Here is a 57,216-nt window from a genome sequence, read left to right as displayed (position 1 = left end):
TGCCCTTTATGAGCAAGCCCGCTGGGCCCAAGTCGGGTTTTATTCGCGATGTCCTCCGCGACGGTCTGGAGCAAGAGCGGAAGCTTGGTGTAAACCCCTTTAAATTGGGTTTTATCGCTAGTTCCGATACCCATATTGGCGCGCCAGGTGCGGTATCTGAAAGTGGGTTTTTGGGACACGGTGGTGCAGGGGTGCCAGTTGGTGACACGGTGCCAGAAGGTTTGCCTGATGATTTGGAATTTAATCCGGGTGGTCTGGCCGCAGTTTGGGCGGAGGCAAATAACCGCACGGCCTTGTTTGATGCGATGCAGCGCCGCGAAACCTACGGCAGCAGTGGGCCGCGTATTACACTACGCTTTTTTGGTGGCGATGAATCATTACCTGAAGATATTTGTGAGCGCACAGATTATGTGGCGCTGGGTTACGAACACGGGGTGCCGATGGGTGGTGATTTAGCGCTTAAAGAAGAGGGCTCTTCGCCGGTGTTTACGGTGTTTGCAAAAATGGATGGGGGGCGCAGCGGTCATTCCGGTATGCCTTTGCAGCGGATACAAATTATTAAAGGCAGTGTTGACGAAAATGGTAAGCGCGCTGAAAAAGTCATTGATATCGCCGGCGACTCAGACAGTGAAGCTGGGGTAGACCTAAACACCTGCGAAACCTTCGGCAGCGGTTACCCGCAGTTGTGTGGCCGTTGGCAAGACCCACAGTTTGATCCACTGGAGCACGCCTATTATTACGCGCGGGTATTAGAAAACCCCAGCTGTCGCTGGAGCCAGCAAATTTGTGTGGCGGCTAAGGTTGATTGCGATAACCCCGAAACCATAAAGCCCGGCTACGAGCAGTGCTGTAGTGCGGCACATCGGCCAAATATTCAGGAGCGGGCCTGGTCATCACCAATTTGGTATTCTCCCGCCGTTAATGCTATTGGCGGGCATTTACCTTGAGGCGTTTTCTATCGTCGCGGCTGCTGCATTTCTTTTTGCTTGGCCTAATGCTGTATGGCATTACTGCGCGCTATGACAAATATCAGCAACGCTTTGTAACGTGTTTAAGTCAGTCTGAGCTGCAGGTTTTAGCAGCCGATTGGGCGCGCAGCACTGGCCGTGTGGCAACATCAATAGAGTTAAGTCGTTTGGCGGATGCCGCATTAGATGATCAGCGAATTGTAAAAGAAGCCATGCTGCAGGGGCTGCATAAATCCGATCCCGTCATTATTCAACGCTTGTTGCGAGATGCCGAGTTTTTGGGATTTGAGGGCAGTGCCCGCGAAAAAATCGACGCGGTTTTGGCAATGGATATTGCAGCGGGTGATGAGGTTATTCGGCGTCGATTAATACAAATATTGCAGCATAATATTGCGAATGCTGAGGACAAAATCGACGCTAGTGATGATCAATTACAGGCGATCTATACTGAAAATATAAATATTGGTGCAGTACCCGCCCGCCTTAGTTTTGAACATATTTTTTTCGATGTAGGAAAGACTGACGCCAAAGCGCGTGCTGAATTCGCTTTGCAAGAGAAGTTATTTGATGCGTCTACGGGTGATGTGTTTTTAGAAGGAAATCAGTTTTTTGCGCTAACGCCAGGCTCTTTAAGTTCGAAGTTTGGGCATGACTTTAGTGTGGCGCTGAATCAAAAAGAGGCGCCGATGGGGGAGTGGTTCGGTCCGCTGCGATCGGCTTACGGTTTCCATTTAGTTCGTCTTACAGAAAGGCAAGCGGCTTACCGGCGGCCTGTCGCTGTACTCGGTCCAGAGCTTGAATCTATTTGGCAAAAGAAGCAGCAGGCGCAACATTGGCAAGATTATCTTGAAGACCTGCGTCATCAATATCGGGTGGAATGCCATGCGCCTAATTAGTAGCTTGTTGCTATTGCTATGCCTGAGTAGCGTGGCCAGCGCCCATAAATTAGCGCCATCATTGCTAGAGCTACGAGAATTACCCAGCGGTGTGTTTAGTGTGATGTGGCGAACTCCGGTGTTAGCGTCTATACCGCCGACTGTGGTATTCCCCGCAAGCTGTCATGCGATAGGTCAGTTGGAGCAATCCGTACAAGAGGGGGCGATTGAGCAGCGCTACTCCATATTATGTGCGGGGGTGGAGGACACATTAAATGTGTCTTTTAATAATTTAAGCGCTTCCCGCTCCGTCGCATTACTGCGCTGGTATGGTGTTGACGGTAGTGAACAGCAGGTCTTGCTTAGTTCGGATGAGGATATCTTTTCACCAAGGGCGCAGGCACATGGGCAAAGCGCTATTTTGCAATTTACCGGTTTGGGTATTAAGCATATTTTGATTGGCGTTGATCATTTGCTGTTTGTTTTAGGCTTGTTGCTCATTGCGGCAAGCCGCAATCGCCTGCTTGTGTGGATTAGTGCTTTTACCGTGGGGCACAGTATTACGCTGATGTTAGTGAGTATTGGTGTGATTCCACGCTGGCCTGCATTGGCAGAGTTATTAATCGCCGCCAGTGTATTGGTTATGGCGCTATATGCAGATAGGCAGGGGCAGCGAGTACAGGGCAGGGCATTTGTGGTCTTGGTGGCGGCTTTTGGTTTGTTACATGGTTTAGGGTTTGCCTCTGTTTTAGATGAGCTTATGGTGACCAGAGGCAATCTTTTGCCGGCGCTGCTTGGTTTTAATATTGGAATTGAATTAGGGCAGATATTTTTTATTGCGATGATCGTGTTGTTGCTAATGGCGGTGAATCGCGTATTGGCAACGCGTTCTAATTGGCGGGCACCTTGCCTATTGGCGGCGCGCACGGCAACGATTTATGTGATGGGCGCGGCATCGATGTATTGGATGATTGATCGTGGCCTCACGTTATTTGAGGCCACGTTTCGCGGTGTGTACTAGAACTACTGAACGGGCTCCGCGTCAGCAGCCTTCGTCGTAGACGGTGCCTTGCCGGGATAGTTTTTCATTTTGATTAGCGGGTGAAATGCGATCTCAATCCCTTCTTCAATATTGTTTTCACGGCTGAGAATTTTCTTGCGTCTAACGAAGCTATTATCAGATTTACGTGAATCAATACCATGTAAGGTATCTATGCCGCCGCGGCTAGAGAATAGCGGTTTACCCTCAGTGGTGTAGATTGTGACCAGCAGCGATGCACCCTTAATAATTTGCGTCCAGTTGAAATCCGCTGGCACGCTAGAGGTTGTGCCTTCGGTAGCGGGTTCACGAGTTACACCATACCAGCGCGCATAATGTTTCATGCCTGGGCTGTGCTGCACATCGTGTTCGATGAGGTCGGTAAAGATCACCGCATCGATATCTTTCTGAGCTTGCAGACTCGACAGCGTCAGGGCCATGACTTTTTGCCAGCCAACTCGGTCAACCTTACCGGTGGTTGGATCGTAAAAATTGCCGTGAGTCAGGAGAGCTTGCTGCCAGGCATTATTAAATAAATGATTTGGCGCAATAGAAATGCCGTTTGCTTCTAAATAGTCCTCGACCATACCGTCTACTTTGTCGACACTGTCACGCAGCACTGAGCGGGTGGGTTCGCCGCTGACATTCACGGTGGCTATAATGACTTTTTTAAGTGGCTTTTGTTGTATGTCTTCACGACTGATAAAATAGTCATAGGTTGTTGGGTTGTAGTCTGTTGAGCTACAAGCAGTAGTGAGTACCGCCCCCATTAACGTCAAGATAAGCAGAGAAAGTCGCACAATAACCCCTTTTTTATTGAAAATGCCTGCGCATTCTAGCAACGGCTATAGATGATGAGAAGCAAACATATGCCCAGAACGGTGAGATTGCACACTGAAGTCAGCGGTAGCGGGCCTGTTAGCGTGATTTTATTACATGGTTTGTTTGGCTCCGCCAGTAATTTAATGTCGGTGGCGCGTAGCGTAGAAAGTCACTTTACTGTGATTCGCATGGATCTACGGAACCACGGCAAATCAGCCCACAGCGACCAAATGGATATTCCAGTCATGGCGGAGGATGTTGTCGCCGCTATGGATCAGTTAAATGTTGCTGAAGCACATATGCTTGGTCACTCGCTTGGTGGAAAAGTTGCCATGCAAGTTGCGATCACTAAGCCTGAGCGGGTTAAGCGTTTAATTGTGGCGGATATAGCACCGGTGCGTTATGGGCGTGGCCACGACGCTATTATTACTGGTTTATTAGGTTTGGAGCTGCGCTCATTAAAGAGCCGCGAGCAGGCAGATCAACTGCTAATGAAGGCGGTGCCAGAAATCGCAATTCGCCAATTCCTTCTAAAAAACCTAATGCGCGACGGCAAAGACGGTTGGGCTTGGCGAATGAACTTGGCGGTGATTGCAGAGCTTTACGACAATCTTCGGGATGCGCCGTCGTCAGACTCCTTCAGCGGGCCTACTTTGTTTATTCGGGGTGAAACCTCCGGCTATATTCGCGATGAAAATCGCGCGCCCATGATGCGGCAATTTCCAGATATGTATTTTGAAACTATCCCCAAAGCTGGCCATTGGCTGCATGCAGAATACCCAAGCATATTTAATAGTTTAGTAACTGAGTTTTTGCGGGCAGATCAGGGCGTCTGAAAGGGGATGAAAATAGGGGTAAGATAGCTGCGATGAAGGCGTATTGTCATCGAGCTGTGGTAAATATGGCGGATGTTGAGGAGTTATTATGATAAGCACCATCACTGAAGCCTTGTTTTCTGAGCCGCCACAAGAAACCTTATATCACTACACCTCCTTGAGCGGGGTGCTGGGTATTATTGGTAGCCGCACCCTTTGGGCCAGCGATATTCGTTATATGAACGATTCCGCTGAGCTACGCCATACCGCTGACCTCGTCGCTAATGAGGTCGCCAAACGGATAAATGAAGGGCATTCGCGGCCGCACTTACTGACCTGTTTTTTAGATTGGGTAAAACACCGTATTACTAATGGTCATATATTGTTTGGCGCCTCGTTTCGCGCTAACGGCAATTTATTGAGCCAGTGGCGTGGTTATAGCTCGGTGGGTAAGGGGGCGAGTTTGGGCTTTAATCCCCGCACGGTTGTCGCCTGTGCCGAGAAGCAGCACTTTAGAATGGGACGCTGTATATACGATCGCGTAGAACAGCAGGCCTTAATTGCGCAAGTCATTGATTCGGTAGAAGTGTTGGCGGAGGCCATTGAGGACGGAGTTGAGCGGGCGATATATCATCAGCTTTTTGAACATCTCGAAAGTGATTTACTCCGCTTGGCGGCGATTTTGAAACACCCTTCTTTTGAGGAGGAGCAGGAGTGGCGTTTAGTTTCGCCGGTGGTGTCTGACTACCGCCACGCTGGGGTAAATTTCCGCGAGGGGCGCAGCATGCTGGTACCCTATATGCGGTTTTCGCTTGTTGCTGAGGATAAGGACGCCGTCGATTTAGATCATGTTTATTTGGGGCCGACGCCCAATATTAGTTTGTCTATGAACTCGATGAAAATGTGTTTAGCCAAACATAATATTCGCCCTGCTAATGGCATAGAGTATTGCCAAATTCCCTATCGGCAAAATTAACGTTTGGCTTATTCTTTTGAACTTTTAAGACCGAGCCTCGTTTTCACCCAATATGAAATCTGCGCAGCGCTCGCCTATAAGCACCGCCGTTGCGTTGGTATTGCCCGATATAAGGGTGGGCATAATGGATGCGTCCGCGACCCTCAAGCCCTCAACGCCGTGAACTTTTAGACGGTCATCGACAACGGCCATGTCGTCATTACCCATTTTGCAGGTGCCGACGGGGTGATAAACCGATTCTCCGGTATTGCGAATAAATTCTAAAATATCCTCATCGCTCTGTACTTCGGCGCCAGGAACGAGTTCTTCGCGACGGTTATTATCAAAGACCGGAGACTCAAAAATAGCGCGGGTTTTACGCACGGCAGCGATCATTCGTTTGCGGTCTTCTTCCTCTGCCAAATAATTGTGGATAAATGCCGGTGCGTCATTGGGATCATTACTGTGAATATGCACATAGCCACGACTTTTAGGACGCAAAAAGCACACGGTGGCGGTGGTGCCGGGGACGGTAATCATTCGCCCCTTTTCATCTTGGGTGCCGGCGGCGGGGGTGAAATGAATTTGCGCGTCGGCTCGGGTTTCAGCAGGATCAGTTTTAAAGAATACACCTACCTGTGAAGCGGGGTGCACCATCATGCCTTTGCGTTTAAACGCCAGCTTTGCGAAGGTGGCTAGCATCGCGAGAGGGCGGGAATCTTCGTAGAAAGTTTTCAATCCCTCGAAGGAACGCTGGGTATTCACCGTGAGGTGATCTTGTAAATTTTCGCCCACTCCCTTTAGTGCGGTGTGAACCTTAATACTGTGTTTTTGTAGTATTTCGGGATTGCCAATACCCGACAGTTCTAATAACTGCGGGGAGTTAATTGTGCCGCCACATAAGATAATTTCATGTCGGCAGCGAGCGGTGAATTGCTTGCCGTTCTGGGTGTAACGCAGAGCAATAGCGCGATTCCCTTGAAACTCAATTCGGCTCGCTAGGGCGCGGGTAAGTACCGTTAAATTGGGGCGTTGCATGGCGGGTTTTAGATAGGTTTTAGCCGTGCTTTGGCGCAGACCATTGCGGATATTAACCTGGTAGAAGCCCGCACCTTCTTGGTTTTCGCCATTGAAATCACTGTTTGCGGGAATGCCGGATTCTATCGCCGCCTGAATATACATATCCGAAAGATCGTATTTATCGCCGACATTATCAACCCAGAGCTGCCCCTTACTGCCGTGGTAATCGCTCTCACCACCGGTATTGTGTTCGCAGCGCTTAAAGATCGGGAGCAGGTCGTCATAGCCCCAACCGCGGTTACCTAAGGCTGCCCAGTGATCGTAGTCTTCACGTTGGCCGCGGATATACACCATGCCGTTGATCGAGCTAGAGCCGCCTAAGAGCTTGCCTCTAGGCTGGTCTATGCAACGATTATTCATGTGTGGCTCAGGCTCGCTTTTATAGCACCAGCTAAATTGCGGATTCTTCATGGTGAAGACAAAGCCGAGGGGAATGTGAACCATTGGGTGGCTGTCTTTGCCGCCGGCCTCTAGCAGCAGTACCGAGTGTTCACCGCTTGCCGTGAGGCGACTGGCTAAGGCGCAGCCAGCAGAGCCCGCGCCAACAATGATGTAATCGTAATGAGTGGCCATACTTAATCTTCCGCTTTAGCCCGTGTGGCAGCGACTGCGCTACGGGAATCTTGTTATTGCGCCTACCATACGATTCAGCGGAGAGAGATGTAAGTTATAATTTTGTAACCTTTTTGGAGCGCCATTCCACGGGGAGTGCGTCCTGCCAAGAAAAGCGCTGTAGCAAACCGGCAAAACAGGTATCTATAGGCGCATTGATGCAGAGCTCGGCGCCGCTTACTGGGTGTTTAAAGCGTTGTTGTGCGGCGTGTAGCAATAATCTTGGGCATTCAAGCTGTTCAGTAAAATAGCGATTATGGCGGCCGCGACCGTATTTTGCGTCGCCGATAATGGGGTGCGAAATGTGCTTTAAGTGCCGCCGCAGTTGGTGGCGACGACCAGTAAGGGGCTGCAGGGCTAGCAGTGAGTAACGAGACTGTGGGTAGGTTTCGATCTCAACATCGAGTTGGTGCTGGCCCAGTAGCTGAAAGTCGGTGACGGCGGTTTGGGCCGCCGCAGTTTGGCTTTTGACAATGCGCTGATCGGTGACCTCGGTTAAAGGGTGGTCAATATGGCCGTGGCTTGGGCAGTAGCCTCGAACAACCGCAATATAGGATTTTTTGATGTTGTGATTGCTAAAGGTTTGCCCTAATTCAGCGGCGACCTGCGCACTTAATCCAAATAACAAAACCCCAGAGGTTGGTTTGTCTAAGCGATGGGCAGGGTAGACGTATTGGCCGATTTGATCGCGGAGCAATTGAATGGCAAAGCGGGTTTCGTGGCGGTCAATGGGGCTGCGGTGAACCAGTAGGCCGCTGGGCTTGTTGATGGCGATAATGTGTTCGTCCTGGTACAGAACCCCTAATGTCTCAGGTATCGCTGTTGGTGTGTCGCTAGATTGCATTTATCTTATGGCCTTAGATGAAGACTTTGTCATATTCACGTTCTTACCTTGTTTGAGAATTATCGACGGTGTTAGATTCCCGCCTATAGGTATCAAGCCAGACTAGTGAGAGATCACTTTATTGGAGAGTCAGCGTGGCAAATAAGTATCCTTGTAAAACCGTCGATATGACATTTTTTGATTCTGCCCCCTTTCGCTACATCGCGGAGGTTGAAGTGAACGCTAGTGCGGCGGCGGTATTTGCGTCTTTTGAAAATGCTGACGATTGGCCGCGCTGGGCAATGCCCATTCAAAAAGTGGAGTGGACAGCACCAAAGCCATTTGGAATCGGCACCACGCGAACGGTGAGTATGGTCGGCGGTCTCGTTGGCTATGAGGAGTTTATCGCGTGGGAGCGTGGTCGGGAAATGGCTTTTTGCTTTACTCATGGTAGCAAAGACAATATTGAGTCATTTGCTGAACGTTACGAAGTTGATCTTATCGATGAGCAGCGCTGCCGAGTACGCTGGACAATGGCAATGAAGCCAAAGGGCTTCAGCAAGTATTTTTTACCGGTGTTTAGTCCCGTGATGCATTTAGGTGTAAAAATGATGCTGCGCAAATTTGCCCGCATTGTTGAGGGTCGACGCTGTTGAAGCGCACGACCCTCGCTAGGACTTAACTTTGACTGCGTGCTATTTCTTCGTCTAGTAGCGCGATAATCGTATTCACATCATCCGCAGATAACTTCCCTTCTTTTAAGTAGCGAATCTTGCCGTTGTGATCCACTAAGATAAACGCGACGGTTCCCTTTTTTAGTTGCCAGGCCTCAATGCCGCTGCCTTTTTCGTCTGCTACGAGAATAGCTTTGGGGTGCTCACGCTTGTTTTTTTCCAGCTCGCTACTGACTAATCCAGCGGTGCCCCAAAGCGCATCGTTTAGGTTAACGACGCTGATGGATTGGAAACTGCCCGGCTCATAGTCACGTTGATTTAAGCGCTCTTTGAGAGGGGCGATAATGCCATCTGAGGACATGCGTGCTGCGACATGAAATATTAGGGCGGGGCTGCCAGTGCTAATTTGCGCGGTAGACCAAGCTTGGTGACGGACTTTGTCTCCGTCTAGAATTAACTCACCCTTAGATGGAACGGCAAAGCTGGGTAAAGTGCCGCCTAGCTCTATCGCCGCACAAAAAGCAGAAGCGCTAATAAGAGAAAGACCGAGTACAATATTTTTAATATTTATCATGTGTGTCGCACCTAGATAATTAGGGGTTGGTCAAAATTCCGGCTCAGAATAGCACAGCCTATTGGACGTAAAGATGACGCTTAGTTCATCTTTGGCTAGTTATGGATAAGTTGAATTAGTCTACGCGCTCAAGATGAACATCAACTGAATGAATTGCAGAAACTCGATGACGCACCCGTCAAAGACAGGCGCTGGTATAGCGGACTTGCGGTGGGTTTTGGCAAACTGCTGAGGTAAATGATTGAGTGTTTATCACTCACGACTTTGTTGTTTTATTTTCTCAGCGCTTTCTTTACTGATAGGGTAGAAGTGTCCTAGGCCGCAGGATGCGCCAGGTAAAAAACCAGAGCCGACGCTATTTAACACCGTAATCACATCGACGTTACACAACTCGCTTAGCGAGGTTCGGTACATCACGGTTCTGTGCCGAGATAAGCCGTTGCAGGAGTGTGGGAGGTCGTTTAAATAAATTTCTTTCCCATTCATATAAAACAGGATGCTGCGTTTGTCGACAACATCCATGCGCTCTATTCGGCGCAGATTGACGCAACGTTCCGGCTCGCCAGACACCAGTTGTCGATATGGGTTTTCCTGTGTTTCATCTGCATGTGTGAGTGCGGTGAAACACAGACTTAGGACTAGGCTGATTAAAAGAGGTATTTTCATCGTTATTCCCCAGTGTCTTAATTCGTCGATAAGTCGTCATGATTCCTCAATTCGGCGAGAAATGCGAGTAGCCTAAAAGGCTGCTTTTTACTACTGCTCCTGCGTCTTGTATAAAGGGCTTATTCAGAGGTCTGAAGTTTTAAACCCACGGATACAATTCGCTCGCCTTCTATATTTTTAACGATAAGTTTTATCGTGCCTAGTCGGACGTGGTCGCCGACAACGGGCTTGCCGTGAAATTGATGAATAATAAATTCAGCGACTGAATTGTCTCCTACCGCAGGGTCTACTGCAAAGCCATAGGCTTGAGCGATATCAGATAATTTTGCGTCTGGGTTCAGGGCAAATTCGCCAAAGAAATAGCTGGTTTCAATGGGTGGCGTAGGCAGTTGTTTTGCAAACACCCGACTCAGCGCGGATTTCGCGCTGCTTGATGACAGCAGCACAACCTGGTCGTCACTTGTTAGTGTTGTTCCCCCAGTTTGCTCTACTAGGATTCCCTTGCGAATAACCCCAACGAGTTGGCTGCCTTCTTTTGTGGGCAAATTTTTTGTTGCTAAGCCGGCTGCGCGACTGTTTGGGACAACACTGTATATCAGTAATTCTTTGTCTTCATCATGCTTTAATTTTAGATGCTGATGATCTGGTTCTTTGTCTGATGGCGGTAGCTCGATCTGCATCCATTTTGCCATTGGCGCAATGGTCCAACCCTGCAATACAAGGGAAATTAGCACGACGAAAAATACCAATTCAAAATAGGTCTGGGTGTGCTCAAGTCCGGCCAATGAGGGGAACAGGGCGAGAATGATGGGAACCGCGCCCCGCAAGCCGCACCAGCCAATGAAAACCTGCTCTCGCCAAGGAAAGTGGAAAGGCAGCAAAGACAACCAAACCGCGATAGGCCGCGCCACGAAGATAAGTACAAAGGCGATGCCGAGGGCGGGCAAAATGATAGGGATTAGATTGCTTGGCGTGATAAGTAAACCCAGCATGAGGAACATGCCAATCTGGCTTAGCCAGGCCATGCCGTCGTGAAAGCGGTGAACGTCGTTGCTAAAGGGCAGCGAGGCATTGCCAATCATGGCGCCGGCGATAAAGATAGCGAGAAAGCCGCTGCCGTCAATTATGGTGGTTGCACCGAATATACTTAGTCCTCCAGCAAGGCTAAGCAGGGGATAAAGCGATGGCGTGAGCTGCAGGTTCTTTAGTAGTCGAGTCAGTAAGTAGCCGCCGGCAAGGCCAATGATGATGCCTAATCCCAATTGGCTGACTAATTCTTGGGCTACCGTCCAGCCTGGGCTCGCGTCACTATTACTAATTTGCAGTATTTGCACCATGGTAATGGTGAGGAATATTGCCATTGGGTCGTTTGATCCCGACTCTATTTCCAGTGTTGCGCCGGTGCGTTCCTTTAGCTCTAAACCTGCTGTTCTTAGTAGCCCAAACACGGCTGCGGCATCGGTGGAGCCGACAATAGCGCCTATTAAAAGGCCTTCCTGCCAAGATAAGTCTAATATCCAGTGCGCGGCAAAGCCGGTAATCGCGGCGGTTGCAAATACACCGACGGTGGCTAGGGAAAGCGCGGGTTTAAGGCTGACTCTAAAACTGTCTTTGCGTGTGCCTAGTCCACCGTCAAATATAATAACGGCCAGTGCGAGGTTGCCGAATAAAAAGGCGAGGCTAAAGTCGTCGAATTTTATTCCGCCAAAACCATCTTCGCCGGCAAGCATCCCAAGTAAGAGAAACACCAATAGTAATGGCGCGCCAATACGGCGTGAAAAAACGCTCGCAATGACACATAAAAAGGCGAGCAGCGCGCCTCCAAAGATGTATTGATAAATTAACTCTATAGTCACTCAGTAATCCTGGTTATTGCCGTTGTTTTAGGGCGGTCGTGGTATTGGCGTTCTACATTTTTTGGACCTTCTTGCTTCCTCCTTGGGTTGGTTTGAGCGCTATATTGTAATGCAAATTGAAGGCGGGGAGACGGCCCTGTAAATTTATTCGCTTTAGGGGAGGTCAATCATCGTCGCTAGCGGCGGCAAATTTTTTGGTGTGGTTTTATGAAGGGATAGGTGTTCGCAATTATTGAATTTCATAAAGGCGGGGAGTGCTTTGCACAGCGCTTGTGAGAACTCCTCAATCTTTTTTAGTGAGGCTTCTACTGCCAAATGGTGAATGTGTAGATGTGACGCCCGTCGATCTGCCTTGCAATCCATTCTCGCCACTAGCTGACCATTCCACAAAATTGGTAGTGAGAAATAGCCGAATTGGCGCTTCTTTTCTGGCACATAGCATTCTATCAAATAGTCGAAATCGAATAGGGTTTGCATGCGTTTGCGTTGTATCAGCAGATTGTCGAAGGGCGATAATATGGCAAGCTTATTGCGCGCCAAGGGCTTATTGAGAAGATCGAGCGAGGCTGCTAGGGCGTAGTAATGGCTTCCCGCGACATTAATGTCTAATAGCTCACCGTTAGCGCTCATGTCGCGTGCAGTCGCCGTGAGCAATGGTTTGATGTTTTTAAGTAAATAGCCGATTTCTGCGATTTGTCCAAGACCATTTGCCTGCAGATAGCGGGTGATGAGAAAGCGGGCGTATTCCTCTGGTGATGGCGTCGTCGTATTGATGTTGGGCGGTAGCACTCGTTCGCTTAGGTCATATACTTTATGGAAGTTTACCCTGCTTGAAATCATCAGCTCACCCTGCATAAACAGGCTTTCTAGTGCGCGTTTAGCGGGCTTGCTAGTCCATTCACCGAGTTTTTTACCGCTGTGCTCAAAGTCTTTGGCCATTAATGGGCCTTCGGCACTGATGCGCTTTAGTACGGCATTCATCAGCTTTTTGTCTGGCGCATACCAATGACGTAGTTCGCCACTCGCAATGGCCTTTTTACGGGGCAGACTAAAACGGTAGTCGCACGTTGGTAAATAAGCTGCCGCGTGTGACCAGTATTCAAACACCTTTCTGTCGGCGACGAGCTGGGTTAGTTGCTCAGCGTCATAACGGGGATTGCGATTCCACAAGGTGTGGTGGTGGGCGCGCTGAATAGCCGAAATAGTGTCGATTTGAATATAGGCAAGATGCTCAATCGCAGCGAGTGTTGCTGCCGTGGCATTACCGCTTTGTTTGGTGGCAGGTAGCCGCTGGGAGTGTAATACCAGTTTTCGAGCTTCTTGAAGCGAGAGCGAATGAGTCATATTACGTGGTATTAAAACAGTCTCGTTGATAAGAGGCTTAGGTCATTAACGCACTTTTATGGATTTAGGCGTATTTTGCGAGAATGCGGGTGATGTCTTCTACACCGCTTTCCATGTCCTCCGTTAGCGCAGAATGTTTCTCCAGTTCTTGGGTGACCGCGCAGGACATCATAGTAAAAAAGGCCTTGTCCATGGCTTTGCGAGCGGCGGACATTTGCGCCGCGATGGCTTCGCATTCTTCGCCATTTTCAAGTTGGCGTTGAATGCCGCGAATCTGACCTTCAATGCGGCGCAGGCGATTATTTAAATCTTTGCGTTTTTTGTCCCACTTATCCATAGCTGGCTCCGAGTTTTGCTCGTGATTGGCTCGAATGGTTATCGCCGTCGTGGCGATGGCCTAGCGAATACGATTTGTTGATGATTATACGCCTATGGGTATATTAGTCAGGTCTTGTTTTTGGTGACTGGCGATTTAGCGATGTCCGGTATTCGTATTGTTTACCCGCCGAGGAATGGTACTATGCGAGCGAAATAAAGAGTTTAGGTGAGCTTTAAAGCTGCCGCCGTTGATATTGAGAACAAGTATTTATGCGTTTGCCCGCTTTTTTATTACGTCGCCTGCAGGCGAAAGCTGAAGAAATTACCCGTCGCACCCCCAGCAAAGTCATTGGCACAGATTATTTGACCCGTTGGTACGTCATTCCCCGCAATCGAATGTTTAATATGTATCTTCACCATGTAACAGGTGATGATCCAGACACGAATTTGCACGACCACCCTTGGGTGTTTAATTCGTCGGTGGTGTTGCGCGGCAAAATATTAGAAGAAATGCCTGCCAAGGAGCGGATACTGGAAACCGGCAGTTTTACAACCCGTTTGGGGCGTGCGCCGCATCGTTTGGTTTTACATACACCCGACAGTTTGACCTTGTTTATTACCGGACCAAAAATTCGGAAGTGGGGCTTTTATACGCCTACAGGATGGGTGAATAGCAAGGCGTATTTGCGCGCCGATGGCAATGGTCGCAATGTGACGACGCTGTATGCTGTGCCAACAAATAAAGGGCATGTATCGCAAGAAAGTGTTGAGAAAAAATCAGCCTAAGAGCCCTGAATACGCTAGGCTAAGAATAAAATTTCCAATAATAAGAAAACGATATGAAAACAAAAATAAAAGCTGTAGCGATACGCAATGTTATAAAAGTAGATGTTTGGCGGCGCTGGCTCGGTAAAACTGCCAAACATATCGCCGTTCGCAAATCGAATATTGAAACTGCCCACGGCGATATCCCGCTTCGTATTTATCAACCTCCTGGTGAGGGGCCCTTTCCGGTGGTGATGTATTACCACGGTGGTGGCTGGGTAATTGGTGATTTGGACGTTTACGACCCTCTGTGTAGGGATCTGTGCGACCGCAGTGATTGTATTGTAGTGGCGGTTGATTATCGCTTGGCGCCTGAACATCCTTTTCCCGCTGCGCCAGAGGACTGTTTGGCGGCACTTAAATGGACCTACGAGCATATCGCCTTGTATGGCGGTTTGCCAAACTCAATTGCAGTGGCGGGAGATAGTGCCGGTGGTAATCTCGCGGCGGTAACGAGCCTGCAAGCGCGGGAGTGCTTACCTGGTGTGGTGAAGGGGCAGGTATTAATTTATCCGGTCACCGACCACTACGAGCCGGGTACGCCGTCATATATTGAAAATGCGAACGGCCCGGTGCTAACGCGCAAATTAATGATGTGGTTCTGGGATACGTATTTGCAAAACAGCCCGCTGTTAGAAATGGGGCAGACGCGGCACCCCCGCGCCACGCCGTTTATGCGAAGTGATTTAGATAATTTACCGCCGACCTTGCTTATCACTGCCGAGCGCGACCCGCTCAGGGATGATGGCGCTAATTACGCGGCGCGTCTGAGCCAGCATGACAATACGGTGCAATACAGTTTATATGCCGGTGCTTGTCATGGCTTTGTGGGTTTGCAGGGGCCTAATCCGCATCACAACAAGGCCGTGGATGAAATCAGCGCGTGGCTGACGGCCTTATTCGGCGTTTAGTTAATCTTGCGCTCACGGTCTTTCCAATAGGGTTCGCGTAGGGTTTTCTTCAGAATCTTTCCTGATGGGTTGCGAGGCAAGGCTTCGTAAACCTCTAAGCGTCGCGGTATTTTGAAACCGGCGAGTTTGTCTCGGCAAAACGCAATTAACGCTTCAATAGTTATGGTTTGATCCGCCGCGCAAACTACACAGGCAAGTGGCGTTTCACCGTATTTATCATCGGGAATGCCAATCACCGCGACGTCGGTAATGGCGGGGTGTTTACTCAATACGTTTTCGATTTCGATGGGGTAAATATTTTCCCCGCCGCTGACAATCATGTCTTTCATTCTGTCGCGCAGGAAAATATAGCCGTCTTCATCGATCATGGCCGAGTCGCCAGTGTGTACCCAGCCGTCTACTACGGTCTCGCGGCTGGCTTGCTCTAAATTGAAATAACCTTGCATATTAGACTCTGAGCGAATCAATAACTCACCGGTAACACCGCTAGGTAGCACATCGCCTTGCTTATTAATTACTTTGACTTCTACGCCAGCCAGCGGGCGGCCACAGGATTGTAATAGCTCGGGTCTCGCTTTTAGTGCTAAGGCGTGGTCGGCGGGGGAAAGTGATACAACCGTGCCGGTGGTTTCTGTCATGCCATAGCATTGATAAAAATCACATTTAAAAATGCTTGCTGCTTTTTGGAGTAAGCCGGTGCTAATGGGAGATGCGCCGTACAGTAATTGCTTTAGATGACTAAAGTCTCGCTGTTCAATATTTGGCACGTATTCAATAATCGCCATGATCATGGCGGGCACAATAAACATATTGTCGATTTGTAGCTGTTCTAAATCGTCGGCGATGGCGAGGGGATTAAAGCTGCTGTGTAACACCACACTAGCCCCAGCTAGAATGGGAAGTAATAAGGTGCCAGAACCGCCGATGTGAAAATTGGGTGCACAGACCAAGTCGCGGGTGCCGATGCCTGACTTTACTGGCAGCGAGGTTTGGCTCATGGTGTATAGGGCGACAATATTGTGATGACTGATAACAACGCCCTTAGGATTACCTGTGGTGCCGCTGGTATATAACTGCAGAAACGCGGAGTAGGTGTTGGATGCAGATGTCATGCTAGTAGCTTGGGGGGCAGCGTTTTCTTGTAGCCAATGCTGCCAGTTGCGACGCCCCTGTTCTGTACTAGAAATAATTGTTAACTCGCTAACTAATGGCCGTAGGCCATCAAGTAATTCGTTGAGCTTGCCGTCCGGTGCGAGCAGTAATTTGGCTTGGGCATCACGTATAACATACAGCACCTCTGCGGGTGCAAGCCGATAATTGATAGGTACTAGCACTGCGCCGATACGGCTACAGGCCATCATTAAACTTAAATATTCAGGGCAGTTCTCGCATAGCACCGCCACTCGATCGCCGTGGCTTACTCCTTCTGCAAGCAGAGCTTGCGCGAGTTGTTGTGATTGTTTTGCGATGTCTTGGTAACTGTAATGCTGTCCTGCAAATATCAAGCATATATTGTCGGGATTACGCTGGCAGTGAAAATCAAAGAACTGATGAATTAGCATTTATAAACATCTCACGGTGTTTTATTTTTATGGTTTGCTTGATTGTACTGTAATTACTTACGTCGACAAGCTCAGCATAGATTATTGTGTCTGGTGTTCCGGTTTTATTGTTGCCGCTGTGGCATGCTGGCATAGTTATTTGGCTATGCTAGATGTCCCTAGTATCTTTGTATAAAACTAAGCAGGTGAGGGTTGTGTCGTGCGTACACCGACGGTGTGTTCTGAATATCTGGTGGATTTGCTCCAGTACATAGAAAATCACGGTATTGATGCCAAGAGCCTTATTTCTGCCGTGGGGTTTACACCCGAGCAGCACTTGACCGTGCAGGGGCGGTTTCCGCTGCGTCTGTTTGAAGTCATTTTAGATGTGGCGAGTGTCATGTTAGATGATACATTTTTAGGTGCGCACGCCGGCGCTGATTCGTCGCCGACTGCTTGGGGAATGGTGAGTTATATCGGAATGAGCGCGCCAAATTCTAGGGCGGCATTCGATGCGGTAGCAAATTTTTCGCGTTTGTTAATCGATCACGGCGATGTGATGTACAGCGAGACCGAAGACGAGTGGACTTGTTTGACCTGGGTGGTGCCCGAGCGGAAGCCGGTGTCGCGGCAATTGACAGAGTTCTTTTTCACAAGTTGGTATCGTGCGAATAAGGTGATTTTAGATCGCTGGTGTAATCAGCGTGAAGTGTATTTTAGTCATTCTGGGCCGACTGAAAAGGGCGAGATTGAACGTATCTTAGAGGCACCGGTAAAATACAATAGCGATAGTAATGTGGTGAAGTTTGATCGTCATTTTCTTGAGCGCCCAACGCGCTTTCCCCATACCGGCATTTACAATTCTTTGGTGCAAACTGCGCGTTCTGAGCTGGCAAAGCTGCAAATGGAAGATCGCATTGTGAAAGATGTTATTGCTTGCGTAGTGCGGCAGTTACCTAGCGGTGTGCCCAAATTAGAAGAGGTTGCCGCTGAACTGGGTATGGCGCCGCGCACGCTGCAGCGGCGTTTAAACAATACCGATACAAATTTTAAAAGCCTCGTTGACGATGCCCGTAAACAACGATCTAAACAGTTGGTGAATGAAGGGGAGTTGGCGCTGCTGGAAATTTCAGCGGAGCTGGGTTTTAGCGATCAAAGTTCTTTTCAGAAAGCCTTTAAACGCTGGTTTGGATTGGCGCCAGGTCGGTATCGAATGAATCAGCAATTATCAAATAATTCTATCAGCTAAGTCTATATTGCTACTGCCCGACGGCCATCGTGAACTCCCGCAGCCATAAGACTGCGGGGTCGTGCTCTACGCTTTTATGCCAGAACAATTGCAGTTCTAGTTTTGGTGTTTCGAAGGGCAGGGGGCGGCTCGCCAATTGCCAGTGTTTGGCGACGGTTGCAGGTACGGCGGCAATAAAATCAGACTGTGCAAGTAGTGCTGGCAATGCGGCATAATGCTGCAGTCGCAGCGCGATGCGGCGCTTTTGGCCAATAGATCGCAGTGCTAAATCAATATGCCCCGAGCCTTTCATGCGGCTGGAAACATGAATGTGCTCATGCTCTAAAAAGTCGTCTAAATTTAATTGGGTGGCGGTCAGAGGATGGCTTTCACGCATCACGCAGACATAGTCGTCGGCCTGTAGGGGTTGGCTAATTAATTCAGGGTGACTAAGCAGTGGCGCGTCGACGGCGAGGTGTATATTGCCACTGGCCATTTCATAGGCAACTTCTCTCCGGTCTATAAATACAACTTCTAAATCAATATGCGGCGCCTGCTGCTTAAGTTGCTTTAGTAATGTGGGTAGTAAAATTAGCTCGGCATTTTCGGTGGCGTGTAATCGGAATGTGCGGTTTGCGGTGCTAGCCTCGAAGGGAATGCGCGTGGCAATGCAATTATCCAAACTCTTTAAGGATTCCCGCACTGTGGAGACGAGTTGTCGCGCGAGTGGTGTTGGTGTCATGCCGGAGCTGGTACGGACAAACAGTGGGTCGTCGAAAATACTGCGCAATTTCGCAAGCGAACTGCTGACGGCGGGCTGGCTGACATGCAGAACACCTGCGGCGCGGGTCAGGCTTTGCTGAGAGTAGATGGCGTCAAAGACAGTAAACAGATTTAGGTCTATCTTTGAGGTGTTCATAAAATCCGCCCTGAAATGTAATACATTTGATTCTTAATAAGTGTAGCTTATTATGCTTGATAAAAATAATAAATTTCAATAATGATGATATGGCCGTTATGATGTTGCCTGTATGAAATTATTCACGCCGATAGCCGAATTTGTGGCAAAGGTGACGCGGGCGGCAATATCGCGCGCACTTATAGCAGGAGACAGCTGTGGCTGAAGTGATAGTCGTTCGGCACGGGCAAGCCGCCTTTGCTACAGATGATTATGATCGTCTAACGGAAGTGGGCTGGGAACAGTCCCGCTTGCTAGGAGAGCATTTTGCCAGTGCTGAGCAGCATTTTGATGCGGTATTTACCGGCACAATGCGGCGTCATCGTGAAACCTTGGCGGGAATTCGTGATGCTTTGGCGCAGGCTGACATTGCGACGCCTAACGCTGTGGAGCTGACAGGGTTAAACGAGTATGACTTTCATAGCTTGGTAGACGCCTACATTGCGCTGAATGGCGATGTTTACGAGGGGGTGAAGCTCGACCTGTCCGATTCGCGGATGTTCTATCGCATTTTACGGCTAGCGCTGATGGCGTGGAGCCGTGATGAATTGATAAATGTCGCAGAGCCTTGGCAGGAATTTGAAGAGCGGGTTCGCAGTACCTTGGCGGCCTTGTCGGCAGTAAAGGGGCGCGTTTTGGTCGTGACATCAGGTGGACCTATTAGCGCCTTGTTAAGAGAGGTGTTAAAGCTGGATGTAGAAACGATGGTGAACACTAATCTACAGGCAAAAAACACGGGGGTGACACGCTATTTCACCCGTGGCATGAATTTTAGTTTGAATATGTTTAATGCAGTGCCGCATCTGGAAAGCTCAGGGCTGCGTCATTTAATTACTTACACTTAACCGGCACTTTGTCGCCGCGTAACGCTAATGAGGATTTAATCATGGATCTTACTCCCAGCCTGAAAGGACAAGCGCTCTTAAAGAAACTCAGCGTGTTTATGGATGAGCATATTTATCCAAACGAAAAAGCCTACGCTGAACAATTGCACGGCGCTAAAGACCGCTTTGCAATTCTGCCACTAATGGATGAATTAAAAGATAAGGCAAAACAGGCTGGTTTGTGGAATTTGTTCTGCCCAGAAGAATACCCCCAGTACTGTGAGCATGGCGGTTTAAGTTTTGTTGACTACGCGCCGTTGGCTGAATTGATGGGCCGCGTGTTGTGGGCACCTGAGGTGTTTAACTGCAATGCACCTGACACTGGGAATATGGAAGTATTCATGAAATACGCGACTGACGCCCAGCGCGAGAAGTGGCTAACGCCACTGCTAAATGGTGATATTCGTTCTTCTTACGCCATGACTGAGCCTCAAGTTGCCTCTAGCGATGCCACCAATATTGAATTAAGCATTGTTAAAGAAGGCGACGAATGGGTACTAAATGGTCGCAAGTGGTTTATTACCGGCGCGATGAACGAACGCACCAAAATCTTTATTGTGATGGGTAAATCTGATCCTGAAAATCCAAGCCGCCACAAGCAGCAGACTCAGGTTTTAGTTCCCAAAGGAACCGCTGGTTTGTCGATTATTCGGCCCTTAACGACTCTCGGTTATGATGACGCGCCCATCGGTCACGCTGAAATTGTATTCGACAATGTGCGGGTGCCATTAGAAAACGTATTGTTAGGTGAAGGTCGCGGTTTTGAAATCGCCCAAGGCCGTTTGGCTCCCGGACGTATGCATCACTGTATGCGTTTGATTGGCGCGGCGCAGCGCTCCCTCGAATTAGCCTGCAAGCGTGCCGTGTCACGTACTACTTTTGGGAAACCGCTGAGCAAGCACCAGTCAGTGCGCGAAGAAATTTCTCGCAGTTTTTCTGAAATTGAAATGGCGCGTTTGTTGGTCATGAAAACCTGTAAGCAAATTGACGAGCAGGGCCCCATGCAAACCACCGACATGATTGCGGCGACGAAAACGACGGTTCCGCTGCTGGTGCAGAACGTGATTGATCGCTGCATGCAATTGCATGGTGCGGGCGGTCTGACCGAAGATTATTTCATGGCCGAAGCCTTTAACTACGCGCGTTGGTGCCGTCAGGCCGATGGCCCAGATCAAGTGCATCAGATGGCTCTGGGCAAACAAATCATTGACCGCTACGCGGGTTAAGGGAGAGCACGATGGCAAACGAATTTGAGCTCGATATTGCCTCATTGACGGCGTATCTCGAAGCGAATGTAGACGGATTTAAAGGGCCACTCACTGCAGAGAAATTTGCGGGTGGGCAGTCTAATCCTACTTATTTGATTGAGGCTGCCAGTGGTAAATATGTGCTGCGGCGCAAGCCACCAGGTGAATTGCTTAAATCTGCTCATGCGGTAGACAGAGAGTTTCGGGTAATGCGGGCCTTGGCCTCAACCGAGGTGCCCGTGCCTAAAATGCGTGTTCTCTGCGATGACGACAGCGTTATCGGCTCGATGTTTTACCTGATGGATTTCCTAGACGGTCGCATCATGTGGGATGCGGCTTTGCCAAAGCAAACACCTGCTGAGCGCACCGCAATTTACGACGCCATGAATAAGGTGTTAGCTGATCTACATAATGTAGATATCGAAAAAGCAGGTTTAAGTGATTACGGTAAACCCGGTAATTATTTTGAACGTCAGCTAAGCCGCTGGACAAAGCAGTACCGCGCGAGTGAAACCGAAACCGTCCCATCTATGGAAAAAATGATGGTATGGCTTAGCGACAATCTACCTGAAGATGATGGTTTGGTATGCATCAATCACGGTGACTTCAGACTAGACAATATGATGTTCGCCCACGACAGCAGTGAGGTTTTGGCATTGCTTGATTGGGAGTTGTCTACCCTTGGTCATCCTTATGCGGATCTGGCATACCAGTGTATGCAACTGCGTATTCCTAGCGATGCGGCCATTCCTGGCTTGGGTGATGTCGATCGCGAAGCCTTGGGTATCCCGTCTGAGAAAGCCTATGTTCAGCAGTATTGTCAGCGTCGCGGCATTGCCGAAATCGACAATTGGATATTCTATTTGGCATTTTCCTTTTTCCGTTTGAGCGCCATTTTGCAAGGCGTTTACAAGCGTGCTTTAGATGGTAATGCGTCCAGCAAAAAAGCGATGGATTATGGTGCACTAGCCGCGCCATTGGCTGATTTAGGTTGGGCCTTGATCGAAAAGGGCGAATAGTAATTTAGAGAATTGATGTATGAATGAAGCAGTGTTGAAAAGTCTCGATTTGTCTGGGCAAATTGCCTTGGTCACGGGAGCCTCTGGTGGTTTAGGGGCGCATTTTGCAAAAGTCTTGGCGCAGGCTGGGGCGACTGTTGTGGCAGCCGCTCGTCGCGTTGATCGACTTGAAACCCTCGTGTCTGATATTGATGCGGCGGGGGGCAAGGCAATGGCGGTGGCAATGGATGTAAATGACAACAGCTCTGTCGTTGCCGCATTTGCGCAAGTTCAAGCTAGCCTTGGTACGGTGACCATTCTTGTTAATAATGCGGGTGTTGCCGACCCTAGCCGCTTTGTCGACAGTACCGAGGAAAAGTGGGACTTTACCGTCGATACTAATTTAAAAGCGGTGTGGCGGGTGTCGCGGGAAGCGTCGGAGCGAATGATTCAAGCAGGCGCTGCCGGCAGCATTATTAATATTTCATCGATTCTTGGCTTGCAGCCAAGTTCAAATAATACCTTGTATGCAACCGCCAAGGCGGGTGTTATTCAGCTTACGAAAAACAGTGCTCAAGAATTGTGGCGACATAATATTCGGGTCAATGCCTTGTGTCCCGGATATTTCGAAACTGAAATTAATTCTGATTTTTTTAAGTCTGAAAAAGGTGAGCAGTACTTAAGTAAAATACAGCCGCGCCGCTTGGGGCAAATGGACGAATTGAGCATGCCTTTGCTGATGCTTGCGAGTTCGGCTGGGTCGTTTATCAGTGGTGTCGCACTGCCGGTAGATGGCGGTCATTTGGTGCAATCGCTGTAATGAAAATACTGAACCCTGAAGCACTGCTTTAGGGTTCAGTCTAATCCCGTTTGCTTTCGCAGTTTGTTTATCTCATCTTGACTCATCCGTCCCTCAATAAGTGGAATATACGGTTGGATTGCCTCAAGCATAAAATCTCTAAAAATACGGATTCGCGCCGTGGTGCGCAGATCTATATGAGACAGCAACCAGAAGTCTAAACCTGGCTCGATGTAGTCACTCTCAATTCGCGTCAGCTTGGGATCTGAATCCCCTAGGCCACAGGGCAGCAATGCAAAACCAAAGCCCTGTGCGACCAAATCGTAGGCAATGCTTAGCGAGTTTACACGGTAGCGAACCAGCATATTTGGAAAGGTCTTTTGCATCCACGCCGGTACGGTGTGGCCGTCGCCCATCCAGGTGATTCCGCATATGCCTTGCTCGCCGTTCAAATAGCTTTCATAAAGTGCTTTGTTGCCGTATATGGCATAGGCAAATTTAGTGATCTTGGTGCCAAGTACATTTGGCGGTGGCTCATTCGTCGTCCGAAAAGCGATATCTGCTTCGTGGCCGGCCAGATTAAAGGTGTTCTCAGAAGCAATAAGCTCAATGTTGATGTCGGGATAACGCTCCGAAAAGGCCTTGAGCCCAGGCATTAATATACGTTGTATGCACACATCTAAGGCTGTGACCCTGAGCTTGCCACTCAATTCCTGACGGTCAACTTGCACTGTGCGCTGGATGCCGAGCACCTGTTCATTTATCTGCTCAGCGGATTTTAGTACCGCTTCTCCCACTGGGGTAATCAACCAGCCGCTGGTAGAACGATCAAACAAGATTGCGCCCAAGGCCGCCTCGAGCCCGCTAATGCGCCGCGACACGGTGGCGTGATTTACGTCTAGCTTCTTAGCGGCTGCGGTAACCGAGCCCTCGGTGACTACCGCAAGGCAAAAGCGAATATCGTCCCAGTTGATTGAGTCCATGACAGCTAGCCTGATTTAAAATGAGCATTTTTGCACATTGAGTGGGTCTTTAGTGTGTTTCTTGTGCGCAGATATAGATATTAGGTGTCGTGACAGGAATGGGCAAGCCAATACCGATAAATGGGTTTAGAAAGAATGTTGAGGGGGGAGGATAAAATATGCGCAGTGATCGGATTTATGCTGCTATTGCTTGGCGGAAGATTTTCGATTTTCGCTTTTGGATTTCCGATTGTTTCTGATGGGCAGTATCAGCTTAAGCCAAGATCGAATGCTTTAGCAGCGACTTCTGCGCGATTACTCACTCCTAACTTTTCATATATGCCGCGAACGTGGGAGGCGGCAGTGTGATAGCTGATATTCAATTTATTGGCGACATTTTGAATACTATCTCCCTGTACGATCATTCTGAGCACTTCGAGTTGGCGAGGAGTTAAAGATTCATCTAAAGTTAGTGTTGTTTCTCTGGCAAAAGACCCCATTATTTTTTTCGCGATCATTGGTGACAAGGGTGGTTGGTTTTGTCGTATTCGCTGCATTTCATCTGCGAGTAATTGCTGGTCTTGGTCCTTTAATAAATAGCCGTCGGCGCCGGCTGCAAGGGCAGGGAATAGATGCTTGTCATCATCATATATGGTTGTTATTACACAGCGGGCGCTACGGCGACGCTGTTTTATATCCCGCAATATTTCCAAGCCGCTGCCATCCGGCAGTTTTAGATCGATCAGATTAATGTCGGCAATCTTTGTATTTGTAAGCACTTTTTTGGCAGATTGAATGCTGTCGGCAAGCTCGATGGAGATACCAGGAAATGCTATTTCAAGTGCACCAATTAACCATTGCTGAGCCTCGATAAAATCTTCCAAGATGAAAGCAGTGCTTATTCGCTCATCAGTCATAAGTGAACCTATTGATATGTATGTTGAGAATCATTGCGACTTACTTCTATCCCAAGTGGTACTTCCAATATAAGCTCGGTTCCCACGAGCTGGTTTGCTACTGACCATTTCGCACAGCCGCCTAATTCCTCTAGGCGGTTTGAGATATTGCGAATACCTCGGCCATTGTTTGAATTTTCATCCATGCCAATGCCGTTGTCCTTGATGACGATCATTAGCAAATTTGTGGAATAATTTTTAATCCGACGTATAGATATGTTCATCTCGGTGGCTTGGCTGTGCTTTATCACATTGCTAATAGCCTCTCTAAAAGCTCTGCGTAAATTCACAATTCGGCGCGATGGCAAGTGGAGATCCATTTCCTCAGCTTGTTGCCAATGCAAGGTAATATTTGCCGCGCGACATCGCTCCTCGGTGTCGATGTACCAGCCTTGGATATTTGAGAGTAGGGGCAAGTGGTCACTTTCCATTCCTTGGATAATGACCCTTAGATCTTGAAATGCATTTTGTGCCCGTTGTCGAGATTCATTATCTGGCGCTGAATATATTAGCCCGAGTAGATCACTTGCGATGTCGTCATGCAGATCGCGGGCAACGCGCTCGCGCTCCTTTGCAACGCCTTGCTCAAATGCTTGGCGAAACACCTGCGCGCCGTTGTGAAGCTGCCAAAGTGAGGCGATAAACTGCTCGTCTTCCGGCCCCATTAATCTACCGCCGCGATTGGCTCCAGATAGCTTGAGTGGCGGTGCGCCTGGAAAAGCAGGTATCAGTATACTTAAGCCGTATTCGGTTCTTTGGATTTCTGGAGGGTCTTCTGCTATTTCGGTGATTGAAAGCGGGTGATACAAATCCTTTAGTAGTGAGCGCCAGCGCGATCCTATGCCTTCTTGGCTCTCTACGTTGAGCACAGACTTCAGAAGGTTTGGAAATACGGTTTGGAAATTGATTTTTAAAGGGTTCCACCCCATTCGGTGCCACAAAAATTGTCGCAATGGAAAATACAGCCATCCGACGCATACTAAGGCAAAGGTTAAGGATATTGAGGCGTTAATATTCAGCCAATAGACTAATATGGCGTCCATTAAAATTACTAGCGAACCGCCGAGAAACCAGAGCCAAATGCGCATTGCCCAGCGGTCTAGGTCGAAGAGTCGATAGCGCAAAATCCCGAGTGCGATACCAATTTGTAACAAGGGTAATAAGCCGGTGGCGCTTACATAATCGATTCCCCAGTCGGTTTTAAATGTGATAGGTATTAGCACAAAAAATAGGAAGGCGCCGGTGCCGCTAAACCACGATAGAAAAAACCAGCGCATCGCGGCGCGAGCTATAGGGTCACTTGATTGACGATGCCACTGAATCCCAGCAAGTAGTAAGGCAGCGGTAAAACCTAGATAGAGCGGAATGCGCTGGCCGATCTCTAAGCTAGTGGGAATTTCTAGCCAGTCCCACAGCAGGCAGCTTGTAAACATTACACTCATTGCCGGCCCAAGCGGAAACGTGGCTAGGCGCCGAGGGTAGTACCAGAGTGTGCAGATCAAGCCCCAGCCTAAGGTGCAAACACCCAACCAGTTAATTTTGGATAAGATATAAAAAGTAGTGCTAGGGAAGGACAGTTCGCGGGCGGAAAAATAACAATTTGTATAGATAACTATCGCGATGCCGATACCGGTAAAGCCATAATAAAACGCGGCGGGATTTTTGCGTTGAAATGCACTGACTATGGCGCAGGCGAGGAGGGCGATCGCGGCGCAAATTAGTTGGTACCAAAGTGTCCAAGGCAAGGAGCTGATAGGACGGAATGACGGCGTTTGGACGACGACTTGATCTCCGTTCGCTAAGGTGAATATCAGCTCGCCGCCCGCCTGAATTTCTTGCAGCTTAGCTTGCCGTTCAAAGAAATGCCGGTATTGCTTATAGGTCGCTAATAAACCTGGATCTACCACAGTATCGCTAGTTAAAAATGTGTAGGGGCTGCCGCTTGCAGACTCTACCGCGATAATGTGGTCATTTATGGCGAGATTGGCGGCAAATGCTGGGCCATTTTCATGAATCGTGGCGACAAATATTCCGTCAATATCGTCGTAACTTTTAAAGCTAGCGCCCAACCAGTAATTATTGCAAAGCAAGGTGATGACCGCGATAGAGGTCAGTAATGTGATTATGCCGTAGCGCAGCAGGGTGGTTTGGGGGGCATCCATGCTGGTTTGGGTTTTTTGGCGTGATTCATCCCTTGGTTTAATGACTCATTACTCCTGTAGTGCGCCGGTGGTGCTAGGCAAGCCCATTCTATATTGAATTAATTTTGTATTACTCAACAGAACTGGTGATGTGTACTAGCGCGGTTTTCTTTATGTTGCCTCCATGCTGTTGCTGCAATTGCGCAAAGGTGAAATTAGCAGCTTTGTTTGTTTGGGGTGACTGTAGCCTTTTTAAAGCAAGCAAATGTTAGTCACTAATTATGCCTTGAATGGCGGCAATTGTTAGCGGCAAACGTATTTATTAAGCCGAAGTAGTGTTCAGCAGTGCCAAGGAGTGGAGAAATATTATGAAAAACCTAGTCTTAGCTTGTGTTGTGGGGTCGGCAATGACGCTTTCCCCGTTGGCATATAGTGGCGCATCGGTAGATGAATCGGCTTTAGCTATATGTGCAAAAATTATTACCAATAAGCTGGGTGTCGCTCACTACACCACCTTTGATAAAGAGGTGGGTATTCTCAAGCAGGAAGATGGCAGCAAGCATTATTTGATGAATGTGAGTTATAAATCGCCTGATATGGCCGAGCCAAAAGCCTTTCGTTCTGTGTGTGACGGAAATGGCTTTAAAGCGACTGTAGCCTCAGTGGACGAAGGCGCGTGGTCCTTTAATACCGCGTATTCGCTATCTCAGCAGGTCGCCGATAGCGGATTTTAAGGAAGATCGTGCTGCTGTTGACCATCATGTAAGGGATGTTTGCCGGTTTAGCAGCAGTGCGATTTAGTAATCGTTTCGGCCTGCGATGCCGTTATTCCTCGCTTTGAAACTGATGTTCTCCATTGCCGTCGAGATATTTCAAGGTGCTAAAATTAGCACAATCAATGTGATTTTATCGGTATTTATGTGCATTTATGTCGAGGGTAGACTTGCTTCCGTAGTCAGGTAATTCAATTCAAGCGATGCGGTATTTTGAAACTTAGGGAAGGAGAAGGTCATGAAGAATCGTCATATCAGCATATCGTCAGCGGTGTTATTTACTGCGCTGTCAATCAGCGCTGGGCAAGCCTCTGCAGATTATGTGAGTCGTGCTTCGGCATTATGTAAGTCTGAAATTCAGCACAAGTATGGAAGTGCAGACCAAGCCGTGCGAGTTAAATTTAAAGCGGCAATGGGAAATCAGGTTAGTCCGCGTCTTTTGATGCAGGTGCTCCCGCGCAACGCAGACTCATTTAAGGTAAGTTGTGATGTTGATGGCCGCGCATGGGAAGTTGTGTCACTTCAAGCCAAAACACAGGGCGATGAATTGCGAGTTGCGAAGGTGCAACAACCGTAAAAATGGTTCCCGCAGTATCTATATTTAATAGCAGCTCGCTAATGTGGGCGTTCCAAATTCAGGTTTTGCAATAATTAAGGTATACCCCAAGTTATTGTAAAACCTGCTTCTGTTTTACGGTGCGTGTGGTGCACGACTTTTCTACGCGCTTTATTTTGTTGCGATAATAAGGCGGCCTAATTTTTTTCTGAAACTCAATAGGCAAGTGACGATTTTGGGGCGACCGAGAATTCCGGCGTTTCCGTCATTGCTGTCAATTCAATTTGGCTTCTGCCGAGTTATACTACATAAAAATATCGGTAAATAAGGAAGCTTTGTGGCTAATAGAACTCCCATCCTAGTTGCGTCTGGGCAATATGTTTTTCGTGATGAAGTAACAGCAGAAACGGCAATGTCGCCCCTCGATATTGCTGCTAAGGCGGCTAAAGTCGCGATCGACTCAGCGGCTGCACAAACAGACCTCATCCCCCATATCGATACCATTGCGTTTGTTCGCGGCTTTGTCGATTCTGTACCTGGTGGTAAGGGGCCTTTCGGCGGCAGTAATAATGTTCCGCGTTCGCTAGCCAAGCGTATTGGCGCTAATCCGCAGCGGGCGATTTATGGGCGTGAGGGAGGTCATTCGCCACAGCGCTTTGTTAATGAGTTTGCGGAGAAAATCGCTGCGGGGGAAATGGAGTTTGGTTTGATTGCCGGCGCCGAGGCGACCGGCATTATGAAGCAAGCTGGGCGAGCTGGTTTGGCCTTAGATTGGAGTGAAACCGTTGAGGGCGATCTGGACGACCGAGGCTGCCACTGGTTGTTTACACGGCATGAAGTTGCACATGGTATTACCTTTCCGACACAGGTTTATCCTTTGCTTGAGCACGCTTGGCGGGCGCGGCACAAACTAAGTGTTGCGGAGCATCGTGAGTTGGCTTCGCGCTTATTTTCTAAATTTTCTGATGTTGCCGCGAGCAATCCTTATTCGCAGTTTCCGCAGGCTCGAAGCGCTGAGTTTTTGAATACCGTATCTGACGATAATTACTGGGTTGCCCATCCACATACCAAGTGGATGGTGGCACAGGATGCGGTGAATCAAGGTGCGGCGCTATTGATGTGTTCAGTGGACAAGGCGCTGGCGCTAGGTATCCCTAAGTCGCAGTGGGTTTATTTACACAGCTACGCTGATGTCGATGATGGCTTTGTTTCTTCGCGGCCAGATTTGGCGGTGTCCGAATCGATGAAATTGACCTTAAACAGCGTATTAAGCGCTGCAGGGAAATCGATTGCAGATATTGACGTTATGGATATTTATAGTTGCTTCCCCATTGCCGTCTTGGCGGCATGTGAGGCAATGGGTCTAGACTGGAATACCGACGAGGCCCTAACCGTAACTGGTGGTTTGCCTTTCTTTGGCGGAGCCGGAAATAACTACAGTACCCATGCTATTGCGAGTTTGACCGATCAGCTAAGGCAGGCGCAGTCGAGCTTTGGTTTAGTAACGGCGAATGGCGGGTTCTTGTCAAAACAATCGGTGGGTTTATATTCTGCACTGCCGCCAGAAACACCCTGTAAAAATGCTGATACTAGTTTGCAGGCGAAGTTTGATAGCTTGCCAGTGGCGGAGCTCGCGGAGGAAGCCAATGGTATTGGTGTTGTTGAAACCTACACGCTTGTTTATAAGCGCGGCAAGCCGAGTTTGGGTATTGTGATTGGTCGCTTAGATGATGGTTGTCGTTTCTTAGCAAATACCGCTGCGGATGACGAAGCTGCATTTGCAATCTTGCAAGGCGACGAGGAGGTAATCGGGCGACGTGTTGAGGTGGCTCACAAGGCGCCGCAGAATATCGTGCGTTTTGTCTAATGCATGTGACGCGCTTTATTTTGAATAAGGCGCGTCACATACGGCGGCGGTAATCTTGTGGCGTCATCCCTGTCCAGCTTTTAAACGCGCGGGTAAATGCGCTAGATTCTGAAAACCCCGTGCGCTGCGAAATACTTTCAATCGAGAGATTGGAGCGACCAAGATGGTATAGCGCGGTGTCGTGGCGGCACTGGGTTTTTACCTCGTTAAAGGTAGTGCCTTCCTGCGCAAGTCGCCGGCGCAATGTTTGCGGATGTAAGTGCAGCAGCTCGGCAATTTCATTTATTCCAGGTGTGTCAATCAAGTGCTTGTTGACGATCATACGCACTTGGTCTGTCCAGCTTTTCTCTTTGTATTGCTGAATCAACATCACCAAGGCGGGGTGTTGTAAAAAGCGCTGCAGCGATTGTTCGGTTTGCTCTAAAGGCAGCTCAGTTAAGCTGCGATGAAAAATAATTTCAGTTCTGGGTTTGTTAAAAAACACTGCCTGCCCTAGAAATAGATGGCGGTATTCTTGGGCGTGAGCGGGGGCAGGGTACTCCAAATTAACGGCAATAAGCGGCAGATGGCGCCGGACCATCCAGCTACTAAATCGATGTAAATTAAACATAATGAGCTCAAAGCCATACTCACCAATTGGGTGGTCAGTATTGCCGTGCTCAATAACGAATTTTGCTTCGTCGCCGTTGATTTCAAATCGCGGCTGCAGGCCCCACTCAAACATTTGGTAAAAACGACAATACCTTGCCATTGCGTGGCCAAGGGTGGTGCAGTGGATGACCGAATAACACATATTTGTCCATGTGCCGATCACATAGCGGGAGGGGCCATAGCCGAGAAATTCGTCCTTCATTTCTCGCATTACAATAGATTGCAGCCGACCAAAATTCACGGCAGAAACACGGGCGTTGTGTTGGCTTAGTAGCTCGGGTGAAATTCCTGCTGCCTGCAGCAGGGTATTTCTGTCCAGTCCGTGGGCCTCAACATTGCGCAGCACCGCGTGAATAAAATAGTTTCCGACTGAAATGTTACGCATTGACGAAATACTACTCATACCGCGGAGTCTCTAGTGTGCCGTTATTGTAATTGTAAGGGAGATCGCTAGCGTAGCGCGCCTAAAAATATAAAAAATGGTGTCCCCGACAGGATTCGAACCTGTGACCTGCCCCTTAGGAGGGGGCCGCGCTATCCAGCTGTGCCACGGGGACGTGTGATGCAGATCAGAATGACCTGCATAAAGCGTGACGGATTTTATAGTGAATGCCGTCGCGAATCAAAAAGGCTTATTGTACAAGTGGTTGGCTATAAGTGGGTTCAATATCCCAAGGGAAGTGAATCCAAGTGTCTTGGGCAAACTCTCTGACGAAATGCTCTGCCAACGCCATTGCTTTGGGCTTGGCGTAAATGGTGACAAAGCAGGCTTTGGGGAGTAGTTCTTTGGCGATTTTTGCGGTGCCGCCGGTGTCGACTAAATCGTCAACAAGGAGGTAGCCATCACCGTCACCTTCGACGGTTTTGAGGATATTAATTTTGCCCTGTTGGTCGTGGTCGTAGCTGGCGATACACAGGGTATCCACCACTCGCAAATTTAATTCTCTAGCTAGGATGGCGCCGGGAACTAATCCACCGCGGGCAATGCTGATAATGCCTTTCCACGGTTGGGTGGTGAGCTTGCGGGCTAGATCGCGGGTGTCACGGTGCAGCTCATCCCAAGATAAATAGTAAACGGGGTAATTGCCGTCTGACATGCTAAAAGCCTTCCTGCGGAGGTGAAAGGTGGCAGATTGTGCCGTATGGGTCGCGTCATCGCAAGGTTTAAGGCGTGTGTTTGGGGCCTGAAGTAATCTATCCAATATGGCGGAGTGGTCAAAATTTTGACTTGATAGTAAGTTTTACTAAGGCTTAATGGTTTATAGTTGCTATAGTCAATAAAATGACAGTCTGCGTGATGAAGAATAGTGAATAACCATAAATTATCTCCCCGATTTCTTATAGCGGCCCCGGTAGAGCAAAGTTTGCGCTTGCAGCATGTTCTGCTTTCGCTGGGGGAATGTCGGGTATACACCAATCTTACGGATTTAAAGCCGGCGGAGTGCGACGCAATATTTAGCAGTGGCCAATTTAGCCCTGCACTTAAAAAATGGCTGGGCGCTGCGACTCCACCAGTGGTGACTTTGTCGGATACATCGACGTCGCAGGCCAATCCAGTGAATGGCTTGGTTTTGAAAACAGATTTTTACTATCAAGACGTACTCGAAGTGCTGTATCGCCTGCAGCTGGGCCGCGAGCGTGGCGCGGTGCTAGCTAATGAGCCTTTGGTTGGTGTGAGCTCTGCGGTTGCCGAGCTGCGGCGATTGTCGGCGCAAGTTGCCGATAAGGCGGTGACGGTATTAATTACCGGGCCATCGGGTGCGGGAAAGGAGGTGGTTGCGCGTTCTTTGCACGACTTATCATCTCGCCGCGACGCGCCATTCGTGCCAATTAACTGCGGTGCTATTCCCCGAGAATTATTAGAAAGCGAATTGTTTGGCCATGAGCGCGGCGCATTTACCGGCGCTATTTCTAGCCGAGCAGGGCGTTTTGAGCTGGCAGAGGGTGGAACCTTATTTCTTGATGAAATTGGCGATATGCCGCTGGAAATGCAGGTAAAAATTTTGCGGGTTATTCAGGAACGCCAGTTTGAGCGGGTGGGATCTGATAAAACCCGTACTGCAGATGTGAGAATTATTGCCGCCACCCACCGCAATTTAGAAGCCATGATTAGCGCCGGGCAGTTTCGTGAAGATCTGTATTACCGGATCAATGTGTTTCCCTTAAATGTACCCGCGCTGGCTGAGCGACGTGAAGATATTCCCCATTTAATTCGTGTTTTGTCAAAGCAGCTAGAAGCGGAGGGCTTGGGGCGCCTGCGTTTGGCTGACTCGGCACTGCGGTCTTTATCGGCACATGCCTGGTCGGGGAATATCCGCGAATTGGCGAATTTGCTGGAGCGCTTAGTCATTATGTACCCCGATACGGTAGTTGGTTTTGCAGATTTGCCTGAGAACTACCGACACGGGGGAGACAGCTGGAGGCCAGCGTCTCAGTCGGCAGTGGATACTGCAGTTAGGGCGGATGGCGTGCCTAGTTTGCCGGTGAGCGGTATCGACATGAAAGCGTATTTTCAAATCTTGGAGCGCCAGTGGATTGCAGAGGCATTAGAGGCCCACGCTGGGGTTATAAGCAAAGCCGCAACACATTTAGGGCTGCGGCGTACGACTTTGATTGAAAAAATGCGGAAATTGGATATTAAAGTCTAGTCTTATAAGACGCCAAACACTTCTATCCAGTTACCGTCAGGGTCGGCTATAAAACCAAAACCAATGCCGTCAGCGAATGGTGTGACCTCTACAGGAATCTCAACACCGCATGCTTTTAGGTCTTTAAACCACGCCGATAATCCGCTTACACCCATTGATATGTATCGGTAGCCTTTAGCACTGAAGGCGCCGCCGGGGATAACCCCGTGTTCGGGGGCTTGATCGTAGGACACGAGCTTAATAATGGCGGCGCCAAGGTGGTAGCGATGCATAATTCCACCGGGAAAAGCTAGCTCTGATTCATACTTAAGTCCCAAGGTTTCGCCGTAAAACTGGCGCATGTCATTCATATTTGTGGTGACGACCCCTATTTCAACGGCGTCGCTAAGTAGTGGTGGATGCATATTGAGTCCTTTTTATTATGTGTTTGGTGTAAGTGTAAGTTCGTGGATACCAGCTTACACTCTGGAGTTATCTCGGTACTTATAAAACGAGTGCCTAGCCGCCGGCAAGTTTGACGGTATAGCCTTTGTTTTCCAATAGGGTTTTAAGGGCCTGGCGATGGTCACCTTGAAACTCCATTTCGTGATCCTTTATGGCGCCGCCGGTGCTGAGCTTCTGACGCAGTTCTTTGCCAAGGTTTTTGAGTTCGTCGGCATCAAGGAGTACACCGCTAACAATAGTAACCCCTTTGCCTTTACGACCCTTGGTTTCCCGTCTAATACGGACAATACCGTCGCCGGTGGGTGCGGCAGTATTTGCTTTTTTGCAAACACAGTCGGCGCTAGCTTGGCCGCAATCTGGGCAGCGACGACCTACGTCGCTAGAGTAAACAAGTCTGGACACGATTTTCTCCTATTTCATGCTATGGCGATTATAATGGCTTCCCCCGCTTATGGGCGAATAGCAATCCAGTTTTATGGGAGTCGAGAATGGCCATTGATGTGTCTAGCCAGCTTGTGGAAGTGCAAACTCAATTGGCGTTTCAAGAAGATATGCTCAATGCGTTGAATGAACGCGTTGTCGCGCAAGACCTAGAAATACGGAATCTACGACGTACGCTTGAACTATTGCACGAACAAATGAAGCAGAAAAACGCCTCCGCCGAGGATGGTCAAGTACACGAGATGGAGCGCCCGCCGCATTATTGATGCCCCGTCTACTGGAGTTGGGCTAGCTATGGCAGATCTAGCATGATTGCCATAGCTCTTTTTAGGGTGGGTCTTACTTAATAATAGAGACTTCTTCGGCCTGTGGTCCCTTTTCACCTTCGGTGAGAACAAACTCAACGGCTTGACCTTCGTTTAGGCTGCGACGTCCCCGACCTTGGCCGCGAATTGAGCGGAAATGCACAAAAACATCACCACCGGCATCACGGGTAATAAATCCGTATCCCTTACTTACGTTAAACCATTTTACCGTACCGCGTTCACGCTGGCTTTTGAACTTGTCCGCCAGTGCGGGAAGGCTGGGTGAAATTAACATGCCGAGTAATATTGCGATGGTAATGATGGCCGCAGAGAGTGGGCTGCTTGCGTTTACGCACGTGAACTGGAGTGCTGCAATGCTTAAAAAGCTTAGAATGGCCAAAAATATAATTTTAATTATCAGTAACATAAAAATCCAAAAATAGCTGAAAGTAGAAAGAAATTGCTCAAATTTAACGGACGCCTTGTTTTGTCCGCGCGCAATTATAGCACTGGTATACCTTAACGTCGCGGTAGCTGGGTTTACTGGCCTAGTTGACGAATTTTTGCCGATAATAACGACGGTTAGGGGAAATTACGAATAGTTCGCCACCCCCATAGCCCGCACTATGCGTAGATGTAAGGGAGGTGGGGGCAGTCCGGTTCACACTCCAGCTTAGCATGGGGCAATTAAATGCGTGACTGGATAGAATCCAGAGAGAGTAAGCACAGTGCTATCAAGCACCGCGCCGTGCTAAATACAGTGTTGGCGGCGCTCTGCGCATTGGTATTAACTTTAGCTTTGTCTCAGCTAGTCTTACTTAATCGCACTGATTCGGTTAACTCATTATCCGAGCTCGATCTCGCTCAGTTTCATGCGCGGGAGTCGGCTTTGCAGCAATTAGATATTACTCTAGCGCGTGGTGCTATTCTCCACGAATTTGCGTCCGCTTACTTTATTAACGATTTACCTCAAATTGATGTCATTCGCACACGCTTAAAAGCGGGGAGCGATCTATTAAATGGAGATGCTTCTGCGCTGTTTCCACAGACGACGGTTCAAAATCTGACGCGATTGCTAAGCGTGTATTTGTCTTATCAGCCGAATTCTATTGAGCATTTGGTTGAGGTTCCCGTGCCGCTCAATCCTATGAAAGACAGTGAAGCCTTGACTGAGGGCTTGAATACGCTAAGTGCGCATCAGCGTCAATTGGCATTGGGAATAGCCAATACTAGCTTTGATCAGCGCGTGGGCATACGTCGTCAGCAGGTGTTTGTCTTCATCATATCGCTAACGTTTTTGATACCACTGTTGGCAGGTGCCTATGTGTCGCGAAAATTAGCGCGGGAACACAAAAGCAAGCTCAATACTCAGGATTATATTAATCGCCTAATAAACAGCTTGCCCGGATTGGTTTTGTTAACCGACAGTGCTGGGAGAATTTTTTCGGCCAGTCAGTCGGCTACTGAGTTTTTGCAGTATTCCCACGATCAGCTGTCTGGAATGGAAATGTCTTCTCTGCTGCCAAAGCGCTTTCGTCAGCAGTACCAGTTGTTTAGTAAAAACTATTTGGATTCTGATCGCGGGCGCGGCGAGCATCAGATTAAGGGCCGCGAATTACTCGTTATAAATGGCGAGGGGGTAGAGGTTCCCGTTGAATTGTATTTCGGCGATTTTGCTACTCAGAATGGCGAGGTTTTGGTGGTGTGTTTACACGACGTTACTGAGCGTCGGTATTTATTCCAGCAGTACCAACATTCCCAGCGCCGTTTTGAAATGGCCATGATGGCCTCGCGTGACGGCCTCTGGGACTGGGATATGACGACCGACTCGGTATTCTTTAGCCCTGCTTGGCTGCAGATGATAGGTATACAGGGCGGCCAACCTTTAGACGGGCGAGTGGTGTTTGACGACAGTATTTATCCGGAAGACCGTGAGCGGGTTCAGGCAGCAATTCAAAAATTTATAAAAAGCGATGACATCGTTTTTCGTGACGAGCATCGTTTACGCCGTCGCGACGGCAGTGTTTGCGATGCGGTATGCCGCGCTTGTGCGCAGCGGGATTCTAGCGGGCAGGTGGTTCGCATTGTGGGTATGCATTCTGACGTCACTCATTTTAAAGAGGCAGAGCGGGAAGTGCGGCGCTTAAATAGAAATTTGGAGGACCGTGTTCGATTGCGTACTCAGCAGCTTGAAACTGCGCTTTTGCAAGCGGAAGGGGCGAACCGTGCCAAGGCGACGTTCTTGGCCGTTATGGGGCACGAAATTCGCACGCCAATGAACGGTGTAATTGGCATGACTGATTTACTCAGTAAAACCGAATTAAGCCGCGAGCAGTGGATGATGGTAGACACTGTGCGTCGTTCATCGGTGAGTTTGCTGGGCACGCTAGATAATATTTTGGATTACTCGGCATTAGACGCCGCAGACCTCGAGCTACAAGTTGAGAGCATTCAACTTGCTGAATTTATTGAAGGCGTTGCAGATGAATTTGCTGAGCGTGCGGCAAAAAATAAACTGCAATTTATTTTGCATATAGATCCCAACTTGCCCGCTGGGGTGTTTGCTGATGCCGCACGCTTACGCAAAGTGTTGTTTAATTTATTAGATAACGCTATGAAATTTACCCATTCTGTGACCGGAGGCGGCGTGGTTCAGTTGCGGGTTGGCGTGGAAAACAAAGCGTCGGAACCGCGTCAGCGTATTGTATTTGAGGTGATTGATAATGGCATCGGCGTGTCGGGGGAGATGCGCAAGCAGTTATTTAAACCCTTTATGCTCGAGGAAAATAGTCGAGCACGGCGCTTCGGCGGCACGGGCTTAGGCCTGGCAATTACTACCCGCTTATTGGGCTTAATGGGGGGGGAGATTTCATTGGATGACGAATACCGTCAAGGTAGTCGTTTTGTTTGCACAATTCCATTTACGATAGACGCTAGCGCAAAGCGTATCTGTGTCGCTGGAGGCGTAAGGGTGCTTGCCTGCGCAGCGGAGGGCTTGTTAAAAGACTCGCTACACGCGGCCTTGGCTCTGAATGGTCAGACCGTACATTGGGTCACAGGCGAGAGCGATTTATCTGCAGCCTTATCAGCAAATAATGCGGAGAAAACCGTGCTTATATCGGCGGGCGAGGCTGACAGAGGGGTGCTGAATTTCTGTAAGAAACAGGGTGTTCGGGTGATTGCGGTCAGCCCTCGGCCTGTTCGTATCTCATCGTTAGATTCGAGCAAAGTCTATAGCAACCCGCTGCTCCCCTCGGCTCTGCATAGGGCAGTGGAGTATCAGCAGCGCTTAAGCTTAGAGAAGCTCTAGCTAGCTCTCAATTGCTACGGTGAGAGGCTTAGACTTTTGTTACGTCTTCGGCCTGCAAACCCTTTGGTCCATCTACTAGGGTGAACTCGACAGTTTGCCCTTCGTCCAGCGTGCGGTATCCCTCGCCGCGAATGGAGCGAAAATGCACAAACACATCACTGCCTTCGTTGTGGGTGATAAACCCAAAGCCCTTGGCATTATTAAACCACTTAACCGTACCGGAAACTCGGTCACTCATCGCTCGTCCTCATTGAGTTGTCAAACAGATTAGTAAAAAAGGGGGTAAAAAGCGTATTACTGAATTTGATGCGGTCAGCGGCGATAATGCGCGCCTTTGATGGTGAAATGGGGGAGGGATTGACGCCAAGGCAGTAGCTTCTGCTGAGCGTGGGCGCTGAGAGAGTCAGCGCATTGTATCTGCGTGCAACCATTACATTACGGCGGATATCGGGCCTATCGTGGCTCTACTATAACGGCTTTGGCGATTTTGTCTATGCCTTAGCGCGTTATAGTAGATTGGCTGCCTAAAGCTTACAAAGTTTTAATTGTTTGAATTTGCTCGCTTAGTTTTGCTAGCGCCGCTTGCTGCGCAGCGAGCTTTTCCTGCTCTTTGGCAACAACGTCAGCGGGGGCCTTGTCTAAAAAGCCAGCGTTACCGAGCTTGCCCTGTAGGCGCTGAATTTCCTTGTCTAATTTTTGGACTTCTTTCTCTAAGCGGGCAATTTCTGCAGCTTTATCGATCAATCCGGACATAGGTACCAGTACTTCCATGGCACCTACCAGCTGTGTTGCAGACATCGGCGCTTCGTCGTTAGCAGACAGCCATTGGATATCCTCAAGCTTGGCGAGTTTGCTTAGCGATTGACGGGTACTGTCGAGACGGCGTAAATCCTCGTCACTGCCATTTTTTAGCAGCAGGCTCAGTGCTTTTGATGGCGGCACGTTCATCTCGCCGCGAATATTGCGGATGGCGAGAATGACATTTTTTAGCCATTCCACATCGGCAATAGCGGCCGTATCAATTTTTTCATTTGCGGCCAGCGGATAGGGCTGCAGCATAATAGTGTCATTGCCCGCAGTGAATTCAACCCCTGCAATGGGGGCGACCTGCTGCCAAATTTCTTCGGTGATGAAAGGCATAAAGGGGTGGGCCATGCGCAGTGTGGCTTCTAATACACGAATTAGCGTACGGCGGGTGCCGCGTTTTATTTCGGCACTGGCATTGTCGTCCCACAGAACCGGTTTAGATAATTCTAAATACCAATCGCAGTATTCATTCCAAATAAACTCATAGATAGCTTGAGAGGCGTGATCAAGACGGTATGCCGCCATTGCGTCGGCAACGGTTTGTTCGGTTTGTTGCAGGCGAGAAATAATCCAGCGATCGGCCAAACTAAGCTCAAACGCTTCGCCGTTTACACCACAATCTTGCTCCTCAGTATTCATGAGCACGTAGCGGGCGGCATTCCAAATTTTGTTACAGAAGTTGCGGTAACCTTCTAGGCGGCGCATATCCCAGTTGATGTCACGGCCGGTCGAGGCCAAAGAGAATAGGGTAAAGCGCAGTGCGTCAGTGCCGTGGGCGCCAATGCCGTCTGGGAAGGTGGCGCGGGTAGCTTTGGCAATTTTTTCCGCTAGCTGTGGCTGCATCATATTGCCGCAGCGCTTTTCTAAAAGCTTGTCGAGTTCGATGCCATCAATCATGTCTAAGGGATCTAAAACATTGCCCTTGGACTTCGACATTTTTTGGCCCTGTTCATCGCGAATTAGGCCGGTGACGTAAACGGTTTTGAAGGGCACTTGAGCCTCGCCGTTTTCGTCTTTATTAAAATGCATCGTCATCATAATCATTCGGGCAACCCAGAAGAAAATGATGTCGAAGCCTGTCACCAAAACATCGGTGGGGTGGAAGTTCTTTAGTCGCTCGGTTTGTTCAGGCCAGCCAAGGGTACCGAATGTCCACAGTGCTGAGCTGAACCAAGTGTCGAGTACGTCGTCGTCTTGGTTTAGTTCAAGGTCTGCGGGCAGTTGGTATTTTTCGCGGGCCTCTTCTTCATTGCGGGCGACGTAGATATTACCTTCGGCGTCGTACCAAGCGGGAATACGGTGGCCCCACCACAGTTGCCGAGAAATACACCAGTCTTGAATGTCGCGCATCCAGCTGAAATACATATTCTCGTACTGTTTGGGTACAAATTCGATACGACCATCTTCAACGGCTTCTATGGCCGGCTTGGCGAGTGCGGCGGTTGCAACAAACCACTGATCGGTGAGCATAGGTTCAATGACGAGGCCTGAGCGGTCGCCACGGGGCACTTTTAAGGCGTGGTCGTCTACTTTTTCTAGCAAACCGGCTTTTTCGAAATCTTTGACAATCGCCTTACGTGCTGCGTATCGATCTAGTTTCGCATACGGTGCGGGTAGGGCTTTATCGATGTCGGTATTTTCTGAGCTGTCGCTATTAAAGATTTCTGCCTCTTCACGGATGGCGGCGTCTTTGTCGAGGATGTTGATCATCGGCAATTTATGGCGTTGGCCAACCGCGTAGTCGTTAAAGTCGTGGGCGGGGGTGATTTTTACACAGCCGGTGCCGAATTCACGGTCTACATAGTCATCGGCAACGATGGGGATGAGGCGGTTTACTAACGGTAGCGCAACAAATTTGCCAATGAGTGCTGCGTAGCGTTCGTCCTTGGGGTTTACCGCAACAGCGGTGTCACCGAGCATGGTTTCTGGGCGGGTGGTGGCGACAATTAAGTAGTCTTTGCCATCTGCGGTGGTCTCACCATCGGCTAACGGATAGCGAAGGTGCCACATAAAGCCTTTTTCGTCGGTGTTTTCGACTTCTAGGTCAGAGATTGCGGTGTGTAATTTTGGGTCCCAGTTTACCAAGCGCTTGCCGCGGTATATGAGTTTGTCGTCGTAGAGGCGAACAAAGACTTCTTGTACGGCTTTGTAAAAACCGTCGTCCATTGTGAAGCGTTCGTGATTCCAATCTACCGAGGCACCTAGGCGGCGCAACTGGCGGGTAATTGTGCCACCGGATTCTTCTTTCCACTCCCAGACTTTATCTAAAAAGGCGTCGCGGCCAAGGTCGTGTCGGGTTTGACCAGTTTCCGCAGCGATTTTGCGCTCTACCAGCATTTGGGTGGCGATACCGGCATGGTCAGTGCCGACCTGCCATAGTGTGTTATGGCCCTTCATACGGTGATAGCGGGTGAGGGCGTCCATGATCGAATCTTGGAAGGCGTGGCCCATGTGCAAGCTGCCGGTCACATTTGGCGGCGGGATCATGATGCTGTACGAAGCACCTGTGCCTTGGGGTGAAAAATAGCCTTTTTCCTCCCAGTTTTGGTACCACTTGGTTTCTATGTCTGCGGGCTGAAATGTCTTGTCCATTGTGTCTCTGTGGCGTGTTGGCCTGATGTGTAGGCAATGTTAATGGCGCCGCGCAGGCTAAATATATTGTCGTTTAGCGTGGAGGCGCGGCGATTAAAAAGTGGTCAAGTATACTGAGTTTTCGGCGGGCTGGCTAAAAAGAAGTCCGATTTTTCATCATCTTAGCGGCTTATTTCTTGGTGTGAAGCTGGGCGTGCCAACGCGCTAAAATCGATTCGTCTAAACCCAGAAGGCGGCTGCGCAGTTCTGCTTCGATTTCTGGCATCATCGAGTCGATAACTTCCTGCATAAAAATCTCGCGTTCGAAGTTGCCGTCGTCGGCGTAAGGGCTAGCGGCATTGTCTGCGGGCGTTTCGCTATCATCGTCGTCTATATGGCTGTCGTCGTGTATCGGCTCGTCCGCAATGCTGAGATATTCCTCGTCGAAGGTATTGCCGCTTGCTAGGTCGATATCGGCAAATTCTGGGCTGGTTTCGTTTTCGATAATATCGTCAAGGAGGGGGATGGCGGCCAAGTCTACCCCGCGTTGCTCGCGCAGCACCGCCTTTAGTTCTTCGAGTTCGCCTAATAAGGGGGCTTTGTCCTCGGGCATGAGATATCAACCTTTGATGGTGTGGGTTTTTAAGGGATAGCCGCGGTTTTTATAGAAGCTATACCGCTCCCGCGAGGCGCTGAGACTGTCGTTTTGCTGGGTTACGATTTCTGCCAAGCGTTTAAAGCGGCTAAAAAATACTGGTACTTCTTTGGCGAGATTTACGATTACATCGCAGTGCTCGCCAGCGTGCTCACCGCAGCCGACTAATACGGGGTTGTTGTCTGCTGGGTGACGGCTATGGGGGATAAAGCTTTCGTCGCGATATTGCCAGAGCATGGCGTCTAGGGCTTCCGTCGCATCGACATCTTCGCAGTGTAAATATACTTGATGACCAGCGCGCCATGCTTTTTCAGTCAGGCGGCAAGCGTAGTGCATTGCCGCGCTGTTATCACTGTGACCGAGAATGTGGAAATCAATCAGCGTCATTGATTTAGTTGCCAGCCTTGCTAGCAAGGTATTGGCAAAGTAGACCTACTGGACGGCCAGTTGCACCTTTATTGGCACCGCTATTCCACGCCGCACCGGCGATATCAAGATGAGCCCAGCGGTAGTCTTTGGTAAACCGTGATAGGAAACAGGCTGCGGTAACGCTGCCCGCTTCGGGGCCGCCGATATTGGCCATGTCCGCGAAGTTGCTGTCGAGCTGGGCTTGATAGTCGTCCCATAGCGGCATATGCCATGCGCGATCTTGGGCTAGTTGGCCGCATTCAAGTAGCTCGCCGGCTAGTTCATCATTATTGCTGAACAGGCCGGTGGCGTGCTTACCCAATGCGACAACACAGGCGCCGGTCAGGGTCGCGATGTCGATTACCGAGGCGGGTTTAAATTTGCCCGCGAAGGTGAGGGCATCGCACAGAACTAATCTACCTTCCGCGTCGGTGTTAAGAATCTCAATAGTTTGCCCAGACATACTCGTAACTACGTCGCCGGGTTTGGTCGCGCTGCCGCTGGGCATATTTTCTGCGGCGGCGATTATGCCAACAACATTGAGCTTGATGCCGATATCGGCAATAGCGTTCATCGTGCCCACAACGCTAGCCGCGCCGCACATATCGTATTTCATTTCGTCCATTTTCGCGCCGGGTTTGAGGCTAATGCCGCCGGTGTCGAAGGTAATTCCCTTGCCGACTATTACATGGGGATTGTCAGATTTTTTGCCGCCCTTGTATTCCATAACGATGAGGCGGGCGGGCTGATCGCTGCCGGCGGTAACCGAAAGCAGAGAATGCATGCCTAATGCTGCCATTTTCTTTTCGTCGAGAATGCTGACGCTAATGGACTCAAATTTGCGACCCAAGGCGCGGGCCTCGCTGGCAAGATAGTTCGGCGTGCAGATATTGCCTGGCAAATCACCCAAGTTACGGGCGACGTTTATGCCTTTGCCGATACTGGCGCCGGCGTGAATTGCACTGCGGTTTGCGTCGGTATTGGCACCTTGCAATGTCACTCGGCGAATTGACAGCGCCGGTTTTGGTTTGCTGACGGTGGCGGTGTAGCGATAGCCAGCGGTGTTAATTAATTGCGCTACCCGTTGATATTGCCAAGGGGCTTTGCGGTCGGCGACGTTAATATTGTCGAGCATGATGCTAATGTCTTTGCAGCCGGCATTGCCCGCCGTATTAATGGCGGCGTTGATGATTTTATCAAACTCGCCGTCTTTCAATTCGCTATTTTCGCCCTTGCCAATGACGAGTAAGCGCTGGGCTTTTAAACCGCTGATGGCTGGCAAATAAAGTGTTTCCGCTGTTTTAGCGCTAAAGTCACCGCGGCTGATGATCTGGCTTAGAGCGCCGCCCATTGCGGAGTCTACTGCTTTAGCGATGTCTGCACTTAGTGCGCGATCAACGATGAGAATGAGGCAGTTGGTGTTAACGGTAGAGACATCTTTAATGGGCTTCAGACTAATTTGCATGGATTTACTCGCAGACGATGGGCGGATTAGTGATAATGCACGCCGTTATATTATGACTTTTTAGCGTGGACATTAAGCCATTGCGCTATCAATGTATTATAAGGCTGTATTCTGACCTTAGTGTAAAGGGTATTATCTGCGCGTGAAATAGTAAGAGGCCTTAGCATAAGGATTGCACTCGCCAAAATAGTGTTAAAAATCAGCTTAAATTGCTCGTCTACTATTGTGAGTACTGCTTTAGCGCTGTTTTTTGCCTCGTTTTTGCGACGCGCCATACGTTATGCTGAGCCTTTTAAGGCGTAAAGACTTGGCGCTCGCATTGGGAATTAGCGCCGACAAGGGCGGTGGAGATATGGTTGTTTGATTTTATTTAGGTACCTCGCTAGCGAAATGCTAAAGACAGTGTTTGCTGTCACGCTGACATTGCTCGTGATTATTATGAGCGGGCGATTTGTGAAATACCTAGGTCAGGTCGCGTCTGGAGATTTTGCGCCGGAAGTTTTGTTTTGGGTCATGATGTATCGTCTGCCTAATTTCCTCGAGGTAGTACTCCCGCTCGGTTTATTTATTGGCATCCTGCTTTCCTACGGTCGCTTGTACGTTGACAGCGAAATGACGGTGATGAGTGCCTGCGGTATGAGTCGGCGGCGCTTGTTGAGTTACACCTTAATTCCTGCCTTTTTTACCGCCGGTATCGTTGCGTATATCAGTCTGGTAGTGACGCCCTCCGGTATCCAAGCCTATGTTGAATTGCTGGCGGAAAGCCGCTCTGAAATTGGTGTAAAGGCGGCGGTAGAAGGTCGCTTCCGCTTAGACAGGGGCAGTGGTCGCGTAACCTATATCGAAAAAGCTGATCGCGATGACCAGACGATGCAGGGGGTGTTTATTGCCCAGCCGGAGCCCATTGTTGACGGCGGTCGGCCATTGATATCGGTAGTGACCGCATCGCAGGGTCGTTTTGAAATCGACAGAAAATCCGGGCAGCGCTATCTGGTGCTAGATGACGGTGTGCGCTATGTCGGTGAATCTGGCTTTATGGATTATCAGGTAACCAGCTTTGCTAGGCTTGATCAGTTAATAAGGGATTCTGAGGTTAAAACCTATCGCCAAGAGTTAGATGGCAAAGATACCTTAGATCTTTGGGGCTCTACTGAACTGGAAGATATTGCGGCTATTCAATGGCGTATCTCATTGGGCTTGCTTGTGCCAATTGCGGCGGTTATTGCGGTGTCCCTGAGTAAAACCGATCACCGTCGCGGCCGCTACGGAAAAATGTTTCCGGCGTTTATGATTTATATGGTGTATCTGGTATGCCTGAATGCAATTCGCGACGCCATTGCTAAAGGTGATTGGCCGGTGTTTCCCGGCATGTGGATTGTGCACGCTGCGTTTTTACTGCTGGGTTTAATACTGCTTTATCGAGACAGCATGTTGCGACACTGGTGGCTCAGTTGGAGACGCCGCCGTGATTAAATTAAATCGTTATATCGGCCGCACTGTAGCGGGCTCCATTATCTTGGTGCTGTTAGTTATTGTGGGTATCGATCTTTTGTCGGCGCTAATCGACGGCTTAAAGGATGTGCGTGGCAACTATACCTTTTGGTCGGTTTTGCAATATGTCGGTTTAACTGCCCCAGGTAGTTTTTACGACTACCTGCCCTTTGCGGCCTTGGTTGGATGTTTAGCAGGTTTGGGGACCTTGGCGAGCAGCAGCGAATTAATTGTTATGCGCGCCGCCGGTGTTTCTACAAGTAAATTAGTGTTTGCGGTGATTAAGCCAACCTTGGCCATCACCTTGTTGGGTTTGCTCGTTGCGGAATATGTCGCACCTGTGTCACAGCAAATCGCAGAAAGTCAGCGTGCGGTTGCCCTTCAAAAAACCTCAGCCATACATTCGCAGCACGGTATGTGGCATAGAGAAGGACAGCAGTTTATGCATTTCAATGCTGTACAGCCGAATGGCGTTTTGTTCGGGGTAAGCATTTTTCGCTTTGATGAAGAGCGGCAGCTAGAAGAGAATATTTTTGCGGAGCGAGCTTATTACACGGAAGGGAAGTGGACCTTAGAAGCCGCAAAAATAGTTACCCTCGCCCCAAAAGGCGCGCAATTTGAGTTTATACCCCAGCTGCCTTGGGAAACTGGCTTGTCGCCGGAATTGCTGAATATACTCGTGCTAGATCCTAAAGATTTATCAATAAGTGGCTTGTGGCGATACGCCCAGTATCTAAATAAGCAGGGTTTGAATGCAGGCGACTATGAGTTGGCATTTTGGAATAAATTACTGCAACCCCTCACAATTATGGGGATGGTGTTGGTTGCCATTTCATTTATTTTCGGCCCATTGCGCAATGTCACAATGGGCTTCAGGGTATTTGTTGGGGTGATGGTCGGTATTGTGTTTAGAACACTGCAGGACATTCTTGGGCCGTCGAGTATGGTCTACGGTTTTGATCCCATATTTGCCAGTCTGCTGCCGATATGCGTTTGTTTTCTTGCGGGAACGTATATGTTAATGAAAAAAGCCTGATGAATAATTTAGGCTTTTTTCTTCGCTTTTGGAATGGTACGTAATACGGTGTTTGATGCGCGGTCATGCCAAGACCGGCGGTCGCGATCAATCCAAATCCACCAGTAACCTAATCCGCCCGCCGCGAGTGATACGCCGGCTACGATTACCCTAACAATACATTGCTTCCAACTTGGCTTGTCGCCGTCTGTACTTTCTAACTTTATACGCCAAGCTTGCATTCCCAGTGTTTGCCCGCTTTTCCGCCAGAACCAGCTATAAAATATTATGATTAATAGCAGCAGGTATATGCGGTAGATCCATCCCTGTAGGGGAATGTCTAATTCATGTACCACGCTATCGGTGGCTGGGTTCGCAACAAACGATTCGGGGCTAATAAAATAGGCAGGAATTAATGTCGCGACGAAGAGAACGGCGAACAATAAGAAGGCGTCGTAGACAATCACCGCAATACGTTTAAATACCCCTGGCGGCCCTTCATAAGCAGCGGTGTCCACAGGCGTATCGGCAGGAGGTGTTTTGCTCGCAGTTTTGGGCTTTGAAGGCATTGGCGATGAATCCGCATATTATAAACGGCGGGTATTGTAACAGGGGCGGCTTCAATGGGTGTAGCTTGGCTTGGAATCAAAAGGCGAGAGCAAGCCCAAAGGTAAGCGAATCACTGCTAAGGTGAACGCTGTAGTCGGTTTGGTAATCACTATAATTTGACACCGCAACCCGACCCTCTTCATCTGGAAGAAAGCGTTTGGCGCCGGCACTGCGTTTATAAAAAGATTTATATATCGCCTTAAAGCCCATTTTGATCAGCTCTTTGGTCGCTTGGCTGCCATGTTTGGCAGAGTTTTGTTCCATCCAAACGCGGTTAAAGCGGGCTTGATCGGTATTGAATGCATGGAATTTACCCGTGGTTTCATCGCGCTCTATACAGAAGCTAATGGTAGGGCGGTAGTTCAGTTTTTGGGATTTAGCTACTGTTACATCATTCATGGTATCTGTGCCCCAGTCGCTGCTAAATGCAGAGCACGGCAATAGGCCACAGGCGACTAAGAGCAAATAGTGTATTTTGCTCAAACAATGTTTAAGACAGGCGTAGGCATTTTTTATATTATTCATTGCTGCTAGTCTCCCTTGCTGGAGCTGAAGCTGTTGGAAAAAAGTGTACGCGCCCCCATACTATGGGTGAATAAGTAGATGTACCTCACCAACTTAGGTCTTTCATCGATGGGGGTTTCGCTTTGGAAGGCAAAAGTGGCGAAACTATAATAAAAGCGGAAGGGATTAGTGTAGATGCGGGTCTTATTGATAGAAGATGATGCGAGCGTAGCGGAATATATCGTAAAGGGCTTGCGTGAAAGCGGCTACCAAGTCGAGCATGCCGCCGACGGTAAAACAGGCTTGGTTAAGGCGACCACCGAACAGTACGATGCATTGATTGTTGATCGCATGCTGCCCCATGTGGACGGTTTGACTATTATTCAAACTCTGCGGGCCTCAAATGACAGTACGCCGGCCCTGATCTTGAGCGCATTGGGTGAAGTGGATGACAGGGTTAAAGGTTTAAAGGCGGGTGGCGACGATTATCTTGTTAAGCCCTTTGCCTTTGCCGAGTTGCTTGCCCGTATTGAGGTTATATTGCGGCGCCAAGAAGCTGGCTCTGCGGTTACTCGCTTGAAGGTTGCCGATCTTGAAATGGATTTGCTTGCCCACAAGGTTACCCGAGCGGGGCAGCCTTTTAATCTGCAGCCCAGAGAGTACAAATTGCTAGAGTATCTGATGCGTCACGCTGGTCAGGTTGTTACCCGCACGATGTTGCTAGAGAACGTGTGGGACTATCATTTTGATCCACAAACTAACGTCATAGATGTACACATCAGTCGTTTGCGTCAGAAAATCGACAAGGGCTTCGATAAACCTCTGCTGAACACCGTTCGCGGCGCTGGATATATGTTGGATGATTCTCAGTAAAATTTTCACCAGCTTCACTTTTCGGTTTTTGGTCAGTTACGTTGCATGGCTTAGCGTGGCCGTGTTTATGGTACTGGCGCTGATTTATGCGTTTATCGCCTACGACTTTTTTGCCGAAGTGCATCACTCTGTTAAAAGCGAGCTGTCTGATTTAAGCGAGGCTTATGAGCGCGGGGGTGAGGCGGCAGTTGATGAATTTGTAAAAACGCATAGCGGCCCAGATCGATTGATTCGCTTCTTCTATTTTGTAGGTGATGAAAACCTAAATAAAATTGCCGGTAATCTCGATCAGTGGCCAGACAGTGAAGAATATCGAGATGGTTGGCTTGGTTTTAGTTTTGAGTCCCTAACGAATGTACCAGACTCGATTGGCACTGAGTTTGTAGCGCGATCGCGGCAGTTAGCCGGTGGCGAACACGTGCTGGTAGCTCGGCATTACGCCGATGTTTTAAACAGTACGAAATTAGTGGGCGGTGCCTTAACCCGCAGTATGGTCGCCACCATACTGCTTGGCACCATTGGTGGCGCCATTGTTGCTGCACTGAGTCTGCGGCGAGTTGAGCATATTAATGTCACTCTGCGGCGTATTATGACCGGTGACTTGTCGGAACGTATTGAAACCAAGTCGAGTAGTGGTGACTTTCTGCGTTTGTCAGAGAGTGTGAACCAAATGTTGGATCGCATAGAGGCCTTAATGACCGGCGTTCGGCAGGTGTCGGACAATATTGCCCACGATCTGCGAACACCGTTGACCCGCCTTAGAAATAAGCTCAGTGATCTGCACGACAATTGCGAAGACGATGCTAATCGCGAGCAATTGGAGCAGTTAATTGATGAGGCAGATGGCTTACTGGGCACCTTTAGCGCATTGCTACGTATTGCGCAGGTCGAAACAGGGCATCGTCGCTCTGGCTTTGCAGAAGTTGATTTGTGCACGTTAGTGTCAGATGTGATCGAACTTTATGAGCCCCTCGCCGCAGAAAAGGAACAGACTTTTCACACTGGCTTGGCAAAGGTGGGCAGCTTTCACGGTGATCGCAATTTACTGTTTCAGGCAGTGGCGAATTTGGTCGACAACGCCATCAAGTACACCCCCGAGGGTGGTCGGGTGCAGGTCAATCTGGCTGTTGAAGGTGGTGTGGTGCGTATAGAAGTCGCTGATAGCGGTATCGGGATTCCTGAAGATGATCGCGAAAGGGTTTTTCAGCGCTTTTTCCGTGTCGAGCACAGCCGCAGTCGTCACCCTGGTAATGGCCTGGGTTTAAGTTTGGTGCAGGCTGTCGTGCGCTTGCATGATGGCTATATTGAATTAAAAGATAATAATCCGGGTTTGCGAATGGTATTGCGGTTTCCTAGGGGGAACTGAGCGTCACTGTAGTTCTAAATGGTCGGTTTTGGGTGGCCGACACTTAATTTCTGGCTTTGAATCTAATAGCGGCGTTCCCACACCGCAAAGACTTAAATGGCTGGTCTGCGGCGAAATCACGGGTCTTGACCTAGGTGGCGATAATAATTCGTCTCCGGCGGGAGCAAGCTTGATGTGGTCAATGTCGGGGGCGGGGAGTGGTGGCGAGGCTTGTTCATCACTCAAGGTTTGGCCGACATCCGCAATACTTAGATGATCGGTGTCGGGTGCAGAGATAGGAGGGTGTTGGCGCTCTGCGTCACTTAACACCGGCGTACCATTAGGGCACAGCGATAAAGTACTAGAATGCGCGTCCTTGCTTTCAGGACTGCTTGTCTCGGTAGCAGACGGCAAGACCTTGGTGATGACGCCAATGTTGTTAAAGGCATCCCGATAGCGTTGTAGCTCTGCTTGAGTGAGGTTTTTGCGAATACGACTGGCTTTACCGCTAAGCAAATTTCCGACCTGTTCCGGTGGGCGTTTGAATAGCGCAGCAAGTTTATTTATGGCGACCTCCCGCGATACACCAGATGCGAGATTGCCGGTCATAATGAGATCAAAGCGAATATCAGTCATAGTGCTGATTATGGCTAGCTTATTCGTTCTATTCAACTTGTTAAAGGGCTATCCTAGGATGCGCTACCGCAGGCGCAAAAGCAGGTGCTAAGATACGAATGTTAAATTGACAGGTATCGGAGAAATACACTGAGTAATATCGATTTAGAATCTGTGCCGACCAAATTTGCACGCTCGCTGCTTAATTTGGCTGCAGAGCGAGGCTACGATCACAGCGGAATATTAAGCGTCGCTGGGATTGGCTTTAATCCGCTGAATAGTCGATCGGCTGGCTATCAGGCCAGTATTTCCGCGATGCAATACACAAAGTTGTATCAGCAGGTTATGAGCTTATTGCAGGACGAAGCTTTTGGTTTAATGCTTGGTAAAAGCGTGACCCCAGGCGCGTTTCGTATGATGTGTTATTGCATTATTGGTTGCGAAAATTTGGACAAAGCAATTAAACGGGCCTGTGAATTCTTTCGCACCTTTTACGATGCTGATGCGCAAATTTATTTAGACACCCGTAAAGACAACGCCATCGTTGGCTACGGCAGTATAAAAAAAGGATTTGCCGGCGATAAGGTGGATATGGCTGACCTATATGGCCTGTCGATTTGGCACCGATTCTTCTGCTGGTTGGTTGGCAGCAATATAGAGCTAAAGGAAGTTCGATTTGCAGGGCAAGCGCCATCTGGTAAAGGCCGCGTTGAAAAATATCAGCAGTTGTTCTCCTGTCCCGTGTATTACGGACAGCTGCGTGATGAGTTTGTTTTTGACACCCGCTATTTATCCTATCCCTTAGTGCACAATGAAAGAACGCTAAAAGAGTTTTTGCGGGCGGCACCTTACCCCTTGATGGTGATGAGTGGTAGCCGTGACGACGGTAGTTTAGTTGCGCGGGTTAGAGCGATGATCGGCCACGACTTCTCTCAGGGCTTTCCGAGCTTTGAACGTATAACCGACGCATTGAATATGTCAGCGCCGACATTGCGTCGCCGCTTAAAAAAGGAAGGAACGACGTTCCAGCAGCTTAAAGACGAGTGTCGCCGCGACGCCGCGATGGCCTATTTAGGAAATTCTGAATTATCCATTAATGCTGTCGCGGCTTTGATGGGCTTTACCGACCCCTCCGCATTCCACCGCTGTTTTAAAAAATGGACTGGCACCACGCCTGGTGAATATCGGCAACAGGAGCGCGAAAGCCACCGTTAGTGAATTTAACACTACATTATTGTATTCCCCGGCTTGGGCTTTCTTGTGTTTTTCCTTTATTTAAATCCAGACCACAAGTTCGTATCGAATTCATAGTGGCCTTTGAACTTTGATGGCTTAACTGTCTACTGTGGGGGAAGAAGTTTTTCTCCGCAGTGACGGCAGTACTTCGATTCTTTTTCATGCCCCAATTTTTTACAGCTGTCACATTGCCGATTGTTGATGCTGCGCTGGCTTTCTTGAATCAGTTCTGCGCTGAGTATACCTGTCGGTATTGCGATAATGGCGTAGCTGGTGATCATTGCCATAGCGGCAATAAATTGTCCTAGCGGGGTGCGTGGGGTGATGTCGCCATAGCCGACCGTGGTGACCGTTACAATGGCCCAGTACATGCTGCGGGGCAGGCTGGTAAAACCGTTTTGAGGCCCTTCAATTAAATACATCAGTGCGCCAAAGACCACGATGAGCGTGAGTACTGACACTAAAAATACAGATATTTTTCTTCGTGAAGAAACGAGGGAGCGGACGAGGACGTTTGCTTCGCTCATATAATGAAATAATTTAAATACTCTAAATACGCGCAGTACCCTAAATATACGTATTACTAATAGATGTTGAGCGCCGGGAATAAATATAGACAGATAGGTTGGAATGGTGGCGAGCAGATCGACCAGTCCATAAAAGCTAAAAATATAGGCGCGGCGATTGGGCGAGCAATAAATCCGGGCGATATACTCCAGCGTGAATAGCACGGTAAATAGTACTTCCGCCGCAAAGAGATAGTCGCCATATCGCTGGTGTACGGTGGCGATCGAATCTATAAACAGGGCCGCGACACTGCTAAGAATGATGATAATTAGAAAAATATCAAAATTCCGGCCGGCACCGGGTTCAGTGCCGAATATGACTTTGTGGAGCGTTGCTTTTAAGTTTGCTTGGGCCATGTAAGGCTATTCCTCTTCAGCAACCGCCGCCACGATCTGTTGGCAGAGATACACGAGATCGTCGTCGCTAATAATGTAGGGAGGCATGGTGTAAACCAGTTTGCCAAAGGGCCGCATCCAAATACCTTTAGCAATAAAGCGGGCTTGAATGCTGGCCATGTCGACATTATCTTTTAGTTCAATTACGCCAATTGCGCCAAGGCAGCGAACCTCGGTTACTGATTTTAGTGGCGATGCCGCAGCGAGTTCCTTCTTCAGAATGCGCTCTATTCTTTGAATATTGCTTTGCCAATCATCGGCTAGTAACAGGTCGATGCTGGCATTGGCGATACTGCATGCAAGGGGGTTTCCCATAAACGTAGGGCCGTGCATAAATACCCCAGCTTCGCCATTACAAATGCCATCGGCAATGCGGTCACTGCACAGGGTTGCCGCTAAAGACAAATATCCCCCAGTGAGGGCCTTGCCAACACACATGATGTCGGGGCTGATATTGGCATGTTCGCAGGCGAATAATTTTCCGGTGCGGCCGAAGCCGGTTGCGATTTCGTCGTGGATCAACAATACATCGAATTTGTCGCACAGTGTGCGCAGCTTGCGAAGGTAATCGCCGCTGTAAAAGCGCATGCCGCCAGCGCCTTGCACTATCGGTTCGACGATAACTGCGGCTAGCTCACCGTGGTGCTGTTCAAGCAAATCGGTGATTTGCGCCATGTCATCGTCGCTCGCTGATTCGCCAAACGCGGTGCGAGGGGCGTCGGCAAATAAATGCGCGGGTAATACTTTAGTAAATAAATGATGCATACCGGTGACGGGGTCGCAGGTTGCCATCGCACCAAAGGTATCGCCGTGATACCCATTCCGCAGGGCTAGCAGGCGTGTTTTGTTTTGATTGCCGATGGAATACCAATATTGCAGGGCCATTTTGATGGCGACTTCTACTGCAACCGAACCAGAGTCTGAGATAAATACCTTTGATAATTCCGCTGGTGTGAGATCTACCAGACGTTTACCCAGTGCGGCGGCGGCGGGGTGGGTAATGCCGCCAAACATGACATGGGACATATCGCTTAGCTGCGCGTTGGCTGCGGCATTGAGCGAGGGGTGGTTGTAGCCGTGGATGGCAGACCACCAAGATGACATGCCGTCAATAAGCTCCTTGCCATCTGCCAGTGTGAGCCTGATGCCTTTTGCGGAAATTACCGGTACCATTTTTGCGGGCGTTAGCATCGATGAGTACGGGTGCCAGATATGATCCTTGTCCCATTGAAGCCATTGTTCGGTGCTGGCATTGTGGTAGTCAGTCATTGTTATCTCCCTGTGAATATGCGCCATTTTAAGCATTTAGGGGTGATAACACGAGGGCGCATATAGTCTTGTAGTAGACGAGCGCGTGAGATGGAAAATTCAATAACCTCAAAGTGCGCCAGTTATGCGAACAGAGCGCATGGAAAAGTGTCACTATTGAAGAGCAAAATACCCCCATATGGCTTGAGCGGAGGAACTGTGATGACTGACTACCGAGTAGAGCGCGACAGTATGGGCGAGGTGCGTGTGCCTTCAACTGCCAAATACGGCGCGCAAACCCAGCGCGCAAAAGAGAATTTTGCGATTAGTGATCTGCGATTCCCCGAGCAGTTTATAGACGCCATCGTTAGAATTAAACGCTGCGTGGCAATGGTGAATCGAGAGGAAGAGTTATTATCTGAACCGCTATTTCACGCCATTACCAGTGCGGCTGATCAGTTGCTGGCAGGAGAATGCCGAGATCAGTTCCCCCTCGATGTTTTTCAAACCGGTTCTGGTACTAGCACCAATATGAATGTTAACGAGGTGTTAGCGCATTTGGCGGCGGAGCAGTCCCGTTTAGAGGTGAGTGCGAACGACCATATAAATATGAGTCAGAGCAGCAACGACGTTATTCCCACCGCCATACATATTAGCGCAGCATTGGCGATGCATAGGGATTTGCTGCCAGCCATTGAGCACTTGGAATCGGTTATTCGCCTTAAGGCGCGCAGCTTAAATAGTATTATTAAAACGGGTCGTACTCATTTGATGGATGCCATGCCACTTACGCTGGGGCAGGAATTGTCGGCGTGGGCGGAGCAGGTACACAAAGCCGGCAGGCGACTAAGTGACTCTCAAAAATACCTATGTCAACTCGCACAGGGTGGAACCGCTGTTGGTACAGGGGTTAATGCGCCAGACCTGTTTGCCGAAAAGTTTTGCGCGGCGATTAGCATCGACACTGGCCTGAGCTTTAAACCAAATTACTCATTATTTGAAGCGCTGTCGTCTCAAGATACGGCGGTCGCGGTATCGGGGCAGCTTAAAACGCTTGCGGTTGCCTTAATGAAAATCAGCAATGATTTGCGCTGGATGAATAGTGGACCACTGGCGGGCTTGGGTGAAATCAGTCTCCAAGCCCTGCAGCCAGGCAGCAGTATTATGCCGGGAAAAGTGAACCCGGTTATTCCTGAGGCGGTTGCCATGGCCTGTGCCCAAGTGATTGGCAACGATGCTTGTATTACCGTGGCGGGGCAGTCCGGTAATTTTCAGCTCAATGTTATGCTGCCAGTTATCGCCTACAATTTATTGCAGAGTATTAGTCTGATGAGTAATGCCTGTCGCGCTTTGGCGGATCAGGCAATTGCTAACTTTGACGTTAATGACGCGGTGTTGGCGGCGAGCCTTGCTAAAAATCCAATTTTGGTGACAGCCTTAAATCCCGTTATCGGCTATTTGGCTGCGGCAGAGATCGCTAAAAAAGCTTACCTTGAGCAACGGGCTGTTATTGATGTGGCCGAAGAAATGACGGATTTAAGTCGAGAGGAATTGAGTGCCTTGTTAGATCCATCAAAATTAGTGTGAATGCTAATGTTTAAGCGCTTCAGTCTTTTTCAAAAGATAAAAAGCGTTGTTCGTGATCGGGGGTTGGCATGACACACTGAGGGTACTTGCCGAAGATTTTGTAGCGATTAGATGCGATAAAATCATAAACACCGTCGCGAAAGCGTGTGGGAATAACCTTAAATATACTCGTTAGCCGCCACGGGTAGGGCATGGTCGCCATTATTTGAAGGAAGGCGCTACTTTTCTCATAGACGCGGCCGCCCTGAATATAATACATGGTGTCGAATGTGTCTTTGGCATTGGCGCTAGGTTGTAATTGGTAGTGATCCATAATGGCCGCACCCGCCGCAGATTGCACTGTGGCCAGTTTAAACTGCTTGGCTTTATCAAAATGAATAATAAAACGACTCCAGCCGTGGCAGAGTTTGCAGACGCCGTCGAACAAAATCACTTTATCTGTAGCTTCTACGAAGGCTGATGGGGCAAGGGCTGGCATTGAATAACTCGCTTGTGAATTAGCTTACAAAAACTTAATCCAGCATTTCTCGCAGTGCGGGTAATACGTTCTGTACTATCAATGGCTGTGCATCTGCGGTGGGATGAATACCGTCGCTTTGCATCAGCTTGGGTACGCCCGCCACTGAGCTTAGCAAGAATGGGACTAAAGGTACGGCATTCTGCTTGGCAAGTTGGGTGTAATTTTGCTCAAAGGCCTCGGTATAGCGCTTGCCGTAGTTGGGCGGTATTTTCATGCCAAGCAGGAGTACTTCGGCGCCTGCATCAATGCTGAGGGTGATCAGCTCCTGCAGGTTTTTACGTATGCTGAGTATCGGGTAGCCGCGCAGGCCATCATTGCCGCCGAGTTCGATGACGACAATATTAGGATGGTGCTCTTTCAGTAGCGCAGGTAGGCGCTGAAGTCCGCCAGCCGTGGTTTCACCGCTGACGCTGGCATTGATGAAATCGCTCTCATCGCGCAATTCAGTTTGCAATAAATACACCCAGCCTTGTTGCTGCTCTATACCGTAGGCTGCACTAATGCTGTCGCCAAGAACGAGAACTTTGGTGTCGGCGGCGTTGGCAAGATTAACGCTGAAACCTAGGCTAATAAGGCCACCAAACACTATTGCTAGGTAGCTGGATTTAAAACCGCTAAGCCAAATTTGGGACATAAATTTCATCATGATTCGTGTAAATAATCTCTGTAAAACAGTTGTTACCGGTGAGCAGCAATTAGACATACTGCGAGGGATTAGCTTTGAAATCAAGGCGGGCGAGAGTGTCGCTATCGTCGGGGCCTCCGGTGCGGGTAAATCAACGCTGCTGGGTTTGCTGGCGGGATTGGACAATGCCAGCAGTGGTGACATATTTTTACACGAACAAAATATAAGCAAAATGAATGAAGATGAGCGCGCAGCGGTGCGTGCTCGCTACGTTGGCTTTGTATTTCAGTCCTTTCAATTACTACCGGGTATGACCGCCCTTGAAAATGTCATGCTGCCCTTGGAATTGGCAGGTCATCGCTCACCGGCGGCAGCGGCGCAAACATACTTAGACAAGGTTGGGCTCAGTGATCGCGGCGGGCATTATCCACGGGTACTGTCTGGCGGTGAGCAGCAGCGGGTCGCATTGGCCAGAGCCTTTGCCGTTAACCCCAATATTTTATTTGCCGACGAGCCGACAGGAAATTTAGATGAACACACCGGTCAGCGCATAGTCGATTTACTATTTGAATTAAATAGTCAGAGCCAAACGACATTGGTACTGGTCACCCACGAGGCGAGTTTGGCCGCCCGCTGCGAGCGGGTGCTGACCATCCATGACGGCCGATTACATGAACACAGCAGCGTTGAGAGCGCGGCGCTATGATCACGCGAGGGCTCCGTCACTTAGTCCGCGCTTGGCGGGGCGGCGAGTTAAAGCTATTGGGCTTTTCCCTAGCTTTGGCGGTGGCCATTGTCAGTGGTATAGCGGGGT

The 57,216-nt window shown here is 49.2% G+C and carries 57 protein-coding genes and 1 tRNA gene (2 of these 58 running past the window's edge); 27 read left to right on the top strand and 31 right to left on the bottom strand.

Going from position 1 to position 57,216, the window contains the following annotated elements; all coding sequences use genetic code 11:
- The 3 genes in view from C0068_RS05765 to C0068_RS05755 are tightly spaced (each overlapping or abutting the next) and all read left to right on the top strand, a layout consistent with a single transcriptional unit that may run on beyond the window.
- Positions 1–947 carry the final stretch of a DUF3604 domain-containing protein gene (locus C0068_RS05765; protein WP_103683537.1) on the top strand. 1,066 nt of this gene lie to the left of the window's left edge, so the window shows 947 of its 2,013 coding nt (coding positions 1,067–2,013); the start codon falls outside the window, past its left edge; the stop codon is at positions 945–947.
- Positions 944–1,864 (top strand): peptidylprolyl isomerase, encoded by a 921-nt coding sequence (locus tag C0068_RS05760; protein ID WP_103683536.1) that lies wholly within the window; start codon positions 944–946, stop codon positions 1,862–1,864. Before C0068_RS05765 ends, C0068_RS05760 begins: the two co-directional genes overlap by 4 nt.
- Positions 1,851–2,864: a HupE/UreJ family protein gene (locus C0068_RS05755; RefSeq protein WP_103683535.1), complete on the top strand. Its 1,014-nt coding sequence runs from the start codon at positions 1,851–1,853 to the stop codon at positions 2,862–2,864. The genes C0068_RS05760 and C0068_RS05755 overlap by 14 nt, the downstream gene beginning before the upstream one ends.
- Before the next feature lie 2 nt (positions 2,865–2,866).
- Here C0068_RS05755 and C0068_RS05750 read toward each other — a convergent pair whose 3' ends face one another.
- A complete protein-coding gene (locus tag C0068_RS05750; protein ID WP_146047843.1) occupies positions 2,867–3,682 on the bottom strand; it encodes a hypothetical protein in 816 nt (271 codons plus the stop codon).
- A gap of 69 nt (positions 3,683–3,751) precedes the next feature.
- Here C0068_RS05750 and C0068_RS05745 point away from each other — a divergent pair, with 69 nt between their 5' ends.
- Together C0068_RS05745 and C0068_RS05740 are read left to right on the top strand one after the other, a co-directional pair.
- Positions 3,752–4,540: an alpha/beta fold hydrolase gene (locus C0068_RS05745; protein WP_158249922.1), complete on the top strand. Its 789-nt coding sequence runs from the start codon at positions 3,752–3,754 to the stop codon at positions 4,538–4,540.
- A gap of 88 nt (positions 4,541–4,628) precedes the next feature.
- The gene (locus tag C0068_RS05740; RefSeq protein WP_103683532.1) at positions 4,629–5,495 is read left to right on the top strand and encodes a DUF2971 domain-containing protein; all 867 of its coding nucleotides are present in this window, start codon (positions 4,629–4,631) and stop codon (positions 5,493–5,495) included.
- Between the two features lie 24 nt (positions 5,496–5,519).
- Here the strand turns inward: C0068_RS05740 and C0068_RS05735 are convergent, their stop codons facing one another.
- Positions 5,520–7,127 (bottom strand): GMC family oxidoreductase, encoded by a 1,608-nt coding sequence (locus tag C0068_RS05735; protein WP_103683531.1) that lies wholly within the window; start codon positions 7,125–7,127, stop codon positions 5,520–5,522.
- Positions 7,128–7,221: 94 nt separating this feature from the next.
- Positions 7,222–8,010: a pseudouridine synthase gene (locus C0068_RS05730; protein WP_103683530.1), complete on the bottom strand. Its 789-nt coding sequence runs from the start codon at positions 8,008–8,010 to the stop codon at positions 7,222–7,224.
- Between the two features lie 134 nt (positions 8,011–8,144).
- Between C0068_RS05730 and C0068_RS05725 the strand changes: the two genes are divergently transcribed.
- Positions 8,145–8,645, top strand: a complete 501-nt coding sequence (locus C0068_RS05725) for an SRPBCC family protein (RefSeq protein WP_103683529.1) — start codon at positions 8,145–8,147, stop codon at positions 8,643–8,645.
- 22 nt (positions 8,646–8,667) lie between these two features.
- On the opposite strand, the gene C0068_RS05720 is transcribed toward C0068_RS05725, so the two are convergent.
- The 5 genes from C0068_RS05720 to C0068_RS05700 all read right to left on the bottom strand — a co-directional run bounded on the left by C0068_RS05720 (position 8,668) and on the right by C0068_RS05700 (position 13,440).
- A complete protein-coding gene (locus C0068_RS05720) occupies positions 8,668–9,237 on the bottom strand; it encodes a YtfJ family protein (protein ID WP_103683528.1) in 570 nt (189 codons plus the stop codon).
- A gap of 252 nt (positions 9,238–9,489) precedes the next feature.
- Positions 9,490–9,903 carry a DUF6491 family protein gene (locus tag C0068_RS05715; protein ID WP_103683527.1) on the bottom strand — a complete coding sequence of 138 codons (414 nt, stop codon included), beginning with the start codon at positions 9,901–9,903 and terminating at the stop codon, positions 9,490–9,492.
- A gap of 119 nt (positions 9,904–10,022) precedes the next feature.
- A complete protein-coding gene (locus C0068_RS05710; RefSeq protein WP_103683526.1) occupies positions 10,023–11,759 on the bottom strand; it encodes a potassium/proton antiporter in 1,737 nt (578 codons plus the stop codon).
- Positions 11,760–11,912: 153 nt separating this feature from the next.
- Positions 11,913–13,103, bottom strand: a complete 1,191-nt coding sequence (locus tag C0068_RS05705) for a winged helix-turn-helix domain-containing protein (RefSeq protein WP_103683525.1) — start codon at positions 13,101–13,103, stop codon at positions 11,913–11,915.
- Positions 13,104–13,167: 64 nt separating this feature from the next.
- The gene (locus C0068_RS05700; RefSeq protein ID WP_103683524.1) at positions 13,168–13,440 is read right to left on the bottom strand and encodes a metal-sensing transcriptional repressor; all 273 of its coding nucleotides are present in this window, start codon (positions 13,438–13,440) and stop codon (positions 13,168–13,170) included.
- A 251-nt stretch (positions 13,441–13,691) separates the two neighbouring features.
- Here C0068_RS05700 and C0068_RS05695 point away from each other — a divergent pair, with 251 nt between their 5' ends.
- Both C0068_RS05695 and C0068_RS05690 read left to right on the top strand, forming a co-directional pair.
- On the top strand, positions 13,692–14,207 hold the full coding sequence (locus C0068_RS05695) for a hypothetical protein (RefSeq protein ID WP_103683523.1): 516 nt from the start codon (positions 13,692–13,694) through the stop codon (positions 14,205–14,207).
- 53 nt (positions 14,208–14,260) lie between these two features.
- A complete protein-coding gene (locus C0068_RS05690) occupies positions 14,261–15,157 on the top strand; it encodes an alpha/beta hydrolase (RefSeq protein ID WP_103683522.1) in 897 nt (298 codons plus the stop codon).
- Here C0068_RS05690 and C0068_RS05685 read toward each other — a convergent pair.
- Complete coding sequence (locus C0068_RS05685) at positions 15,154–16,719, bottom strand: long-chain-fatty-acid--CoA ligase (RefSeq protein WP_103683521.1); 1,566 nt, start codon at positions 16,717–16,719, stop codon at positions 15,154–15,156. The genes C0068_RS05690 and C0068_RS05685 overlap by 4 nt on opposite strands.
- Before the next feature lie 199 nt (positions 16,720–16,918).
- Here C0068_RS05685 and C0068_RS05680 point away from each other — a divergent pair, with 199 nt between their 5' ends.
- The gene (locus C0068_RS05680) at positions 16,919–17,947 is read left to right on the top strand and encodes an AraC family transcriptional regulator (protein ID WP_103683520.1); all 1,029 of its coding nucleotides are present in this window, start codon (positions 16,919–16,921) and stop codon (positions 17,945–17,947) included.
- Between the two features lie 10 nt (positions 17,948–17,957).
- Here the strand turns inward: C0068_RS05680 and C0068_RS05675 are convergent, their stop codons facing one another.
- Positions 17,958–18,845, bottom strand: a complete 888-nt coding sequence (locus C0068_RS05675; protein ID WP_103683519.1) for a LysR family transcriptional regulator — start codon at positions 18,843–18,845, stop codon at positions 17,958–17,960.
- A gap of 197 nt (positions 18,846–19,042) precedes the next feature.
- On the opposite strand from C0068_RS05675, the gene C0068_RS05670 reads away from it, so the two are divergent.
- Genes C0068_RS05670 through C0068_RS05655 form a run of 4 tightly spaced genes read left to right on the top strand, consistent with a single transcriptional unit; the run spans position 19,043 to position 22,833 of the window.
- Entirely contained in the window at positions 19,043–19,729 is a 687-nt protein-coding gene (locus C0068_RS05670; RefSeq protein ID WP_103683518.1) for a histidine phosphatase family protein, read from the top strand.
- Positions 19,730–19,770: 41 nt separating this feature from the next.
- Positions 19,771–20,994, top strand: coding sequence for an acyl-CoA dehydrogenase family protein (locus C0068_RS05665; RefSeq protein WP_103683517.1), 1,224 nt, complete (start codon positions 19,771–19,773; stop codon positions 20,992–20,994).
- An 11-nt stretch (positions 20,995–21,005) separates the two neighbouring features.
- A complete protein-coding gene (locus tag C0068_RS05660) occupies positions 21,006–22,034 on the top strand; it encodes a phosphotransferase (RefSeq protein WP_103683516.1) in 1,029 nt (342 codons plus the stop codon).
- A 19-nt stretch (positions 22,035–22,053) separates the two neighbouring features.
- Complete coding sequence (locus tag C0068_RS05655) at positions 22,054–22,833, top strand: SDR family NAD(P)-dependent oxidoreductase (protein ID WP_103683515.1); 780 nt, start codon at positions 22,054–22,056, stop codon at positions 22,831–22,833.
- 35 nt (positions 22,834–22,868) lie between these two features.
- Here the strand turns inward: C0068_RS05655 and C0068_RS05650 are convergent, their stop codons facing one another.
- The 3 genes from C0068_RS05650 to C0068_RS05640 form a co-directional block, all read right to left on the bottom strand.
- Positions 22,869–23,795, bottom strand: a complete 927-nt coding sequence (locus tag C0068_RS05650; protein WP_103683514.1) for a LysR family transcriptional regulator — start codon at positions 23,793–23,795, stop codon at positions 22,869–22,871.
- A 248-nt stretch (positions 23,796–24,043) separates the two neighbouring features.
- Positions 24,044–24,691, bottom strand: coding sequence for a LuxR C-terminal-related transcriptional regulator (locus C0068_RS05645; protein WP_103683513.1), 648 nt, complete (start codon positions 24,689–24,691; stop codon positions 24,044–24,046).
- Positions 24,692–24,699: 8 nt separating this feature from the next.
- Positions 24,700–26,892, bottom strand: a complete 2,193-nt coding sequence (locus C0068_RS05640; protein ID WP_103683512.1) for an ATP-binding protein — start codon at positions 26,890–26,892, stop codon at positions 24,700–24,702.
- A 347-nt stretch (positions 26,893–27,239) separates the two neighbouring features.
- On the opposite strand from C0068_RS05640, the gene C0068_RS05635 reads away from it, so the two are divergent.
- The 3 genes from C0068_RS05635 (at position 27,240) to C0068_RS05625 (ending at position 30,067) form a co-directional block, all read left to right on the top strand.
- Complete coding sequence (locus C0068_RS05635) at positions 27,240–27,605, top strand: hypothetical protein (RefSeq protein ID WP_103683511.1); 366 nt, start codon at positions 27,240–27,242, stop codon at positions 27,603–27,605.
- A 277-nt stretch (positions 27,606–27,882) separates the two neighbouring features.
- Positions 27,883–28,221, top strand: coding sequence for a hypothetical protein (locus tag C0068_RS05630; protein WP_103683510.1), 339 nt, complete (start codon positions 27,883–27,885; stop codon positions 28,219–28,221).
- 316 nt (positions 28,222–28,537) lie between these two features.
- Entirely contained in the window at positions 28,538–30,067 is a 1,530-nt protein-coding gene (locus tag C0068_RS05625; protein WP_103683509.1) for an acetyl-CoA acetyltransferase, read from the top strand.
- 34 nt (positions 30,068–30,101) lie between these two features.
- On the opposite strand, the gene C0068_RS05620 is transcribed toward C0068_RS05625, so the two are convergent.
- The 3 genes from C0068_RS05620 to gpt form a co-directional block, all read right to left on the bottom strand.
- The gene (locus C0068_RS05620) at positions 30,102–31,103 is read right to left on the bottom strand and encodes an AraC family transcriptional regulator (protein ID WP_103683562.1); all 1,002 of its coding nucleotides are present in this window, start codon (positions 31,101–31,103) and stop codon (positions 30,102–30,104) included.
- Positions 31,104–31,198: 95 nt separating this feature from the next.
- Positions 31,199–31,275: transfer RNA gene (locus tag C0068_RS05615), tRNA-Arg, on the bottom strand.
- Positions 31,276–31,350: 75 nt separating this feature from the next.
- A complete protein-coding gene (gene gpt, locus C0068_RS05610) occupies positions 31,351–31,815 on the bottom strand; it encodes a xanthine phosphoribosyltransferase (protein ID WP_103683508.1) in 465 nt (154 codons plus the stop codon).
- A gap of 210 nt (positions 31,816–32,025) precedes the next feature.
- On the opposite strand from gpt, the gene C0068_RS05605 reads away from it, so the two are divergent.
- Positions 32,026–33,366 carry a sigma-54 interaction domain-containing protein gene (locus tag C0068_RS05605; RefSeq protein WP_269844886.1) on the top strand — a complete coding sequence of 447 codons (1,341 nt, stop codon included), beginning with the start codon at positions 32,026–32,028 and terminating at the stop codon, positions 33,364–33,366.
- 2 nt (positions 33,367–33,368) lie between these two features.
- On the opposite strand, the gene C0068_RS05600 is transcribed toward C0068_RS05605, so the two are convergent.
- Both C0068_RS05600 and C0068_RS05595 read right to left on the bottom strand, forming a co-directional pair.
- Complete coding sequence (locus C0068_RS05600; protein WP_103683506.1) at positions 33,369–33,770, bottom strand: VOC family protein; 402 nt, start codon at positions 33,768–33,770, stop codon at positions 33,369–33,371.
- Between the two features lie 94 nt (positions 33,771–33,864).
- Complete coding sequence (locus C0068_RS05595; RefSeq protein WP_103683505.1) at positions 33,865–34,212, bottom strand: translation initiation factor Sui1; 348 nt, start codon at positions 34,210–34,212, stop codon at positions 33,865–33,867.
- Between the two features lie 86 nt (positions 34,213–34,298).
- On the opposite strand from C0068_RS05595, the gene C0068_RS05590 reads away from it, so the two are divergent.
- Positions 34,299–34,517: a SlyX family protein gene (locus C0068_RS05590; RefSeq protein WP_103683504.1), complete on the top strand. Its 219-nt coding sequence runs from the start codon at positions 34,299–34,301 to the stop codon at positions 34,515–34,517.
- A gap of 73 nt (positions 34,518–34,590) precedes the next feature.
- On the opposite strand, the gene C0068_RS05585 is transcribed toward C0068_RS05590, so the two are convergent.
- Positions 34,591–34,851 carry a cold-shock protein gene (locus C0068_RS05585; protein WP_146047844.1) on the bottom strand — a complete coding sequence of 87 codons (261 nt, stop codon included), beginning with the start codon at positions 34,849–34,851 and terminating at the stop codon, positions 34,591–34,593.
- Positions 34,852–35,247: 396 nt separating this feature from the next.
- Here C0068_RS05585 and C0068_RS05580 point away from each other — a divergent pair, with 396 nt between their 5' ends.
- On the top strand, positions 35,248–37,866 hold the full coding sequence (locus C0068_RS05580; RefSeq protein ID WP_103683502.1) for a PAS domain-containing hybrid sensor histidine kinase/response regulator: 2,619 nt from the start codon (positions 35,248–35,250) through the stop codon (positions 37,864–37,866).
- Between the two features lie 28 nt (positions 37,867–37,894).
- On the opposite strand, the gene C0068_RS05575 is transcribed toward C0068_RS05580, so the two are convergent.
- The 5 genes from C0068_RS05575 to C0068_RS05555 all read right to left on the bottom strand — a co-directional run bounded on the left by C0068_RS05575 (position 37,895) and on the right by C0068_RS05555 (position 43,772).
- Positions 37,895–38,104: a cold-shock protein gene (locus tag C0068_RS05575; RefSeq protein ID WP_103683501.1), complete on the bottom strand. Its 210-nt coding sequence runs from the start codon at positions 38,102–38,104 to the stop codon at positions 37,895–37,897.
- A 293-nt stretch (positions 38,105–38,397) separates the two neighbouring features.
- Positions 38,398–41,265, bottom strand: a complete 2,868-nt coding sequence (locus C0068_RS05570; RefSeq protein ID WP_103683500.1) for a valine--tRNA ligase — start codon at positions 41,263–41,265, stop codon at positions 38,398–38,400.
- Between the two features lie 169 nt (positions 41,266–41,434).
- A complete protein-coding gene (locus C0068_RS05565; protein WP_103683499.1) occupies positions 41,435–41,857 on the bottom strand; it encodes a hypothetical protein in 423 nt (140 codons plus the stop codon).
- A gap of 6 nt (positions 41,858–41,863) precedes the next feature.
- Entirely contained in the window at positions 41,864–42,286 is a 423-nt protein-coding gene (locus C0068_RS05560) for a DNA polymerase III subunit chi (RefSeq protein ID WP_103683498.1), read from the bottom strand.
- A gap of 4 nt (positions 42,287–42,290) precedes the next feature.
- Positions 42,291–43,772: a leucyl aminopeptidase gene (locus C0068_RS05555; protein WP_103683497.1), complete on the bottom strand. Its 1,482-nt coding sequence runs from the start codon at positions 43,770–43,772 to the stop codon at positions 42,291–42,293.
- Between the two features lie 360 nt (positions 43,773–44,132).
- Between C0068_RS05555 and lptF the strand changes: the two genes are divergently transcribed.
- On the top strand, positions 44,133–45,245 hold the full coding sequence (gene lptF, locus C0068_RS05545) for an LPS export ABC transporter permease LptF (protein WP_103683495.1): 1,113 nt from the start codon (positions 44,133–44,135) through the stop codon (positions 45,243–45,245).
- Positions 45,238–46,299 carry an LPS export ABC transporter permease LptG gene (gene lptG / locus C0068_RS05540; protein WP_103683494.1) on the top strand — a complete coding sequence of 354 codons (1,062 nt, stop codon included), beginning with the start codon at positions 45,238–45,240 and terminating at the stop codon, positions 46,297–46,299. Before lptF ends, lptG begins: the two co-directional genes overlap by 8 nt.
- A gap of 8 nt (positions 46,300–46,307) precedes the next feature.
- Here lptG and C0068_RS05535 read toward each other — a convergent pair whose 3' ends face one another.
- Both C0068_RS05535 and C0068_RS05530 read right to left on the bottom strand, forming a co-directional pair.
- Positions 46,308–46,847, bottom strand: a complete 540-nt coding sequence (locus tag C0068_RS05535) for an RDD family protein (protein WP_103683493.1) — start codon at positions 46,845–46,847, stop codon at positions 46,308–46,310.
- A 76-nt stretch (positions 46,848–46,923) separates the two neighbouring features.
- Positions 46,924–47,412, bottom strand: coding sequence for a hypothetical protein (locus tag C0068_RS05530; RefSeq protein ID WP_103683492.1), 489 nt, complete (start codon positions 47,410–47,412; stop codon positions 46,924–46,926).
- Between the two features lie 174 nt (positions 47,413–47,586).
- Here C0068_RS05530 and C0068_RS05525 point away from each other — a divergent pair, with 174 nt between their 5' ends.
- Together C0068_RS05525 and C0068_RS05520 are read left to right on the top strand one after the other, a co-directional pair.
- A complete protein-coding gene (locus C0068_RS05525; RefSeq protein WP_103683491.1) occupies positions 47,587–48,264 on the top strand; it encodes a response regulator transcription factor in 678 nt (225 codons plus the stop codon).
- Positions 48,251–49,630 carry a sensor histidine kinase gene (locus C0068_RS05520; RefSeq protein ID WP_103683490.1) on the top strand — a complete coding sequence of 460 codons (1,380 nt, stop codon included), beginning with the start codon at positions 48,251–48,253 and terminating at the stop codon, positions 49,628–49,630. The genes C0068_RS05525 and C0068_RS05520 overlap by 14 nt, the downstream gene beginning before the upstream one ends.
- A gap of 3 nt (positions 49,631–49,633) precedes the next feature.
- Here C0068_RS05520 and C0068_RS05515 read toward each other — a convergent pair whose 3' ends face one another.
- Positions 49,634–50,245: a hypothetical protein gene (locus C0068_RS05515; protein ID WP_103683489.1), complete on the bottom strand. Its 612-nt coding sequence runs from the start codon at positions 50,243–50,245 to the stop codon at positions 49,634–49,636.
- Between the two features lie 153 nt (positions 50,246–50,398).
- Here C0068_RS05515 and C0068_RS05510 point away from each other — a divergent pair, with 153 nt between their 5' ends.
- Positions 50,399–51,439 (top strand): AraC family transcriptional regulator, encoded by a 1,041-nt coding sequence (locus tag C0068_RS05510; RefSeq protein WP_233208748.1) that lies wholly within the window; start codon positions 50,399–50,401, stop codon positions 51,437–51,439.
- A gap of 125 nt (positions 51,440–51,564) precedes the next feature.
- On the opposite strand, the gene C0068_RS05505 is transcribed toward C0068_RS05510, so the two are convergent.
- The gene (locus C0068_RS05505; RefSeq protein WP_103683487.1) at positions 51,565–52,383 is read right to left on the bottom strand and encodes an ion transporter; all 819 of its coding nucleotides are present in this window, start codon (positions 52,381–52,383) and stop codon (positions 51,565–51,567) included.
- Between the two features lie 6 nt (positions 52,384–52,389).
- Positions 52,390–53,691, bottom strand: a complete 1,302-nt coding sequence (gene bioA, locus C0068_RS05500) for an adenosylmethionine--8-amino-7-oxononanoate transaminase (protein WP_103683486.1) — start codon at positions 53,689–53,691, stop codon at positions 52,390–52,392.
- Positions 53,692–53,892: 201 nt separating this feature from the next.
- On the opposite strand from bioA, the gene C0068_RS05495 reads away from it, so the two are divergent.
- The gene (locus C0068_RS05495) at positions 53,893–55,257 is read left to right on the top strand and encodes a class II fumarate hydratase (protein WP_103683485.1); all 1,365 of its coding nucleotides are present in this window, start codon (positions 53,893–53,895) and stop codon (positions 55,255–55,257) included.
- Positions 55,258–55,276: 19 nt separating this feature from the next.
- On the opposite strand, the gene C0068_RS05490 is transcribed toward C0068_RS05495, so the two are convergent.
- Positions 55,277–55,735, bottom strand: coding sequence for a thiol-disulfide oxidoreductase DCC family protein (locus tag C0068_RS05490; RefSeq protein WP_103683484.1), 459 nt, complete (start codon positions 55,733–55,735; stop codon positions 55,277–55,279).
- Positions 55,736–55,769: 34 nt separating this feature from the next.
- On the bottom strand, positions 55,770–56,411 hold the full coding sequence (locus tag C0068_RS05485; protein ID WP_103683561.1) for an arylesterase: 642 nt from the start codon (positions 56,409–56,411) through the stop codon (positions 55,770–55,772).
- 10 nt (positions 56,412–56,421) lie between these two features.
- Between C0068_RS05485 and C0068_RS05480 the strand changes: the two genes are divergently transcribed.
- Positions 56,422–57,108 (top strand): ABC transporter ATP-binding protein, encoded by a 687-nt coding sequence (locus C0068_RS05480; RefSeq protein WP_103683483.1) that lies wholly within the window; start codon positions 56,422–56,424, stop codon positions 57,106–57,108.
- On the top strand, positions 57,105–57,216 hold the 5' end (the start) of the coding sequence (locus C0068_RS05475) for an ABC transporter permease (protein WP_103683482.1). The gene runs 2,384 nt beyond the window's last position; 112 of the gene's 2,496 nt are visible here — the first part of the coding sequence; the start codon lies at positions 57,105–57,107; its stop codon lies beyond the right edge, outside the window. The genes C0068_RS05480 and C0068_RS05475 overlap by 4 nt, the downstream gene beginning before the upstream one ends.

This window comes from Zhongshania marina (assembly GCF_002915595.1).
GTDB lineage: Bacteria > Pseudomonadota > Gammaproteobacteria > Pseudomonadales > Spongiibacteraceae > Spongiibacter > Spongiibacter marinus_B.
Note: the sequence above shows the minus strand (reverse complement) of the source record. Positions and strands in the feature narration are given on the sequence as shown.

Coding starts and splice junctions, on each gene's coding strand:
- C0068_RS05490 (WP_103683484.1), bottom strand. CDS start 55,735: ATGCCAGCCCTTGCCCCATCAGCCTTCGTAGAAGCTACAGATAAAGTG.
- C0068_RS05705 (WP_103683525.1), bottom strand. CDS start 13,103: ATGACTCATTCGCTCTCGCTTCAAGAAGCTCGAAAACTGGTATTACAC.
- C0068_RS05555 (WP_103683497.1), bottom strand. CDS start 43,772: ATGCAAATTAGTCTGAAGCCCATTAAAGATGTCTCTACCGTTAACACC.
- C0068_RS05690 (WP_103683522.1), top strand. CDS start 14,261: ATGAAAACAAAAATAAAAGCTGTAGCGATACGCAATGTTATAAAAGTA.
- C0068_RS05570 (WP_103683500.1), bottom strand. CDS start 41,265: ATGGACAAGACATTTCAGCCCGCAGACATAGAAACCAAGTGGTACCAA.
- C0068_RS05530 (WP_103683492.1), bottom strand. CDS start 47,412: ATGAATAATATAAAAAATGCCTACGCCTGTCTTAAACATTGTTTGAGC.
- C0068_RS05675 (WP_103683519.1), bottom strand. CDS start 18,845: ATGAACACCTCAAAGATAGACCTAAATCTGTTTACTGTCTTTGACGCC.
- C0068_RS05665 (WP_103683517.1), top strand. CDS start 19,771: ATGGATCTTACTCCCAGCCTGAAAGGACAAGCGCTCTTAAAGAAACTC.
- C0068_RS05560 (WP_103683498.1), bottom strand. CDS start 42,286: ATGACGCTGATTGATTTCCACATTCTCGGTCACAGTGATAACAGCGCG.
- C0068_RS05745 (WP_158249922.1), top strand. CDS start 3,752: ATGCCCAGAACGGTGAGATTGCACACTGAAGTCAGCGGTAGCGGGCCT.
- C0068_RS05715 (WP_103683527.1), bottom strand. CDS start 9,903: ATGAAAATACCTCTTTTAATCAGCCTAGTCCTAAGTCTGTGTTTCACC.
- C0068_RS05700 (WP_103683524.1), bottom strand. CDS start 13,440: ATGGATAAGTGGGACAAAAAACGCAAAGATTTAAATAATCGCCTGCGC.
- C0068_RS05600 (WP_103683506.1), bottom strand. CDS start 33,770: ATGCATCCACCACTACTTAGCGACGCCGTTGAAATAGGGGTCGTCACC.
- C0068_RS05730 (WP_103683530.1), bottom strand. CDS start 8,010: ATGCAATCTAGCGACACACCAACAGCGATACCTGAGACATTAGGGGTT.
- C0068_RS05575 (WP_103683501.1), bottom strand. CDS start 38,104: ATGAGTGACCGAGTTTCCGGTACGGTTAAGTGGTTTAATAATGCCAAG.
- C0068_RS05495 (WP_103683485.1), top strand. CDS start 53,893: ATGACTGACTACCGAGTAGAGCGCGACAGTATGGGCGAGGTGCGTGTG.
- C0068_RS05505 (WP_103683487.1), bottom strand. CDS start 52,383: ATGGCCCAAGCAAACTTAAAAGCAACGCTCCACAAAGTCATATTCGGC.
- C0068_RS05630 (WP_103683510.1), top strand. CDS start 27,883: ATGAAGAATCGTCATATCAGCATATCGTCAGCGGTGTTATTTACTGCG.
- C0068_RS05755 (WP_103683535.1), top strand. CDS start 1,851: ATGCGCCTAATTAGTAGCTTGTTGCTATTGCTATGCCTGAGTAGCGTG.
- C0068_RS05740 (WP_103683532.1), top strand. CDS start 4,629: ATGATAAGCACCATCACTGAAGCCTTGTTTTCTGAGCCGCCACAAGAA.
- C0068_RS05660 (WP_103683516.1), top strand. CDS start 21,006: ATGGCAAACGAATTTGAGCTCGATATTGCCTCATTGACGGCGTATCTC.
- gpt (WP_103683508.1), bottom strand. CDS start 31,815: ATGTCAGACGGCAATTACCCCGTTTACTATTTATCTTGGGATGAGCTG.
- C0068_RS05585 (WP_146047844.1), bottom strand. CDS start 34,851: ATGTTAATTTCACCCAGCCTTCCCGCACTGGCGGACAAGTTCAAAAGC.
- C0068_RS05720 (WP_103683528.1), bottom strand. CDS start 9,237: ATGATAAATATTAAAAATATTGTACTCGGTCTTTCTCTTATTAGCGCT.
- C0068_RS05735 (WP_103683531.1), bottom strand. CDS start 7,127: ATGGCCACTCATTACGATTACATCATTGTTGGCGCGGGCTCTGCTGGC.
- C0068_RS05620 (WP_103683562.1), bottom strand. CDS start 31,103: ATGCGTAACATTTCAGTCGGAAACTATTTTATTCACGCGGTGCTGCGC.
- C0068_RS05515 (WP_103683489.1), bottom strand. CDS start 50,245: ATGACTGATATTCGCTTTGATCTCATTATGACCGGCAATCTCGCATCT.
- C0068_RS05635 (WP_103683511.1), top strand. CDS start 27,240: ATGAAAAACCTAGTCTTAGCTTGTGTTGTGGGGTCGGCAATGACGCTT.
- C0068_RS05485 (WP_103683561.1), bottom strand. CDS start 56,411: ATGTCCCAAATTTGGCTTAGCGGTTTTAAATCCAGCTACCTAGCAATA.
- C0068_RS05685 (WP_103683521.1), bottom strand. CDS start 16,719: ATGCTAATTCATCAGTTCTTTGATTTTCACTGCCAGCGTAATCCCGAC.
- C0068_RS05650 (WP_103683514.1), bottom strand. CDS start 23,795: ATGGACTCAATCAACTGGGACGATATTCGCTTTTGCCTTGCGGTAGTC.
- C0068_RS05525 (WP_103683491.1), top strand. CDS start 47,587: ATGCGGGTCTTATTGATAGAAGATGATGCGAGCGTAGCGGAATATATC.
- C0068_RS05520 (WP_103683490.1), top strand. CDS start 48,251: ATGATTCTCAGTAAAATTTTCACCAGCTTCACTTTTCGGTTTTTGGTC.
- C0068_RS05655 (WP_103683515.1), top strand. CDS start 22,054: ATGAATGAAGCAGTGTTGAAAAGTCTCGATTTGTCTGGGCAAATTGCC.
- bioA (WP_103683486.1), bottom strand. CDS start 53,691: ATGACTGACTACCACAATGCCAGCACCGAACAATGGCTTCAATGGGAC.
- C0068_RS05580 (WP_103683502.1), top strand. CDS start 35,248: ATGCGTGACTGGATAGAATCCAGAGAGAGTAAGCACAGTGCTATCAAG.
- C0068_RS05695 (WP_103683523.1), top strand. CDS start 13,692: ATGCGTTTGCCCGCTTTTTTATTACGTCGCCTGCAGGCGAAAGCTGAA.
- C0068_RS05640 (WP_103683512.1), bottom strand. CDS start 26,892: ATGGATGCCCCCCAAACCACCCTGCTGCGCTACGGCATAATCACATTA.
- C0068_RS05645 (WP_103683513.1), bottom strand. CDS start 24,691: ATGACTGATGAGCGAATAAGCACTGCTTTCATCTTGGAAGATTTTATC.
- C0068_RS05480 (WP_103683483.1), top strand. CDS start 56,422: ATGATTCGTGTAAATAATCTCTGTAAAACAGTTGTTACCGGTGAGCAG.
- C0068_RS05535 (WP_103683493.1), bottom strand. CDS start 46,847: ATGCCTTCAAAGCCCAAAACTGCGAGCAAAACACCTCCTGCCGATACG.
- C0068_RS05590 (WP_103683504.1), top strand. CDS start 34,299: ATGGCCATTGATGTGTCTAGCCAGCTTGTGGAAGTGCAAACTCAATTG.
- C0068_RS05565 (WP_103683499.1), bottom strand. CDS start 41,857: ATGCCCGAGGACAAAGCCCCCTTATTAGGCGAACTCGAAGAACTAAAG.